53 protein-coding genes, 6 tRNA genes and 1 riboswitch (2 of these 60 running past the window's edge) are annotated in these 55,628 nt (G+C 60.2%); of the genes, 49 read left to right on the top strand and 10 right to left on the bottom strand.

The window, feature by feature from the left end; translation table 11 throughout:
• Window positions 1-796: the 5' portion of a threonine aldolase family protein gene (locus ACK8OE_RS11145; protein ID WP_410272570.1), read on the bottom strand. The gene continues 269 nt to the left of window position 1, outside the view; only the first 796 of its 1,065 coding nucleotides appear in the window; it begins with the start codon at window positions 794-796; its stop codon lies off the left edge, out of view.
• A 41-nt stretch (window positions 797-837) separates the two neighbouring features.
• Window positions 838-944, bottom strand: a riboswitch (SAM-I-IV-variant riboswitch).
• A gap of 259 nt (window positions 945-1,203) precedes the next feature.
• Here ACK8OE_RS11145 and lon point away from each other — a divergent pair.
• From lon to ACK8OE_RS11130, 3 genes are all read left to right on the top strand, one after another.
• The gene (lon, locus tag ACK8OE_RS11140; protein WP_410272569.1) at window positions 1,204-3,597 is read left to right on the top strand and encodes an endopeptidase La; all 2,394 of its coding nucleotides are present in this window, start codon (window positions 1,204-1,206) and stop codon (window positions 3,595-3,597) included.
• 264 nt (window positions 3,598-3,861) lie between these two features.
• The gene (locus tag ACK8OE_RS11135; protein ID WP_013480260.1) at window positions 3,862-4,140 is read left to right on the top strand and encodes an HU family DNA-binding protein; all 279 of its coding nucleotides are present in this window, start codon (window positions 3,862-3,864) and stop codon (window positions 4,138-4,140) included.
• Between the two features lie 96 nt (window positions 4,141-4,236).
• Window positions 4,237-4,312 (top strand) — tRNA-Val (locus tag ACK8OE_RS11130).
• Between the two features lie 166 nt (window positions 4,313-4,478).
• Here the strand turns inward: ACK8OE_RS11130 and ACK8OE_RS11125 are convergent.
• The 4 genes from ACK8OE_RS11125 to ACK8OE_RS11110 form a co-directional block, all read right to left on the bottom strand.
• Window positions 4,479-4,724 carry a hypothetical protein gene (locus ACK8OE_RS11125; protein ID WP_410272568.1) on the bottom strand — a complete coding sequence of 82 codons (246 nt, stop codon included), beginning with the start codon at window positions 4,722-4,724 and terminating at the stop codon, window positions 4,479-4,481.
• Window positions 4,725-4,870: 146 nt separating this feature from the next.
• Window positions 4,871-8,077 carry an autotransporter domain-containing protein gene (locus ACK8OE_RS11120; protein ID WP_410272567.1) on the bottom strand — a complete coding sequence of 1,069 codons (3,207 nt, stop codon included), beginning with the start codon at window positions 8,075-8,077 and terminating at the stop codon, window positions 4,871-4,873.
• A gap of 326 nt (window positions 8,078-8,403) precedes the next feature.
• Window positions 8,404-8,480: transfer RNA gene (locus tag ACK8OE_RS11115), tRNA-Asp, on the bottom strand.
• A gap of 60 nt (window positions 8,481-8,540) precedes the next feature.
• Window positions 8,541-8,617: transfer RNA gene (locus ACK8OE_RS11110), tRNA-Asp, on the bottom strand.
• Between the two features lie 321 nt (window positions 8,618-8,938).
• Between ACK8OE_RS11110 and ACK8OE_RS11105 the strand changes: the two genes are divergently transcribed.
• The 19 genes from ACK8OE_RS11105 to ACK8OE_RS11015 all read left to right on the top strand — a co-directional run bounded on the left by ACK8OE_RS11105 (window position 8,939) and on the right by ACK8OE_RS11015 (window position 27,609).
• Entirely contained in the window at window positions 8,939-9,316 is a 378-nt protein-coding gene (locus ACK8OE_RS11105) for an NADH-quinone oxidoreductase subunit A (protein WP_410272566.1), read from the top strand.
• Window positions 9,307-9,867 (top strand): NuoB/complex I 20 kDa subunit family protein, encoded by a 561-nt coding sequence (locus ACK8OE_RS11100; RefSeq protein WP_126423697.1) that lies wholly within the window; start codon window positions 9,307-9,309, stop codon window positions 9,865-9,867. Before ACK8OE_RS11105 ends, ACK8OE_RS11100 begins: the two co-directional genes overlap by 10 nt.
• Window positions 9,868-9,882: 15 nt before the next feature.
• Window positions 9,883-10,497 carry an NADH-quinone oxidoreductase subunit C gene (locus tag ACK8OE_RS11095; protein ID WP_410272565.1) on the top strand — a complete coding sequence of 205 codons (615 nt, stop codon included), beginning with the start codon at window positions 9,883-9,885 and terminating at the stop codon, window positions 10,495-10,497.
• A 9-nt stretch (window positions 10,498-10,506) separates the two neighbouring features.
• Window positions 10,507-11,766, top strand: coding sequence for an NADH-quinone oxidoreductase subunit D (locus ACK8OE_RS11090; RefSeq protein WP_410272564.1), 1,260 nt, complete (start codon window positions 10,507-10,509; stop codon window positions 11,764-11,766).
• Window positions 11,766-12,134: a hypothetical protein gene (locus ACK8OE_RS11085; protein WP_290794987.1), complete on the top strand. Its 369-nt coding sequence runs from the start codon at window positions 11,766-11,768 to the stop codon at window positions 12,132-12,134. The genes ACK8OE_RS11090 and ACK8OE_RS11085 overlap by 1 nt, the downstream gene beginning before the upstream one ends.
• A 48-nt stretch (window positions 12,135-12,182) precedes the next feature.
• Window positions 12,183-12,848 carry an NADH-quinone oxidoreductase subunit NuoE gene (gene nuoE, locus ACK8OE_RS11080; RefSeq protein ID WP_410272563.1) on the top strand — a complete coding sequence of 222 codons (666 nt, stop codon included), beginning with the start codon at window positions 12,183-12,185 and terminating at the stop codon, window positions 12,846-12,848.
• 2 nt (window positions 12,849-12,850) lie between these two features.
• The gene (nuoF, locus tag ACK8OE_RS11075) at window positions 12,851-14,164 is read left to right on the top strand and encodes an NADH-quinone oxidoreductase subunit NuoF (protein ID WP_126423702.1); all 1,314 of its coding nucleotides are present in this window, start codon (window positions 12,851-12,853) and stop codon (window positions 14,162-14,164) included.
• Window positions 14,165-14,173: 9 nt separating this feature from the next.
• Entirely contained in the window at window positions 14,174-14,614 is a 441-nt protein-coding gene (locus ACK8OE_RS11070) for an NINE protein (RefSeq protein WP_126423703.1), read from the top strand.
• 38 nt (window positions 14,615-14,652) lie between these two features.
• A complete protein-coding gene (gene nuoG, locus ACK8OE_RS11065) occupies window positions 14,653-16,716 on the top strand; it encodes an NADH-quinone oxidoreductase subunit NuoG (RefSeq protein ID WP_410272562.1) in 2,064 nt (687 codons plus the stop codon).
• A 6-nt stretch (window positions 16,717-16,722) separates the two neighbouring features.
• Window positions 16,723-17,808 (top strand): NADH-quinone oxidoreductase subunit NuoH, encoded by a 1,086-nt coding sequence (nuoH, locus tag ACK8OE_RS11060; protein ID WP_126423705.1) that lies wholly within the window; start codon window positions 16,723-16,725, stop codon window positions 17,806-17,808.
• Window positions 17,805-18,296, top strand: a complete 492-nt coding sequence (gene nuoI, locus ACK8OE_RS11055) for an NADH-quinone oxidoreductase subunit NuoI (protein ID WP_013480274.1) — start codon at window positions 17,805-17,807, stop codon at window positions 18,294-18,296. Before nuoH ends, nuoI begins: the two co-directional genes overlap by 4 nt.
• A 115-nt stretch (window positions 18,297-18,411) precedes the next feature.
• Window positions 18,412-19,020, top strand: a complete 609-nt coding sequence (locus ACK8OE_RS11050; RefSeq protein ID WP_126423706.1) for an NADH-quinone oxidoreductase subunit J — start codon at window positions 18,412-18,414, stop codon at window positions 19,018-19,020.
• Window positions 19,017-19,325 (top strand): NADH-quinone oxidoreductase subunit NuoK, encoded by a 309-nt coding sequence (gene nuoK, locus ACK8OE_RS11045; protein WP_013480276.1) that lies wholly within the window; start codon window positions 19,017-19,019, stop codon window positions 19,323-19,325. Before ACK8OE_RS11050 ends, nuoK begins: the two co-directional genes overlap by 4 nt.
• An 8-nt stretch (window positions 19,326-19,333) precedes the next feature.
• Complete coding sequence (gene nuoL / locus ACK8OE_RS11040; RefSeq protein WP_410272561.1) at window positions 19,334-21,406, top strand: NADH-quinone oxidoreductase subunit L; 2,073 nt, start codon at window positions 19,334-19,336, stop codon at window positions 21,404-21,406.
• Window positions 21,407-21,422: 16 nt separating this feature from the next.
• On the top strand, window positions 21,423-22,925 hold the full coding sequence (locus ACK8OE_RS11035) for an NADH-quinone oxidoreductase subunit M (protein WP_126423708.1): 1,503 nt from the start codon (window positions 21,423-21,425) through the stop codon (window positions 22,923-22,925).
• Between the two features lie 11 nt (window positions 22,926-22,936).
• Window positions 22,937-24,370 carry an NADH-quinone oxidoreductase subunit NuoN gene (gene nuoN, locus ACK8OE_RS11030; protein ID WP_272742628.1) on the top strand — a complete coding sequence of 478 codons (1,434 nt, stop codon included), beginning with the start codon at window positions 22,937-22,939 and terminating at the stop codon, window positions 24,368-24,370.
• Between the two features lie 65 nt (window positions 24,371-24,435).
• A complete protein-coding gene (locus ACK8OE_RS11025) occupies window positions 24,436-25,164 on the top strand; it encodes a biotin--[acetyl-CoA-carboxylase] ligase (protein ID WP_410272560.1) in 729 nt (242 codons plus the stop codon).
• Window positions 25,161-25,949, top strand: coding sequence for a type III pantothenate kinase (locus ACK8OE_RS11020; protein ID WP_410272686.1), 789 nt, complete (start codon window positions 25,161-25,163; stop codon window positions 25,947-25,949). Before ACK8OE_RS11025 ends, ACK8OE_RS11020 begins: the two co-directional genes overlap by 4 nt.
• Entirely contained in the window at window positions 25,942-27,609 is a 1,668-nt protein-coding gene (locus tag ACK8OE_RS11015) for a ribonuclease J (RefSeq protein WP_410272559.1), read from the top strand. The genes ACK8OE_RS11020 and ACK8OE_RS11015 overlap by 8 nt, the downstream gene beginning before the upstream one ends.
• A 242-nt stretch (window positions 27,610-27,851) precedes the next feature.
• Here ACK8OE_RS11015 and phaC read toward each other — a convergent pair whose 3' ends face one another.
• A complete protein-coding gene (phaC, locus tag ACK8OE_RS11010; RefSeq protein ID WP_410272558.1) occupies window positions 27,852-29,897 on the bottom strand; it encodes a class I poly(R)-hydroxyalkanoic acid synthase in 2,046 nt (681 codons plus the stop codon).
• Between the two features lie 185 nt (window positions 29,898-30,082).
• On the opposite strand from phaC, the gene ACK8OE_RS11005 reads away from it, so the two are divergent.
• The 11 genes from ACK8OE_RS11005 to ACK8OE_RS10955 all read left to right on the top strand — a co-directional run bounded on the left by ACK8OE_RS11005 (window position 30,083) and on the right by ACK8OE_RS10955 (window position 37,316).
• Window positions 30,083-30,478, top strand: coding sequence for a hypothetical protein (locus tag ACK8OE_RS11005; protein WP_410272557.1), 396 nt, complete (start codon window positions 30,083-30,085; stop codon window positions 30,476-30,478).
• A gap of 27 nt (window positions 30,479-30,505) precedes the next feature.
• Window positions 30,506-31,468: a class II fructose-bisphosphatase gene (glpX, locus tag ACK8OE_RS11000; RefSeq protein ID WP_410272556.1), complete on the top strand. Its 963-nt coding sequence runs from the start codon at window positions 30,506-30,508 to the stop codon at window positions 31,466-31,468.
• Between the two features lie 12 nt (window positions 31,469-31,480).
• The gene (recJ, locus tag ACK8OE_RS10995) at window positions 31,481-33,349 is read left to right on the top strand and encodes a single-stranded-DNA-specific exonuclease RecJ (protein WP_410272555.1); all 1,869 of its coding nucleotides are present in this window, start codon (window positions 31,481-31,483) and stop codon (window positions 33,347-33,349) included.
• A gap of 68 nt (window positions 33,350-33,417) precedes the next feature.
• Window positions 33,418-33,492: transfer RNA gene (locus tag ACK8OE_RS10990), tRNA-Glu, on the top strand.
• Window positions 33,493-33,518: 26 nt separating this feature from the next.
• Window positions 33,519-33,593, top strand: a tRNA-Glu gene (locus ACK8OE_RS10985).
• Between the two features lie 248 nt (window positions 33,594-33,841).
• Window positions 33,842-34,402: a cold-shock protein gene (locus ACK8OE_RS10980; protein ID WP_126423717.1), complete on the top strand. Its 561-nt coding sequence runs from the start codon at window positions 33,842-33,844 to the stop codon at window positions 34,400-34,402.
• 100 nt (window positions 34,403-34,502) lie between these two features.
• Window positions 34,503-35,336 carry a glutaminyl-peptide cyclotransferase gene (locus tag ACK8OE_RS10975; RefSeq protein WP_410272554.1) on the top strand — a complete coding sequence of 278 codons (834 nt, stop codon included), beginning with the start codon at window positions 34,503-34,505 and terminating at the stop codon, window positions 35,334-35,336.
• A 4-nt stretch (window positions 35,337-35,340) separates the two neighbouring features.
• Window positions 35,341-35,802, top strand: a complete 462-nt coding sequence (locus tag ACK8OE_RS10970) for a DUF192 domain-containing protein (protein ID WP_410272553.1) — start codon at window positions 35,341-35,343, stop codon at window positions 35,800-35,802.
• A gap of 87 nt (window positions 35,803-35,889) precedes the next feature.
• Window positions 35,890-35,966: transfer RNA gene (locus tag ACK8OE_RS10965), tRNA-Pro, on the top strand.
• Between the two features lie 247 nt (window positions 35,967-36,213).
• Window positions 36,214-36,936, top strand: a complete 723-nt coding sequence (locus ACK8OE_RS10960) for a L,D-transpeptidase family protein (protein WP_410272552.1) — start codon at window positions 36,214-36,216, stop codon at window positions 36,934-36,936.
• Complete coding sequence (locus ACK8OE_RS10955; protein ID WP_410272551.1) at window positions 36,933-37,316, top strand: hypothetical protein; 384 nt, start codon at window positions 36,933-36,935, stop codon at window positions 37,314-37,316. The genes ACK8OE_RS10960 and ACK8OE_RS10955 overlap by 4 nt, the downstream gene beginning before the upstream one ends.
• A gap of 98 nt (window positions 37,317-37,414) precedes the next feature.
• Here ACK8OE_RS10955 and ACK8OE_RS10950 read toward each other — a convergent pair whose 3' ends face one another.
• Window positions 37,415-37,675: a DUF2842 domain-containing protein gene (locus tag ACK8OE_RS10950; protein ID WP_410272550.1), complete on the bottom strand. Its 261-nt coding sequence runs from the start codon at window positions 37,673-37,675 to the stop codon at window positions 37,415-37,417.
• On the bottom strand, window positions 37,662-37,931 hold the full coding sequence (locus tag ACK8OE_RS10945) for a transglycosylase (protein ID WP_126423722.1): 270 nt from the start codon (window positions 37,929-37,931) through the stop codon (window positions 37,662-37,664). Before ACK8OE_RS10945 ends, ACK8OE_RS10950 begins: the two co-directional genes overlap by 14 nt.
• 162 nt (window positions 37,932-38,093) lie before the next feature.
• On the opposite strand from ACK8OE_RS10945, the gene ACK8OE_RS10940 reads away from it, so the two are divergent.
• The gene (locus ACK8OE_RS10940; RefSeq protein ID WP_410272549.1) at window positions 38,094-39,143 is read left to right on the top strand and encodes a COX15/CtaA family protein; all 1,050 of its coding nucleotides are present in this window, start codon (window positions 38,094-38,096) and stop codon (window positions 39,141-39,143) included.
• Between the two features lie 280 nt (window positions 39,144-39,423).
• Here ACK8OE_RS10940 and ACK8OE_RS10935 read toward each other — a convergent pair whose 3' ends face one another.
• Window positions 39,424-40,860 carry an alkaline phosphatase PhoX gene (locus ACK8OE_RS10935; RefSeq protein ID WP_290795052.1) on the bottom strand — a complete coding sequence of 479 codons (1,437 nt, stop codon included), beginning with the start codon at window positions 40,858-40,860 and terminating at the stop codon, window positions 39,424-39,426.
• A 275-nt stretch (window positions 40,861-41,135) separates the two neighbouring features.
• Here ACK8OE_RS10935 and rplM point away from each other — a divergent pair, with 275 nt between their 5' ends.
• From rplM to ACK8OE_RS10895, 8 genes are all read left to right on the top strand, one after another.
• Window positions 41,136-41,612, top strand: a complete 477-nt coding sequence (rplM, locus tag ACK8OE_RS10930) for a 50S ribosomal protein L13 (protein ID WP_272742643.1) — start codon at window positions 41,136-41,138, stop codon at window positions 41,610-41,612.
• 2 nt (window positions 41,613-41,614) lie between these two features.
• The gene (gene rpsI, locus ACK8OE_RS10925) at window positions 41,615-42,097 is read left to right on the top strand and encodes a 30S ribosomal protein S9 (protein ID WP_013480297.1); all 483 of its coding nucleotides are present in this window, start codon (window positions 41,615-41,617) and stop codon (window positions 42,095-42,097) included.
• Window positions 42,098-42,331: 234 nt separating this feature from the next.
• Complete coding sequence (gene argC / locus ACK8OE_RS10920) at window positions 42,332-43,264, top strand: N-acetyl-gamma-glutamyl-phosphate reductase (protein WP_410272548.1); 933 nt, start codon at window positions 42,332-42,334, stop codon at window positions 43,262-43,264.
• Between the two features lies 1 nt (window position 43,265).
• Entirely contained in the window at window positions 43,266-43,505 is a 240-nt protein-coding gene (locus tag ACK8OE_RS10915) for a hypothetical protein (protein WP_290795058.1), read from the top strand.
• Window positions 43,505-43,762, top strand: coding sequence for a DUF1467 family protein (locus ACK8OE_RS10910; protein ID WP_126423728.1), 258 nt, complete (start codon window positions 43,505-43,507; stop codon window positions 43,760-43,762). Before ACK8OE_RS10915 ends, ACK8OE_RS10910 begins: the two co-directional genes overlap by 1 nt.
• 96 nt (window positions 43,763-43,858) lie before the next feature.
• Window positions 43,859-45,178, top strand: coding sequence for a proline--tRNA ligase (proS, locus tag ACK8OE_RS10905; protein WP_290795062.1), 1,320 nt, complete (start codon window positions 43,859-43,861; stop codon window positions 45,176-45,178).
• Complete coding sequence (locus tag ACK8OE_RS10900; RefSeq protein ID WP_410272685.1) at window positions 45,178-46,461, top strand: lipoprotein-releasing ABC transporter permease subunit; 1,284 nt, start codon at window positions 45,178-45,180, stop codon at window positions 46,459-46,461. Before proS ends, ACK8OE_RS10900 begins: the two co-directional genes overlap by 1 nt.
• 7 nt (window positions 46,462-46,468) lie before the next feature.
• Window positions 46,469-47,167: an ABC transporter ATP-binding protein gene (locus tag ACK8OE_RS10895; RefSeq protein WP_410272547.1), complete on the top strand. Its 699-nt coding sequence runs from the start codon at window positions 46,469-46,471 to the stop codon at window positions 47,165-47,167.
• Window positions 47,168-47,174: 7 nt separating this feature from the next.
• On the opposite strand, the gene ACK8OE_RS10890 is transcribed toward ACK8OE_RS10895, so the two are convergent.
• A complete protein-coding gene (locus ACK8OE_RS10890; RefSeq protein ID WP_410272546.1) occupies window positions 47,175-47,453 on the bottom strand; it encodes a hypothetical protein in 279 nt (92 codons plus the stop codon).
• Between ACK8OE_RS10890 and dnaE the strand changes: the two genes are divergently transcribed.
• The 7 genes from dnaE to ACK8OE_RS10855 all read left to right on the top strand — a co-directional run.
• Complete coding sequence (gene dnaE / locus ACK8OE_RS10885) at window positions 47,433-50,861, top strand: DNA polymerase III subunit alpha (protein ID WP_410272545.1); 3,429 nt, start codon at window positions 47,433-47,435, stop codon at window positions 50,859-50,861. The genes ACK8OE_RS10890 and dnaE overlap by 21 nt on opposite strands.
• A 252-nt stretch (window positions 50,862-51,113) precedes the next feature.
• Window positions 51,114-51,881, top strand: a complete 768-nt coding sequence (gene rpsB / locus ACK8OE_RS10880) for a 30S ribosomal protein S2 (protein WP_126423731.1) — start codon at window positions 51,114-51,116, stop codon at window positions 51,879-51,881.
• A gap of 184 nt (window positions 51,882-52,065) precedes the next feature.
• A complete protein-coding gene (gene tsf, locus ACK8OE_RS10875) occupies window positions 52,066-52,968 on the top strand; it encodes a translation elongation factor Ts (protein ID WP_013480306.1) in 903 nt (300 codons plus the stop codon).
• A gap of 169 nt (window positions 52,969-53,137) precedes the next feature.
• Window positions 53,138-53,869, top strand: a complete 732-nt coding sequence (gene pyrH / locus ACK8OE_RS10870; RefSeq protein WP_290795075.1) for a UMP kinase — start codon at window positions 53,138-53,140, stop codon at window positions 53,867-53,869.
• 83 nt (window positions 53,870-53,952) lie between these two features.
• Entirely contained in the window at window positions 53,953-54,510 is a 558-nt protein-coding gene (gene frr / locus ACK8OE_RS10865) for a ribosome recycling factor (protein ID WP_126423734.1), read from the top strand.
• 82 nt (window positions 54,511-54,592) lie between these two features.
• The gene (gene uppS, locus ACK8OE_RS10860; RefSeq protein WP_410272544.1) at window positions 54,593-55,351 is read left to right on the top strand and encodes a polyprenyl diphosphate synthase; all 759 of its coding nucleotides are present in this window, start codon (window positions 54,593-54,595) and stop codon (window positions 55,349-55,351) included.
• Window positions 55,335-55,628 carry the start of a phosphatidate cytidylyltransferase gene (locus ACK8OE_RS10855; RefSeq protein ID WP_290795082.1) on the top strand. 537 nt of this gene lie beyond the right edge of the window, so 294 of the gene's 831 nt are visible here — the first part of the coding sequence; it begins with the start codon at window positions 55,335-55,337; the stop codon falls past the right edge of the window. Before uppS ends, ACK8OE_RS10855 begins: the two co-directional genes overlap by 17 nt.

The raw sequence follows: 55,628 nt of genomic DNA, 5'->3' as shown, positions 1-55,628 counted from the left end.
GCCACGCCCCGTCCTTGATCATGCCCAGCCACGGCGCGGCCAGAAAGCGCATCTTGGAGGCCAGTTGCCCGGCCTGTTTGCAGCGATAGTCGAAATCCTGCGCCAGACCGCGATCAAAAAATAGAATAGCCTCGCCCACGCCCATGCCGTTCTTGGTGCCGCCGAAACACAAAACATCGACCCCGGCCTTCCACGTTATGTCCGCCGGGCTACAGTCGAGCGCCGCGCAGGCATTGGCAAAGCGCGCCCCGTCCATATGCAGGCGCAGACCCAGTTCGCGGCAGACGGCGGCAATGGCCTTCACTTCGTTGATGGTATAGACGAGGCCGGTTTCGGTGGGTTGGGTGATGGTGACGGCACGAGGCTTCGGGAAGTGGATGTCGGAGCGGCTGGTGGCCAGCGCGCGGATGGCCTCCGGCGTCAACTTGCCGTCGGTCGAGGCGGCCACCAGCAGTTTGGAGCCGTTGGAGAAGAATTCCGGTGCGCCGCATTCGTCGGTTTCGACGTGGGCCGAGGCGGAGCATATGACGCTGTGATAGGACTGACACAGAGACGCCAGGGCCAGCGAATTGGCCGCCGTTCCGTTGAAGGCGAAGAAGACCTCGGCCTCATGCTCGAACAGGTCGCGCAGGGCGTCCGCGGCGCGCTGCGTCCACGGGTCGTCGCCATAGGCGGGGACTGAGCCGGCATTGGCCTCGTGCATGGCGTTCCACGCTTCGGGGCAGATGCCGGCATAGTTGTCGCTGGCGAATTGCTGCGGCGCTAAGGTCGTGAGGGGCAGGGCGGTGTCCGGCATGGGGCGTCTCTCAGATAGAATGAGTTTTGCGACGCATGAGCCTTGGTCCCGTTGGTTGCCGGTTCGGCCGCATCTCCGTTTCCGGACGCCACCTTGCCGGGAAGGGCAGGTTGGCGTTAAGCGCGTCGCTTAACTCTGGATGCCCTTTCGCCTTAGCCGTTCATAAGCGTTTGCGCAAGCGAAAGTTTCTGCGGAAACCGGTGGCGGGACGCGATCCGGCCTCCCTTGAATATGGGTGGGAAAGTCCCACATTCAGCCTAGGTTCAGCCGAGGAATCGTCTAAGGTGAATGGTGAACCCCTGCGCAGACATTGCGCGTATATATCCGGAGAACGCGCCCTTTTTCTTTACGCAGGGTGGTCGTTGGACGCCCTTGGCGAGGCGCGCTGTCCGGCTCAGGAGTAAGTAATGTTTGATGTTCTGACCATACCCGTATTGCCTTTGAGGGATATCGTGGTGTTCCCGCACATGGTCGTGCCGCTGTTTGTCGGACGTGAAAAGTCCGTGCAGGCGCTCGATGAGGTGATGAAGGGCGACAAGCAGATCCTGCTGGCCACCCAGAAAAATTCCGGTGACGACGATCCCGAAGCCGACGCCATCTACGACATCGGCGTGCTGGCCAATGTGCTGCAATTGCTGAAACTGCCCGACGGCACGGTCAAGGTGCTGGTCGAAGGCAAGTCGCGCGCCAAGATCAAGCGCTTTACTGGCCGCAGCGAGTTCTATGAGGCCGAAGCCTATGCGCTGGAGCCTGCCGTGACGCAGGGGCCTGACCTCGAAGCGCTGGTGCGCGCCGTCACCGACCAGTTCGAAAACTACATCAAGCTCAACAAGAAGATTCCGCCGGAAGCCCTTCAGGCCCTGGCCGAAGTGTCGGAAGCCGACGTGCTGGCCGACTCGATTGCCGCGCATCTGGTCATCAAGATCGGCGAGAAGCAGCAGCTTCTGGAGCAGTTGGCGGTCGCCAAGCGTCTGGAGCAAATCTATGCCCTGATGGAAGGCGAGATCAGCGTCCTGCAGGTCGAAAAGAAGATCCGTTCGCGCGTCAAGCGTCAGATGGAAAAGACCCAGCGCGAATATTACCTCAACGAGCAGATGAAGGCCATTCAGCGCGAGCTGGGTGAGCAGGACGACGCCAAGGACGAGATCCTCGAACTCGAAAAGAAGATCAAGGCGACCAAGCTGAGCAAGGAAGCGCGCGCCAAGGCGATGTCGGAGCTGAACAAGCTGCGCCACATGTCGCCCATGTCGGCCGAATCGACCGTTGTGCGCAATTATCTGGACTGGCTGCTGGCCATTCCCTGGGTCGCGTCCAAGCCCAAGCCGATCGACCTCAGCAAGGCCGAAGACACGCTGGATGCCGATCATTACGGCCTTGAGAAGGTCAAGGAGCGCATCCTTGAGCATCTGGCCGTGCAGGCGCGCATGGGTACGCTTAAAGGCCCGATCCTGTGCCTTGTGGGCCCTCCGGGTGTGGGTAAGACGAGCCTGGGCAAGTCCATCGCCAAGGCGACCGGTCGCGAATTCGTGCGCATCAGCCTCGGCGGTGTGCGCGACGAATCGGAAATCCGGGGCCACCGCCGCACCTATATCGGCTCCATGCCGGGCAAGATCATCCAGTCGATGAAGAAGGCCAAGACGACCAACGCCTTCTTCCTGCTCGATGAAATCGACAAGATGGGGGCTGACTGGCGCGGCGACCCGGCCTCGGCCTTGCTCGAAGTGCTGGACCCGGCGCAGAATTCGACCTTCAACGACCATTATCTGGAGGTCGATTACGACCTGTCCAAGATCATGTTCGTGACGACGGCCAACTCGCTCAACATGCCGCAGCCCCTGCTGGACCGCATGGAGATCATCCGCATCCCCGGCTATACCGAGGATGAGAAGGTCGAAATCGCCAAGCGCCACATCCTGCCGTCTCTGGCCAAGGATCACGGCCTCAAAGGCGAGGAGTGGATCGTGCCGGAACAGGCCATCCGCGACCTGATCCGCTACTACACCCGTGAGGCGGGCGTGCGTTCGCTGGAGCGGGAACTGGGCAATCTGGCGCGCAAGACCATCCGTGACCTCGCCCGTGAGAAGGTCAGCTCGATCACGGTGGATGAGGCACGTCTGGCCAAATATGCCGGCGTGCGCAAATTCCACTATGGCGAAACCGATGAAACCGATCAGGTCGGTATCGTCACGGGCCTCGCCTGGACGGAATTCGGCGGCGACATCCTGACCATCGAAGCCATCAAAATGCCCGGCAAGGGCAATATGAAGGTCACCGGTAACCTCAAGGACGTGATGAAGGAATCCGTTTCGGCGGCCAATTCCTATGTCAAGGCGCTGGCGCCGAAGTTCGGCATCCTGCCGCCGGTCTTTGAACGCACCGATGTGCACGTCCACGTCCCGGAAGGCGCTACGCCCAAGGATGGCCCGTCGGCCGGTGTGGCCATGGTCACCGCCATGGTCTCGGTCCTGACCGGCATTCCGGTGCGCAAGGATATCGCCATGACCGGCGAAATCACCCTGCGTGGTCGCGTGCTGGCTATTGGCGGCCTGAAGGAAAAGCTGCTGGCAGCCCTGCGTTCAGGCGTCAGGACGGTGCTGATCCCCAAGGAGAACGAGAAGGACCTGACCGAACTGCCTGAGAATGTGAAGGCCGGTCTGGAGATCATTCCGGTCGGCCATGTCGAGCAGGTCCTGACCCACGCCCTGACCCGACCGCTTGAATCCATCGAGTGGGTGGAGCCGGTGATTCCGCCCCCCGCGGTGCCCGCTGCCGACGACGCAGACGGTCTCACGGCCCATTAAGCCGTAAGGGATAGCGCTATTTTGGCGTGCACTCGCCAAAACGGTTGAAAATAAAGAGCGGAATTTGTTGGCTAAGCGCCTCAAATTTCGCTCTTTTTTGTGTAAGTCCTTAAAAAAACTCGGTTTGCAGTGCAAAAAATGCGATTTCGCTTTTGACGAGCGGGGGTTTTTGTAGTCTCTATCGGGTCCACCCGCCGACGACTCGCTGAGTCCGACAGGGAACGGTTCACACAAATGCCCGTCATGGCGGGCAGGGAGAAACTTATGACGACCAAAGCTGAACTCGTGGCCGCCATTGCCGATCAGGCGGGCCTGACCAAGGAACAAGCCAAGAAGGCCGTTGATGCCTTCACCGATTCCGTCGTGGACGCCCTGAAAAAGGGTGAAGAAGTCCGCCTCGTCGGCTTCGGCACCTTCCTCGCTGTGAAGCGCGAAGCCGGCACGGCCCGTAACCCGCGCACCGGTGAAACCGTTTCGCGTCCGGCCTCGGTCACCGCGCGCTTCCGCGTCGGCGAAGGCCTGAAGAACGCCCTGAACGGCTAATATCACTCACAGAATTTAAGCCGAAACGGCTTGACTTCGGAACCGGAGGTTGGCATTGACCGGCCTCCGGTTTTTTATGTCCGGTCCCCTGTGGAGGGGCGATTAGCTCAGCTGGCAGAGCGGCTCGTTTACACCGAGTAGGTCGGCGGTTCGATCCCGTCATCGCCCACCATTTCCCCTTACATTCAGCGCACCGCCGCATTTTTGTTTGTTTGCTGTCGCAAACGGGGGTTCGATCCCGTCATCGCTTACCCTTTCTCCCACACATCGTACCGTTTTTGCGCGTCCAACGCGGCAAAGAAAAACCGGCCTGAGCGTTTTCAGGCCGGTCCGGTTTTTTAGTTTGTCGCCTTTTCGGCGTTACGTTTGATATTTTCGGCGGCTGGCTGATCGCCCAGTTCATCTGCGGCCTTGTCCACGCCCTGCGGCAGAGCCTCGACGGCATCGCCCATGCGCTCGGAACCGCTACGGTTGTCCTGCATCAGAAACACGGCACCGACCGCCAGAAGGGCGATCACGGCCACGCCGATCAGGATGAGAATGCTGTTTGTGCCCTTACCGGGGGCCGTTGTTGTGCTCGCCATAGGAAGGCTCCTCTGTCTCTTCGATGGACTGAGGATAGGTGTAAGCGTGAAAGCGCTCAGCACGGATAACAGCGGTGGCGAGTAGGAAGCGCATAAAAAAAACCGCCGGGGTTACCGGCGGTTTCTGCGGTCCGAACTGGAAGCGATCAAAACTGGAAGCGGGCGCGCAGCGACAGCGAAACGTTGTCGTAGGCGTCGTACTTTTCATATTCGGCTTCGATACCGAAATAGCTGTACTCGTTGGAGGCCGCAAGGCGCACACCCGCAATCGGCGCGCCGCCCTTGATGTCGCCGCCTTTGAGCGTGAACGGCGTAGCGGTGCCAAAACGCGCCACCGTATCGGCGATTTCCGCCGAGAAGTTGTTACGGTAGCCGACCCAGATTTCCGGACGGAACAGGGCGTTCTTGTTGGAGCGGCCGATATTCAGCAAGGCGGTGCCGCTGAAGATATGGCCGGTACGCTCATCCACCGACAGGTCGAACGCCGTGCCGCCGCCGGTTTCGGTATGGGCGTCTTCCTTCAGGCCGAAATAGTCGGCGCTGACCATGGGGGTCAGGCTCAGCCAGCCGGCATCGACGCTGTAGGAGGCCCCGATGCTGCCTGAATAGCTGACGCCCTTCCACTTGGCGGTCGAGCTGGCGATGAAGGCGGATTCGAGGATCTGACGCTTCGATTCGAAGTTGGCGTAGCCCACCCCGCCGCGCACCCAGCCTTTCAGGCCCGAACCGTTATCGAGGCGCCAATAGGCCCCAAGAGACAGGTCGGTCGAGCTGAGGTCTTCGTCCGGCGCGCCCAGAGTCCCCTTGGGGTTGGTGGCGGTGTAGGCCAGATAAAGACCGGCGGCCTGGGTTGAGGTAATGCCGCGTTCGACGCCGCCCGCAAAGGCAAAGCCGGTCGATTCGAAGCCCGTGACGTCTGTGCGGTCGCGATTGATCTGGAAGCCGTATTCCTGCGCCCAGTACTGGTTGACACCGGCTTGCGGGATGATCGACTGGCTGGCCATGGTGCGCGACAGGCCGTCATTGCTCTTGGACAGGGTCAGCAGCGTTTCGCCGGAATAGTCGGGCAGGAACGACAGATAGGCCTTGTTGAAACCTTCCGCCGTGGTCGGATCGAGCAGGGCGCGCGTGGCACTGGCATTGCCCTGGGCGGCGGTCATAATGGCATCGAAGGCCGCGAACTCATTGACCGACAGGGCGGTTTCGCTCTGCGTGCGCAGGCGGACATCGGCATAGAGCGTCGTATTCGCCGTATTGGTCGAAAGGGCGGCCTTGTACAGATAGGGGATATTGCTGTCGAGGCTGGCCGTATCAAGCGTGCCGAGCGTGATGTTCGAAGCAGTAAGAAGCGTATAGCGCGTCGCCGGTTTGACGATGCTCGACATACCAATCTGCACCTTGGCCCCGGTTTCAAAAACGGCGGCCCCGGAGGCGACGATTATGGGGGTGTTGGGATTGGCCGTATCCGGCACAAAGCGCAGCGTACCCTCCTTGCGCACATTCACCGTCGTGGCATTGAGCTTGGAACCGGTATCGAGATTGAGTGCGCCCTTCACGATGTCGAGCGACACCGTACCAGAGCCGGTCATCTTGCCGCCAACAATCCCGTTGGTGGTGATGCTCAGGCTGTTGCTGCCAGCGCCAAAGTCGATATTGCCGATGACGAAGCCGCCGTCGATCTTCACCACGTCATTGCCCGAGCCCAGACGGATATCGCCCGAGATGACGGGAGCGGCAACCGTATTGTCATCCGGCTTCAGGTCGGTCTGGACCAGGGTGACGCCGGTCGTATTGCCGCTCAGGTCGATGGCCACAGCCCGGTTGTCGGTCTTGTCAACGACTCCATTACCGTCGTCGTCGGTCTGCGTGATCGAGGCCGTGATATTGCCGGTATTGTTCAGGCGTACCAGCGTGTTCGAGCCATCAAAAATAGCGGTCGCGTTCGACTTTGAGCCCGTCGAAGCCGCGCTGATCGTGCCGCTGACATTGACTTCGGGCACCTTAGCCCCTGAGCCGATATAGAGGGCGTAGGCGGTTTCGTTCTTGGTGGAGCTGTTAGCGGCGCGCAGGGTGCCGCCCACATTAAAGGCATTGGCGACCGTACCGGCCAGAAGGTTGGCGGTCCGCGCTTCGGCCAGATAGGAAGAGGCCGAAACGGTGCCATTGATCAGGATGCCGTTTTCAAAGGTGACCGTGCGACCCATGCCGCCCGTTTCGATGGCCTTGGCGACCACGCCTTCGAATACGCCGGAAGAGGCGATGCTGCCGCGCACGACCAGGCCAAACTTCTGGTTCTTGTAGGTATCCGTCGCGGTCGTCGCGATGTTGATGGCGTTGAGGGTAATGTCCTGCGTGGCCGAACCGACCTTCAGGGCTGCCGCACCGCCATATTGCGACAGGCTGGCGGCACCATCGGCCGTGTCAGTGACGCCGTTGCCGTCTTCGTCATTATTGCGTTCGGCTTCCGCCTTGGACGCGTCAGTATCCGCAATGGTGGACTGAATCAGTATGCCCTTGGTGACATTGCCGGCGATATTGACCAGTGGTCCCGCCTGCAGTTTGTCTTCGGCCTGAAGCTTGTCCAGTGTTGCCTTGTCTGTCACTGTAGTCAGGCGGTAGCCGGTGCCTGCGACCGTGCCGTCCAGAATCAACGCGCCGGTGAGGTTGCTGGCGAGATTGAGCGCCGTGGCGTTCTCACCCTGAACCGTGGTGGAACCGCCGATGACGATATTGCCCGTGACACCGCCCTCAAACGAATAGGCACGTGCATTTGTGCCCACAACGGTTACCGTGCTGTCGGAGCTAAAATTACCTGTCAGGGCGTTTTCAAAGCGCACACCGTAGGAATTATTACCTTCGACCTGAATGGCGCTGGCCGAAGCGAGGCTGACATCACCAATAAAGGGCGTTGTACCGACCGACCGAATACCGTAGCGCCGCTCACCTTTGGCAAACACCCCATCGGCAATGCCATCCGTCGGAGAATCCGTATCCGTGGGGGTGTAATCGTCAGTGACCGTGATCTTGCCGGAGAGGGTCAGGCCACTGGTGCGGCCACCATCAATATAGATGCCCGTGGCGTCGTCGCCCGAAGACGACATGTCGATCGTGCCGACGACATTCACCTTGTTATTGGAATCAATGGTGATGGCGCGCGCATTGGCTGTCTTGAGCGTAATCGTGCCACCCGTATCCAACTTGATATCGTCTGCGGTGCCCGTCGTGGTCGCTGCGGAAGTCCTAACACCGTCCGTTTTTCCGGTATTGATCACAACTTCGGCCTGCGCCACACCTGCGGAAAGCGCGATGACCAGACCAAGGGCGGTGGCATTGAAGAGATGAGATTTGCGCATAGTCTCGCTTTCGCTCGTCGATTTGAATTCTCAGACAGAACAACGCGTCGCGTCATGCAATGGCGCGCCTGCCCCCAAAGAAACAATGTACTGGCGGCGTTTTCCCGCCTTTATGTCAGCGGCGACTCTTCGGGACGAATATGGGCTATTCTATGTCATTGCAGACATGCCGAGGCCCGTATGTGTCGTTTGCGTCAACCCTGTTTCGTCACAGACATACACGCGAAGACACAGATTTGCCTAATGCAAATTTTGCGCGAAGATGAATTTTAATGAAGGAAAAAGAGAGGATATGCGGGGCCACCTGAGAGAGTGTATCCTCCAGGTGGCGCGAGTGACGGGGCTCGAACCCGCGACCTTCGGCGTGACAGGCCGACACTCTAACCAACTGAGCTACACCCGCATTCCTGTTCGGGCAACGACGTCTGTGGATGCGAAGGCCACCGGCTTGCGTTACAAGGGGTGGCGCGAGTGACGGGGCTCGAACCCGCGACCTTCGGCGTGACAGGCCGACACTCTAACCAACTGAGCTACACCCGCATCCATACATTGTCGTTCTCTGCGTCAGGGCGTTAGCCCCGCCGAAGAGGTGCGCTAGATAGTGCGGGGCGCCCTGCGGTGTCAAGCGCCATATTGCGGAAAACCGTCAAAAAGCCATTTGGCTGTGGAAGACCGGGGAGGGGGTGAGAACGATTTTCAAGTGCAGAAAATTCGACGACATTTTTGGCATTTCCCCCGATTTTAGGCTTTTGAGTGTTTGAAGCGCGGCGCGAGGTGGTCTAATAGGCTCAGTTGAGTCTGTCCCCCGAACCTTTTGCGGTGCACCATCGGCGGGGCAGAGCCAAAAAGTGGGATCGTACAATGGAAGCCCTCCTTATAAAGTATCTGCCGATTGTGATTTTCTTCGGCATCGCCCTCGTCCTTGGGCTGGGGTTCATCGTCGCGGCGCTGGTTTTGGCGCCCAAGGCCCCCGACACCGAAAAGCTTTCGGCTTACGAATGCGGCTTCAACGCCTTCGACAGCGCGCGTCAGAAGTTTGACGTGCGATTCTATCTCGTCTCGATCCTCTTCATCATCTTCGACCTCGAAGTGGCCTTCCTCTTCCCGTGGGCGGTGTCGATGTTCGACCTGCCGCAGGCGGGCATGCAGTTTGCCTTCTGGTCGATGATGGTCTTTCTGGGCGTCCTGACGGTCGGCTTTATCTATGAGTGGAACAAAGGAGCCCTGGAATGGGAGTAATCATTCCTGCCGGTCAGGCTGGCCGCACTACGGTTGAGGGCTATGATCCCAAGGTCCACGACAAGTTCTTTGAGGCCGTGTCCTCGGAATTGAACGAAAAGGGCTTCCTTGTCGCTTCGGCGGACGATGTCATCACCTGGGCGCGCACCGGCTCGCTGATGTGGATGACCTTCGGTCTGGCCTGCTGCGCCGTGGAAATGATGCAGGCTTCGATGCCGCGTTACGACATGGAGCGCTTCGGCATGGCTCCGCGCGCCTCACCGCGTCAGTCGGACCTGATGATCGTTGCCGGCACCCTGACCAACAAGATGGCGCCGGCTCTGCGCAAGGTCTATGACCAGATGCCCGATCCGCGCTACGTCCTGTCGATGGGTTCATGTGCCAATGGCGGCGGCTATTACCACTATTCCTACAGCGTCGTGCGCGGCTGTGACCGCATCGTGCCGGTCGATGTCTATGTGCCGGGCTGCCCGCCGTCGGCCGAAGCGTTGCTCTACGGTCTTCTTCAGCTTCAGAAGAAGATCCGTCGCAACGGCACGATCCGCCGCTAAGAGGGATTTCACGCCATGTCAGAAGAAAAATTCCTCAAGATCGCCGAACAGGCCCGCGCCGACTTCAAGGAAGCGCTGATCGACGTCATCCACGCCTTTGGCGAGCTGACCCTGGTGGTTGAGCGTGAGCGCATCATCGAGGTGCTGACCAAGCTGCGCGCCGAGCCTTATCGCTTTCATCAGCTCATTGACCTGTGCGGGGCCGATTATCCGAAGCGGGAGCGTCGTTTCGACGTCGTTTATCACCTCTTGTCGCTGACGCAGAACCTGCGCCTGCGCGTCAAGGTGATGACCGATGAAACCGTGCCGGTACCCAGCGTGCGCAGCGTCTATCCGAACGCCGACTGGTACGAGCGCGAAGCCTTCGACATGTACGGCATGCTGTTTTCGGGTCAGCCGGACCTGCGCCGTATCCTGACCGACTATGGCTTCTCCGGTCATCCGCTGCGCAAGGACTTCCCGATGACGGGGCATGTCGAAGTGCGCTACGACGAAGAGCAGAAGCGCGTCGTGTACGAACCGGTCAAGCTGGTTCAGGAATTCCGTCGTTTCGACTTCCTGTCGCCATGGGAAGGGGCCTCCTACGTCCTTCCGGGCGATGAGAAGGCTGTCAATCCGAACAAGGCGTAGAGGGTTATCATGGCTGAAGACATCAAAACCCCGCTGTCCTCCTTTGTCGATCCCCGCACCGGGGCCTTCGAAGAGGTCGAGGCACGCGCCAGTTTCGACGACCGTAAGTTCACCATCAATTTCGGCCCGCAACACCCGGCGGCCCACGGCGTTCTGCGTCTGGTGCTCGACCTTGACGGGGAAATCGTCGAGCGCGTCGATCCGCATATCGGCCTGCTGCACCGCGGCACCGAAAAGCTGATGGAATATCGCACCTATCTGCAGAACACGCCCTATTTCGACCGCCTCGACTACGTGGCGCCGATGAATCAGGAGCACGCCTTCTGTCTGGCGATCGAGCGCCTTCTGGGCCTTGAAGTGCCCAAGCGCGCGCAACTGATTCGCGTGCTGTTCTCGGAAATCGGCCGTATCCTGTCGCACCTTCTGAACATCACGACTCAGGCCATGGACGTTGGCGCTCTGACGCCGCCGCTGTGGGGCTTTGAGGAGCGTGAGAAGCTGATGGTGTTCTATGAGCGCGCCTGCGGAGCGCGCCTGCACGCCAACTACTTCCGACCGGGCGGTGTCCATCAGGACCTGACGCCGGAACTGATCGACGATATCGAGCAATGGTGCAAGGCGTTCCCGCGCGCCCTGGCCGATATCGAATCTCTGGTCACGGAAAACCGCATCTTCAAGCAGCGCAATGTCGATATCGGCGTGGTCAGCAAGCAGGAAGCCTATGACTGGGGCTTTACCGGCGTCATGGTCCGCGGTTCGGGCATCGAGTGGGACCTGCGCAAGTCGCAGCCCTATGAATGCTATGACGAACTCGATTTCGACATCGTCATCGGCAAGAACGGCGACTGCTGGGATCGTTACCTCTGCCGCGTCGAAGAGATGCGTCAGGCCGTGAAGATCATGGAGCAGTGCGTTGAAAAACTTCGCGTAACCGGCGGTGAAGTGCTGGCTACCGATCACAAGATCACGCCGCCGCGCCGCGCCGAAATGAAGAATTCGATGGAAGCCCTGATCCATCACTTCAAGCTGTACACCGAAGGCTTCAAGACCCCGCCGGGCGAAGTCTATGCCGCCGTCGAAGCCCCCAAGGGTGAGTTTGGCGTCTATCTGGTGTCGGACGGCTCCAACAAGCCGTATCGCTGCAAGATCCGCGCACCGGGCTTTGCCCACCTTCAGGCGATGGACTGGATGAACCGTGGCCACCTGCTGGCCGATGTGTCGGCCATCCTGGGCTCGCTTGACATCGTGTTCGGGGAAGTGGACCGCTGATGCAGGGCTTTCAACTCCAAACCTGGCAAACCTTCCTGCTCGTCCTCGTGTTCCTGGCCGTGGCGCTGGGTCTGCGTCTGTGGCTGGCCAAGGCTGCGTGGGGCTATCACCCCGGCGGCATGAAGGGCTATTTGCAGGATCTGGTGCTGGAAACCGTCATTTCCTACGCGCCCATGCTGCTGATCATCTTCGGCGTCCGCATCTATATCGACGCCAATCCGCAGTATGGCCAATCCCCCATGGTGTTTGCCTCCATCGCTGTCGCCGTCGTGTCGATGATGGTCGCGCGGCGCATCCCGCTGGTCAAGGCGGCCAGCACGCGCATGATGAAGGCCCGCAATGATCGCTGGGAGGCTTATAAACAATGAGCCTTCCCGCCTATAATCCTACCGTATCCCAGATGAGAGAGGCCTGAGATGTCCGTTCGCCGTCTCGCCGCCGTTCAGCCGGATAGCTTTGCGTTCAAGCCGGAAACGCTTGAAAAGGCTAACTGGTGGATTGCCAAGTATCCCGAAAACCGCCGTCAGTCGGCGGTCATCCCCATCCTGTGGCTGATCCAGAAGCAGGAGGGATGGGTGTCGGAACCCGCCATCGCCGTCGTCGCCGAAATGCTCGGCATGGCGCGCATCCGCGTGTACGAAGTGGCCACCTTCTACACCATGTTCATGCTGGAGCCGGTGGGCTCGGCGGCGCTGATTCAGGTGTGCGGCACGACGCCGTGCCAGTTGCGCGGCTCTGAGGCCCTGATGAAGGTGTGCAAGGACAAGATCGGCCCGAAGGACAAGCTGTCGGCCGATGGCAAGTTCTACTGGCAGGAGGTCGAATGCCTCGGTGCCTGCACCAACGCCCCGATGGCGCAGATCAACGACTATTTCTACGAAGACCTGACGCCGGACAATCTGGCCCAGATCATCGACGATTTCGCGGCGGGTAAGACGCCGAAGACCGGTCCGTACAATGGCCGCTTCACGTCCGAACCGCTGGGCGGCGCAATCACGCTGAAAGACCCGTCGCTCTATGACGGTTCGGCGGCCAAACCGCTCAAAATCCCCAATGCTCCGGAAGCGGAGGTCAAGGCGTAATCATGGTGGGTATTCTCGAAGACAAGGACCGCATCTTTACCAACCTCTATGGCTTCCATGACTGGGGCCTTGAGGGGGCAAAGCAACGCGGCTGCTGGAACGCGACTAGGGACATCCTGTCCTACGGGCGCGACTGGATCATCACCAATGTGAAGAATTCGGGTCTGCGTGGGCGCGGCGGCGCGGGCTTCTCGACCGGTCTGAAGTGGTCCTTCATGCCGAAGGAGGTTAAGGATCGTCCGCACTATCTGGTCGTCAATGCCGACGAGTCGGAACCGGGCACCTGTAAAGACCGCGAAATCATGCGCCACGATCCGCACCTGCTGATCGAAGGCTGCCTGATCGCGTCTTTCGCCATGCAGGCGCACGCCTGCTATATCTATATTCGTGGTGAGTATGTGTTCGAGCGCGAGCGTCTCGAAGCGGCGATCAAGCAGGCCTATGAGGCGAAGCTGGTCGGCAAGAATAACGTCCACGGCTGGGATTTCGACATCTATGTCCACCACGGTGGCGGGGCCTATATCTGCGGCGAAGAAACCGCGCTTCTGGAATCGCTGGAAGGCAAGAAGGGCCAGCCGCGTCTGAAGCCGCCGTTCCCGGCCGGTGCCGGCCTCTATGGCTGCCCGACGACGGTGAATAATGTGGAATCCATTGCGGTTGTCGGCACGATTCTGCGTCGTGGCGCGGCGTGGTTTGCCGGTTTCGGCGCGCAAAACAATACCGGCACCAAGCTGTTCTGCATTTCGGGCCACGTTGAGCGGCCCTGCAATGTCGAAGAGGCCATGTCGATCCCCTTCCGTCAGTTGATCGAAGATCACTGCGGCGGCATCCGGGGCGGTTGGGGCAATCTGAAAGCCGTCATTCCGGGCGGCTCGTCTGTGCCGATGATCCCGGCCGAACAGTGCGAAAACATGCCGATGGATTTCGACACCCTGCGCGGTCTGGGCTCTGGCCTCGGCACGGCGGCGGTGATCGTGATGGACAAATCGACCGACCTGATCAAGGCCATTGCGCGTCTCAGCTACTTCTACAAGCACGAATCCTGCGGTCAGTGCACGCCCTGCCGCGAAGGCACGGGCTGGATGTGGCGCGTGATGGAGCGCATGGCCAAGGGCGACGCCGATCCCAAGGAAATCGACATCCTGCTGGATGTGACCAAGCAGGTCGAAGGCCACACCATCTGTGCGCTGGGCGACGCGGCGGCCTGGCCGATTCAGGGCCTGATCCGGCACTTCCGTCACGAAATTGAAGATCGTATCGCGCAATATCGTTCGTCGAAGGGCAACTTCGCTGGGCATTCGATTGCGGCAGAGTAGGGGACGGTCATGCGGGGCAAGGTACTCTCATTCAGCGACGCCACGGGTCAGGGCCTGATCAGTGGCGATGACGGTCAGCGCTACAGCTTTTCGCGCGCCGATCTGATGGGCGGTGCCCGCTCCGTGGCGGCCGGTATGGCGGTGGATTTCGAGGGCTCTGAAGGCGTCGCCGTCAGCGTCTATGTCATCAAGTCCGGCATCCCTGACAAGAACAAATGGGTGGCGGCCCTCCTGACCTTCTTCTTCGGGATCTGGGGCATCCACAAATTCTATCTCGGCAAGACCAATGCCGGCATCATCATGCTCGCTTGCGGCACGATTGGCTGGTTCCTGATCCTGCCGGGTCTGGCGGTGGCGTTCATCTCGTTCATCGAGCTGATCATCTACCTGTTCAAGTCCGAACAGCAGTTCCACGAAGACTATGTCGCTGGCGACAAGTCTTGGTTCTGACGGTTTGGAATGCTTTTTTTGTATGAGGTTTGAGGCAGATGCCGATAGCTAAAGTCAATGGTGTCGAGGTCGAGTTCGAACCCGGCATGACCGTGCTTCAGGTGGCGGAGCTGGCGGGTGAGGAAATTCCCCGTTTCTGCTACCATGAGCGCCTGTCGATCGCCGGCAACTGCCGCATGTGCCTCGTCGAGGTGAAGCCGGGACCGCCGAAGCCGCAGGCTTCGTGTGCTCTGCCCGCAGCTGACGGTCAGGAAATCTTCACCAACACGCCGATGGTCAAGGAGGCGCGCGAAGGGGTGATGGAGTTCCTGCTCATCAACCACCCGCTCGACTGCCCGATCTGCGATCAGGGCGGCGAATGCGATCTTCAGGATCAGGCCATGGGCTATGGTCGCGATGGCTCGCGCTATCAGGAAAACAAGCGCGCCGTCGAAGAAAAGTACCTTGGGCCGACGATCAAGACCTTCATGACGCGCTGCATCCAGTGCACGCGCTGCGTCCGCTTCTCGACCGAAGTGGCCGGTGTCACCGAAATGGGGATGATTTCGCGGGGGGAAAACGCCGAAATCACCTCCTATCTCGAACAGGCCGTGTCGTCGGAACTGTCGGGTAATCTCAATGACCTGTGCCCGGTCGGGGCCCTGACGCACAAGCCGTGGTCGTTCAACTATCGTCCGTGGGAACTGCAAAAGGTCGAAACCATCGACGTGCACGACGCCCTTGGCGCGCACATCCGTATCGACTACCGCGGTTCGACCGTCCTGCGCGCCCTGCCGCGCCTGAAGGACGACATCAACGAGGAATGGCTGTCGGACAAGTCGCGCTACGCCGTCGATGGTTTGAGCCGTCAGCGTCTCGACCGTCCCTATGTGCGCAAGAACGGCAGCCTGACCCCGGCCTCGTGGGATGAGGCGCTGGACGTTGTGGCGGGCAAGCTGCAAGCGACGTCTGCGGACAAGATCGGCGTGATCGCCGGCGACCTTCAGGACGCCGAAAGCCTGAAAGCGGCCAAGGACCTGTTCACCTCGCTGGGCGTGAAGAACCTCGATTGCCGTCAGGCGGGCGAAGCTTTCGGTCCGGTTTCCGCCAACACGCCGCGCGAAGCCTGGCTGTTCAATTCCGGCATTGCCGGGATCGAAGAGGCCGATGTTATCCTGCTTATCGGCACCAATCCGCGCCTCGAAGCGCCGCTGATCAATGCGCGCATCCGCAAGTCGTGGCTGAAGGGCAAGACGCAGGTCGCCGTGATCGGCGAAGCCTGTGATCTGACCTATGATTACACGCACTTAGGAACCGGCGCGAAGGCGCTGAAAGACTTTAAGAAATCAGCTTTCCGCGATCTCTTGAAGGATGCGAAGAAGCCCGCGGTCCTGATCGGTTCCGGCGCGGTGTCGGGCGAAGAGGGCGCCGCCGTGCTGGCCCTGATCGCCAGCGAAATTCTCAAGCCCTACACTGTGGTGCGCGACGACTGGAACGGATTCAACATCGTGCATCAGGCCGCTGCGCGCGTTGGCGGTCTCGACCTCGGTTTCGTGCCGGGTGAGGGCGGGCTGGACACCCAAGGTATCCTGAACGCTAAGCTGGACGTCGTGGTGCTGCTGGGTGCCGACGAGATCGACACGGCCAAGCTCAAGGGGTCGTTCGTGGTCTATGTCGGCTCGCATGGCGATGCCGGGGCCTCGGCGGCCGACGTCATCCTGCCGGGTGCGGCCTACACCGAAAAGTCGGGCCTCTACGTCAATATGGAAGGCCGCGTGCAGATTTCCGAACGCGCCGTCTTCCCGAAGGGCGAGGCCAAAGAGGACTGGGCCATCTTCCGCGCCCTGTCGGCCAGGCTGGGCAAGACCCTGCCTTACGACAGCCTGTCGGACCTGCGCCACGCCCTGATCACCGATCATCCGACCTTTGGCCGCATCGACGCGCGCCCGACGCCCAAGGCGTTCGACGTGGCGATACTGGGGGCCAAGGGCGAGATCACCGGCGAAACCTTCGCCAGCACTATCAAAGACTTCTACCTGACCAACCCCATCGCGCGGGCGTCCGTGGCCATGGCCGATATTTCGGCCACCCGGTCCGGTCCGGTGAGCCTGGCGGCGGAGTAAGAGCATATGACAGACGCTAATTTCTGGGCCGGTCCGTGGGGCTGGACGATCATCACCATCGGGCAGGCTCTCGCCGTTATCGTCGGCGTGATGGTCTCTCTGGCCTTCCTGCTGTGGGGTGACCGCAAGGTGTGGGCCGGCGTGCAGATGCGCAAAGGACCGAACGTCGTCGGTCCCTTCGGCCTGATGCAGTCCTTCGCCGACTTCTTCAAGTTCGTGCTGAAAGAAGTGATCATCCCCGCCGGGGCTGATAAGCCGGTCTTCCTGATCGCGCCGCTTCTGACCTTCGTTCTGGCCTTCATGTCGTGGGCGGTCATTCCGTTTGCGCCGGGCTGGGTGGTGTCGAACATCAATGTCGGCATCCTTTACCTGTTCGCCATTTCGTCGCTCGGTGTCTATGGCATTATCATGGGCGGCTGGGCGTCCAACTCGAAATACCCCTTCCTCGGCGGCCTGCGTTCCGCCGCGCAGATGGTGTCCTACGAAGTGTCGCTGGGCTTCATCATCATCACGGTTGTGCTGCTGGCCGGGTCGATGAACCTGTCGGATATCGTCAACAAGCAGGCGGGGGGCTTCTGGAACTGGAACTTCCTCGGCGGCGGCGGGCTTCTGGGCCTCGGTATCATCAAGCTGCCGGTCATGTTCGGCATGATGGTTATGTTCTACATTTCGGCTCTGGCCGAAACCAACCGTCCGCCGTTCGACCTGCCCGAAGCCGAATCCGAACTGGTCGCCGGTTATCAGGTCGAATATTCCTCGACGCCGTACCTGCTGTTCATGATCGGTGAATACGCCAACATCGTGCTGATGTGCGCTATGATTACCATCCTGTTCTTTGGCGGCTGGCAATCGCCCATCCCGATGGATTCGATCATTGCCCCCGGTACTCTGGCCTACACCCTGATCAGCCTCGGCTGGTTCATCGTCAAGGTGGTGTTCTGGTTCATCATGTTCGCCATCGCCAAGGCCATCGTCCCGCGCTACCGCTACGATCAGCTGATGCGTCTGGGCTGGAAGGTCTTTCTGCCCCTGTCTCTCGTTGCCGTCGTTATCATCGCGGCCTACCAGGTTTTCGGAGGTAATTTCGCATGATCGGCCGTCTTGTCCAAGCCGCCAAGGGCGCGCTGCTGCTTGACTTCGTCGGGGCCACGGGCCTTGCCGTGAAATATATGTTCAAGCCGAAGAAGACCATCAACTACCCGTTCGAGAAGGGGCCGATCAGCCCGCGTTTCCGCGGTGAACACGCCCTGCGTCGCTATCCCAACGGCGAAGAACGCTGCATCGCTTGTAAGCTGTGCGAAGCCATTTGCCCGGCCCAGGCCATCACCATCGAGGCCGAACCGCGCGAAGACGGGTCGCGCCGCACGACGCGCTACGACATCGACATGGTGAAGTGCATCTATTGTGGCCTGTGTCAGGAAGCCTGTCCGGTCGATGCCATCGTCGAAGGCCCGAACTTCGAATTCGCCACCGATACGCGCGAAGAACTGTACTACGACAAGTCGAAGCTGCTGGCCAATGGCGACCGCTGGGAGCGCGAGATTGCACGCGCCCTCGAACTGGACGCGCCTTACCGCTGATCGAGCGTGTGAATATCCACCGATTCCGTAAGGATATGACTTGCGGGATCACAGTCTGAGGGGCTAGGGAGCGATCCCGAACCCGCAAAGTAGAGAAGGGGCGGAGGTCCCGATCATGCTGGCAATAGCCTTTTACATTCTGGCGGCCGTGACCGTCGTATCGGGGGCGCTGGTGATTACCGCGCGCAACCCGGTGCACTCGGTGCTGTTTCTGATCCTCGCCTTCTTTTCGGCGGCGGGCCTGTTCGTCCTGATGGGGGCGGAGTTCCTCGCCATGCTGCTGGTCGTCGTCTATGTCGGCGCGGTGGCGGTCCTCTTCCTCTTCGTCGTCATGATGCTGGATGTGGACTTCACCAAGCTGCGGCAGGGCTTCGCCAACTACCTCCCCATCGGCATGGTGGTCGGTATTCTTCTGCTGATCGAGCTGATCATGATCTCCTCGGCGGTGGCGCAGCGCGGCGCCGCGGCGGGTCAATCGCCTCAGGTCTATGGCGCAGAGATGAGCAATATCGAAGCCATCGGTCGCGTGCTCTACACAGATTACGTCTATGTCTTCCAGGCGGCGGGCCTGGTGCTTCTGGTGGCCATGATCGGCGCCATCGTGCTGACGCTCCAGCACCGCACCTATGTCAAGCGTCAGGACATCCACACCCAGGTGACGCGCCGCCGCAAGGACGCCGTGGCCATCGTCAAGGTCAAAACCGGCGAAGGAATCAAGGAATGACTATCGGTCTTGAACACTATCTGATCGTTTCGGCCATCCTGTTCACCATCGGGGTGTTCGGCATCTTCATGAACCGCCGCAACATCATCATCATCCTGATGTCGATCGAACTGATCCTGCTCGCGGTCAATATCAACTTCGTCGCCTTCTCGACGCACCTGCATAATGTGCAGGGTCAGATCATGGCGATGTTCGTCCTCACCGTTGCGGCTGCGGAAGCGGCGGTCGGTCTGGCTATTCTTGTGACGTTCTTCCGTAACCGCGGTGACATCGAAGTCGATGACGCCAGCATGATGAAGGGCTAAGGGAAGTCATGCAAAATCTGGTTACGATCCTTGTTCTGGCCCCGCTTCTGGGGGCTCTGGTCGCGGGCCTGTTCGGGCGCAAGATCGGTGACATCGCCTCTCAGGCGGTGACAACCGGGCTGCTGTTCCTGTCCTGCGCTCTGTCGTGGTATGTCTTTTCGCAACACACCTGGGGTGGTCTTGAGCCCTTTACCGTAAAGCTGCTCGACTTCATCAATATCGGCACCTTCCACTCGGCGTGGTCGATCCGCATTGATGCCCTGTCGGCCACCATGCTGATCGTGGTGACCTCGGTCTCCTCGCTGGTCCACCTCTACAGCTGGGGCTATATGGCCGAAGACCCCAGCCGTCCGCGCTTCTTTGCCTACCTGTCGCTGTTTACCTTCGCCATGCTGATGCTGGTGACGGCGGCCGACTTCATGCAGCTCTTTTTCGGCTGGGAAGGGGTTGGTCTGGCCTCCTACCTGCTGATCGGCTTCTGGTTCCAGAAGGACTCGGCGTCTTCGGCGGCCATCAAGGCCTTCGTCGTCAACCGCGTCGGTGACTTCGGCTTCGCGCTGGGCATTATGACCATCTACTGGATGTTCGGGACCATCAACTTCCACGAACTGTTCCCGCTGATCGCCGCCAAGGAAAACACCACTTGGATGTTCCTCGGCCATAGCTTCTCGGCGCTCGATCTGGCCGCCTTCCTTCTGTTCATCGGGGCCATGGGTAAGTCGGCGCAGTTCTTCCTGCACACTTGGCTGCCGGACGCCATGGAAGGCCCTACGCCGGTGTCAGCCCTGATCCACGCCGCCACCATGGTGACCGCCGGTGTGTACATGGTCTGCCTGCTGTCGCCGCTGTTTGAATACGCGCCGGTGGCCAAGATGATCGTCACCTATATCGGGGCTATCACCGCCATCTTCGCCGCCTCCATCGGCTTCACGCAGAACGACATCAAGCGCGTCATCGCCTTCTCGACCTGTTCGCAGCTCGGCTACATGTTCTTCGCTGCGGGCGTCGGGGCCTATGAGGCGGCCATGTTCCACCTGTTTACCCACGCCTTCTTCAAGGCGCTGCTGTTCCTCGGGGCCGGGTCGGTCATCCACGGCATGCACCACGAACAGGATATGCGTCACATGGGCGGTTTGGCCAAGTATCTGCCGGTCACCTACGCGGCCATGACCATCGGCACCATCGCCATCACAGGGCTTGGCATCCCCTACACGCAAATCGGTTTTGCGGGCTTCTTCTCGAAGGACATGATCATCGAAACCGCGTGGGTGGCCCATAATACGCCGCAGGGCATGTTCGCCTTCGTGATCGGTATTCTGGCGGCCCTTCTGACGGCCTTCTATAGCTGGCGTCTGGCCTTCATGACCTTCCACGGCAAGACGCACTGGGAAGCGGCGCACGACGATCATCACGCGCACGGCCATGACGACCACGCGCACGCTGCTGTCGCTCACGCGCACGATGATCACGCCCACGCTCATGGTCATGACGATCACCACGGCCACGCGCATACACCGCACGAAAGCCCGATCGTCATGCTGATCCCGCTGATCGTCCTTTCGATCGGTGCGGTGGCCGCCGGTTTCGTTTTCGCGCCGTACTTTATCGGCGATCACGCTCACGCCTTCTGGGGCCACGCCATCCAGCACGGACCGCACAACCACGTCCTGCATGAGGCGCACCATATCGAAGAAGCCTGGGTCAAGTGGGCACCGCTGGTGGTCACCCTGATCGGTACAGCTCTGGCTGTGTACTTCTACCTGCTGAAGCCCGCCCTGCCCAAGGCCATGGCCGCGCGCAAGGGGCCGCTGTACACCTTCCTGTACAACAAGTGGTTCTTCGATGAGCTGTATCAGGCGACCTTCGTGAAGGGGGCCAAGGCGCTCGGCGACCTGTTCTGGAAGGTGCTCGATGTGAAAATCATCGACGGGCTGGGCCCGAACGGTGCCGCCTGGACGGCGTTGAAATCGGCGCAGCGTCTGGTCAAGACCCAAACGGGCTATGTCTATCACTACGCCTTCGTCATGTTCCTCGGCATCGCGGGTCTTCTGACCTGGGTTGTCTTCGGTATGGCGCGATAGGGGAGAGCTTTTAAGTATGTCACCGGTAATCCCCAATCTTCTCAGCCTTATTACCTTCCTGCCACTGGTAGGGGCGTTGGCCATCCTTGGCGTCAAATGGGTCTCGCGCAAGGATGACGCCAGCGTCATCGAGCGCAATGCCAAGTGGATCGCCCTGTGGACGACGCTGGCGACCTTGGCGCTGACGGTCGTCCTGCTGGCGGGCTTCGACCGCACCACCACCGACTATCAGTTCGTGGAAAAGGTGCAGTGGTTCAGCTTCCTGAGCTACCACATGGGCGTCGATGGCATTTCGGTGCTGTTCGTGGCCCTGACGGCGCTGCTGATGCCGCTGTGCATCCTCGCCTCGTGGGACTCGGTCAAGACGCGCCTTGTCGAATATATGATCGCCTTCCTTGTGCTGGAAACGCTGGTCATCGGCGTGTTCACCGCGCTCGACCTGTTCCTTTTCTACGTCTTCTTCGAAGGCGGTCTGGTCCCGATGTTCCTGATCATCGGTATCTGGGGCGGCAAGGACCGTATCTACGCGGCCTACAAGTTCTTCCTCTATACCCTGCTGGGGTCCGTTCTGATGCTGGCGGCCATGCTGTACATGGTCAGCGTCGCGGGCACGTCGGACATCCCGACCCTTTCGACCTACGCCTTCTCGCAAGCGGCGCAGCCGTGGCTGTGGTTCGCCTTCTTCGCCTCGTTCGCGGTGAAGATGCCGATGTGGCCGGTGCATACCTGGCTGCCCGACGCCCACGTGCAGGCCCCGACGGCGGGTTCGGTCATGCTGGCCGGTATCCTGCTGAAGCTCGGCGGCTACGGGTTCATCCGCTTCAACCTGCCGATGTTCCCGCACGCTTCGGAACTGTTTACGCCCTTCGTTCTGACCCTGTCGGTGATCGCCATCGTCGTCACCTCGCTGATCGCGTTCCGTCAGACGGATATCAAGAAGCTCATCGCCTATTCGTCGGTCGCTCACATGGGCTTTGTGACCATGGGGATTTTCGCCGGTAATCAGGCGGGCGTGCAGGGCGCGGTCTATCAGATGATCTCGCACGGCTTTATCTCCGGTGCGCTGTTCCTCTGCGTCGGTGTGGTCTATGACCGCTGGCATACGCGCGAAATCGCCTTCTACGGCGGTTTGACCAAGCTGATGCCGCACTTCGCCTTCGTCTTCCTGCTGTTCACCATGGCCAATGTCGGCCTGCCGGGCACGTCGGGCTTTGTCGGGGAAATCCTGACCATGACCGGCCTCTATCAGGCTTCGACCTGGGCCGCGCTGGTTGCCGCCACGGGTGTCATCCTGTCGGCCATGTACGCCCTGACCCTGTTCAAGCGCGTCATGTACGGTGAGGTGACCAACGAACAGCTCAAGGGCCATCCGGACCTGAGCTTGCGCGAAAAAATCATCTTTGCGCCCCTGATCGCGGGGACGCTGCTGCTGGGTATCTATCCGGCCTTTGTATTTGACTTTACCACCGCCAGCGTGGACGCCGTTGTGGCGACGTACCGCGCTGTTATCGGCGGATAGGAGCGCCCCTTATGGATTTGACATCGGCTCTTCATCTGGCCCTTCCGGAACTGATACTGGCGGTTTCCGTACTCGGCATCCTCGTTTACGGTGCGCTGCGCGGTGACAAGGCGGCAGGCTCTGTCGCCGCGCTGTGCGGTGCGGCCCTGATCGCGGCGGCCTTTGCCGCGGCCTTTAACGGTCATGGCAAGGTCTTCAACGGGTCCTTTATCGCTGACGGCGTGGCCAATTTCGCCAAGACCTTCATCTACATCGCCTCGGCTCTGGTCGTGGTGCTGGCGCGCGGCTATTTCGAGCGTCAGAACAATAACCGCTTCGAATTCCCGATCCTCGTCACCCTGTCGGCCATCGGCATGAGCATGATGGTGTCGGCGGGCGACCTGATTGCCCTCTATATCGGCCTCGAGCTGAATTCGCTGGCGGCCTATGTCATGGCGGCCTTCCGCCGCGACGATGCCAAGGGTTCGGAAGCCGGCCTGAAGTACTTCGTGCTGGGGTCGCTGTCTTCTGGTCTGCTGCTCTACGGCATCTCGCTGGTCTATGGTTTTGCGGGTTCGATGAATTTCGACGCCATCGCGGCCTCGGCTCAGGCCAATATGCAGGTCGGCCTGATCTTCGGTTTGGTCTTCGTGATTGCCGGTCTGGCCTTCAAGGTCTCCGCTGCGCCGTTCCATATGTGGACTCCCGACGTCTATGAAGGTGCGCCGACCCCGGTCGTGGCCCTGTTCGCCGGCGCTCCGAAGTTTGCGGCTCTGGTGCTGCTGGCGCGCGTGCTCAACGACGCCTTTGCCGGTCTGCATGATCAGTGGGCGCAGGTGCTGCTGGCCATCGCCACCCTGTCCTTCCTGATCGGTGGCCTCGGCGGCCTGATGCAAAAGGACTTCAAGCGCCTGCTGGCCTATTCGTCGATTGCTAATATGGGCTATGCCATGCTGGCCCTGGCGGCCGGTACGGATAAGGGCGTCATGGCGCTGCTGCTGTTCTCGGTCCTGTACATGGTCGATACGCTGGGCCTGTTCTCGGCGCAGATCGCCCTGTCGCGCAAGGGCATTGCCGTCAGCAAGATCGACGACCTGTCGGGTCTGTCCAAGGTCGATATGAAGCTGACCATCGCCATCACGGTGCTGGCCCTGTCGGTGCTGGGGATGCCGCCCTTCTCCGGCTTCTGGGGCAAGTTCTTCGTCTTCGGTGCCGCCCTTGAAGCCGGTTACTGGGGCTTCGCCGTGGCCGGTCTGGTGGCTTCGGTCATCGCCGCCTTCTATTACCTGCGCATCATCAAGGTGATGTGGTTCGATGGGGATAAGGGCGAGCTGGACAAGGCGCCGTTCGAGGCCAAGTGGATCGCCTATGCGGCCGCCGCCTTTGCCTTCCCGATCGCGGCCTTCGCCCTGTCCGGCCTCTATCCGCTGGCGGAAACGGCGGTCAAGAGCTTCGGCCTGAACTAACGCACTGTTGACGTAGCCTGATTTATGGGGTGCAGGGGTTTGTAACCCCTGCATCTTTTTTTCATATGACACCTGTTGATCTGTTTGAAACCCTGACATCTACCCAGACTGAAGCCCTGAAGCGGCTGCGGGCGGGAGATTGCGGCCCGCGCTGGATCCGAGCAGAGCGGCAAACCGCCGGACAGGGGCGTATGGGGCGTCAGTGGGACGGGCCGTCGGGCAATCTGATGGCCTCGTGGTACGGGGTGCTGCCGGTCGAGATGCGCCGCGTGACGCAACTGTCCTTTGTGGCGGCACTCGCCGTGACCGACGCGATCCGCCCCCTGCTTAGCGTGCCTGACCCGCTGAAAATCAAATGGCCGAATGACGTTCTGTACGAAGGGCATAAGCTGTGCGGCATACTGGCCCAGAGCGAAACCCTTGCGGCGGGTTTGGGTGTGGTCATCGGCATCGGCATCAATATCGCCGAAGCGCCGAAGGGGCTGAGCTATGGCACGGCGGCGCTCAATGAATTGACGGCGCAACCGCAAACCGTCGAAAGCATCCTAGACGCCCTCGATGCGACCCTGACGCGGCGTCTGGACGACTGGCTTGCGCATGGCTTTGAAGCCACAGCCGCGCAGTGGTGGGATCAGGCCTATGGCCGCGACCGCCTCTGTCTGATAGAGCAACACCCTCAGGCCCGGACGGGAACGATTCTTGGCCTTGATGACTATGGCGCGCTGCGCGTCAGAGACCCGGTCGGCACGATCCACGTGATCGCCAGCGGGTCCGTTTCGTATCCGGAGGCCTGATGCTGCTCGCCATCGAACAGGGCAATACCAATACATTGTTCGCCGTGCACGATGGTGAAGGCTGGCGCGCCCAATGGCGCACGGCCACCGAATCGACGCGGACTGCCGACGAATACGCCGTCTGGCTCTATCAACTCCTTCAGATGAACGGTCTCGACTTCAATCAGATCGAAGACTGCATCATCTCCTCGGTCGTGCCGCAGTCCCTGTTCAACCTGCGCAAGCTGGCCCAGCGCTATTTCCACAAGACGCCTTACGTTGTTGGTGACAATACGCACCTTGGCATCGAAGTCCGTATCGACAAGCCGTCAGAAGCCGGGGCGGACCGTCTGGTCAATACGGTGGGTGCGTGGATCAAATACGGCGGACCACTGATCGTCATTGACTCAGGCACCGCCACCACCTTCGATGTGGTGGCCGCCGACGGCGCGCTGGAAGGTACGGCGATTGCGCCGGGCATCAACCTGTCGGTTCAGGCCCTGCATTCGGCGGCGGCCAAGCTGCCGCGCATTGCGATCGAGCGCCCCGCGCACTATATCGGCAAGGACACGGTCAGCGCCATGCAATCGGGCATATTCTGGGGCTATATGGGCCTGATCGAATATCTGACCGACAAGATTCAGGCCGAATACGGACACCCCATGACGGTCGTGGCGACCGGCGGCGTGGCGTCGCTGTTCGAAGGCGCGACCGACCGCATCCATCATTTCGATCCCGATCTTACGCTGCGGGGTCTGCTCGAAATCTATCAGCGTACCCTCTCTAATCAAAAGAAAAATGAGTAAAAACAAAGACGAACTGGTGTTTCTGCCGCTGGGCGGCTCAAACGAAATCGGTATGAACCTCAATGCTTACGGCTTCGGGCCGGAGCATGACCGGAAATGGATTCTGGTCGATGTGGGTGTGACCTTTGGCGACCTGACCACGCCCGGCATCGAAGTCATCGTGCCCGACCCCAAATTCCTCGAAGGCGAGGAGATTCTGGGTGTCATCCTGACCCACGCCCACGAAGACCATATCGGGGCGCTCGGCTGGCTGTGGGATCGCATCAAGGCGCCGCTCTATGCTACGCCCTTCACGGCCTTCCTCATCCGTGAAAAGCTGCGCGAGGCGGGGGTCGAAGACTTCGACCTGACCGAGGTGCCGCTGGGTGGCAAGGTGCATCTGGGCCCGTTTGAAATCGACTATATCACCATCACCCACTCGATCCCGGAGCCCAACGGCCTGTCCATCAAAACGCCGCTGGGGACTGTGCTGCACACCGGCGACTGGAAGATCGACCCGGACCCCATCACCGGCAAACCCACCGACATCAGCCGCATTGTCGCCCTGGGGGACGAGGGCGTGCTGGCCATGGTGTGTGACTCAACCAATGTGTTTGTGGACGGGCAGGCAGGCTCCGAAGCCGATGTGAAGGTGGCGCTTGAGGCGGTGATCCGTACACTGAAAGGTCGCGTCGCCGTGGCCTGTTTCGCCTCGAACGTCGCCCGCATGGACAGCGTCATTCGCGCTGCCGAAGCCTGTGGGCGCTCGGTCTGCCTCGTCGGGCGCTCCATGCACCGCATGGCGGCTGCCGCGAAATTCGTGGGCCTGATGAAGGGCGTGCAGGAGTTCGTCTCTGAAGCCGAAGCCGCCAAGATGAAGGACACCGACGTCCTTTATTTGTGCACAGGCTCTCAGGGCGAACCGCGCGCCGCCCTGTCGCGCATTGCCGACGGCAGTCACCCGCTGGTGCGTCTGGGGGCCGGGGACTCCTGCGTCTTCTCGTCCCGCGTCATTCCGGGCAACGAAATCGCTATCCGCAGCCTGCAAAACCGTCTGTCGGACCTCGGTGTGGAAATCCATACCGAAAAGGATCACCCCGGCATCCACGTCTCCGGCCACCCCTGCCGTGATGAACTGAAGCAGATGTACGCCTGGGCGCGCCCGAAAATCGCCATTCCGACGCATGGTGAACGCCGCCACCTGCAAAAGCACGCCGCTCTGGCCGCCGAAATCGGCATCCCGGAACAGGTCGTCCTGCGCAATGGCGACATGGTGCGCCTCGCCCCCGGCAAGCCCGAAATCATCGACGAAGTGCCGTCTGGCCGCCTGTTTGTCGATGGTGGGATGCTGGTCCCCGAAGCCTCCGAAGCCCTGCGCGAACGCCGCCACGCCGCCCATAACGGCATGCTGTTCGTCTCCTTCGCCCTCAACAGCAAAAACCAACTGGCCTCCTATGTCGAGGTGCGGGGTCTGGGGCTGGCTTTTGAGGACGAGGACAGCATCTCGGATCAGCTCGAAAAGCTGTGCGACATCGCCGAAAAGGCTGTGCAGAAGCTTTCGCGCGAGGAACGCGACGACGATCAGACCGTCGAAACCGCCGTGGCGCGCGTCCTCAAGAAGGCGGCTCAGAATACCTGGGGCCGCAGACCGATCGTAGAGACGATTATTCTGAGGCTGTAAGGGTTTAAAAACGCAGGGGCCACAGGCCCCTGCACCCCTTTTACCCATATAAAGGGTTTGAACCACAGATTTCACAGATTACACAGATTTTCGAGTCCGATCGGCAACGATAGAGATCAAAGATGCATGAGGGCGCGAAGCGCCAATCTGTGAAATCTGTGGTTCTTAATCTCCAAAACACCGGCGTTTATCAGATTTCCGGTTTTGGGGTGTGGGGCCTGTGGCCCCACGGTCTTAAAAGACTACGACTTCACCAGAACGTACGAACCCGGCGCATCCATATCGGGTTTAAACTTGCCCTTGGACGGGTCACGCGCCGGGACCATCGGGCCGGACTTATCGTGCAGCCATTGGGCCCAATAGTCCCACCACGACCCCTTATGCTCGACGGCGTCCTTCTGCCAGACCTCAAGAGTTTCCGGTAAGCCCTTGGCATTGCTCAATTCGTTGATCCAGTGCTGGTACTTCTGGGCCGCGGGCGGGTTGACGACGCCGGCGATATGGCCGGAGCCCGCCATAACGAAGGTCACCGGGCCGCCGAACAGGCGCGCCGATTTGAACACCGAGCCCGGCGGGGCGATATGGTCTTCGCGGCCGGACTGCTCAAAGACGGGAATTTTGACATTTTTCAGGTCGATGGGCACGCCCGCAATGGTGAGCTTGCCCTGAGACAGGGCGTTTTCGTGATAGAATTTGCGCAGGTAGTACATATGCAGCGCCTTGGGCATGCGCGTCTGATCGGCATTCCAGCACAATAGGTCGAAGGCGGTCAGGTCCTTACCCATCAGGTAGTTATTGACGAAGAAGGACCAGACGAGATCGTTGGCGCGTAAGGCGTTGAAGGTATCCGCCATGGCGGCACCGGGCAGGACGCCTCCGGCGGCGTCCATCTGGCGCTCCAGCTCTTTCAGCCAGGCTTCGTTGGTGAAGAGGAGGAGGTCGCCGGCTTCGGAGAAATCGTGCTGGGCGGTAAAGAAGGTGGCCGATGACACGCTGTCGTCACCCTTGGCCGCCATGTGGGCCAGAGCGACGCCCAGAAGCGTGCCACCGATGCAGTAGCCGACCGTATTAACCTTGGGCGAACCCGTCTGTTCACGGACTAATGAAACGGCCTTATAGACGCCGCCGAACATATAGTCCTCAAAGGTGACGTCTTTGAGGTCTGCGTCCGGATTGACCCATGAGACGACGAAAACCGAAAAGCCTTGATCCGTCAGCCACTTGATCAGCGAATTCTTCGATTGCAGATCGAGGATGTAGTATTTGTTGATCCACGGTGGGAAGATTAGCAACGGCGTTTCACGCACTTCGTCCGTAGTCGGATTATATTGCAACAGTTCGAACAAGGGGCCGCGCCAGACCACCTTGCCCGGCGTGGTGGCGACGTTTTCACCGACCTTGAAATGGGCATAATCGGCCTGAGAAATCTTCAGCTTGCCGTCACCGCGCGCCAGATCGTCGGCGAATTTCTGCATCCCCTTGACCAGACTCTCGCCCTTGGAGGTGAGCAGCGTATCGAGCGCTGCCGGGTTGGATATCAGGAAGTTGGAGGGCGAAAAGGCGTCAGTGACCAGCTTGGTGAAAAACTCGGCGCGGCGCTTATGCAGCGGATCGACGTCCTCGACAGAGGATACAAGGTTGTTGAGCCAGGTCGAGGACAGAAGATACGACTTGCGCATCATGTCGAAGACGAGGTTTTGCTGCCAGCGCGGATCAGAGAACCGCTTGTCCTTGGGCGTGGTGTCAGCTTCGCTTTCGACGCCCAGAGACCGGCGGGTCATTTCGGCCCACAACGACATGTAGCCGGTCATCAGGTCGGTCTGGGCTTCGATGACTTTTTCGGGGTTTTGCGCCAGTGAGGTCATGACGCTGGTCATGGCAGGCGCGACCTGAAACGGATCGCCGTTCGGCGTGCCGTTGAAATCCGGTTGTTTCAAAACCGCGCTGGCCAAAGCCGTCTGGGCGGTAATGGCGGCCTTGGCGAGATTGATCGACAGGTCTTCCAGCGCCTTCATCTGCTCAGAATCAAAGGTGGATTCGGGCGGCGGTTCGGACGCAGGGGTAGCTGGTGACGGTGCGGACTGAGCCGCAGGCTGTGGGGCCACGGGGGCTTCGACGGGGGCGGCGTTGGGGGCGGTCTTTGTTTTGGGCGCGGTTTTGCGTGTGGCTTTGGCCACAGGGGCGGGGGCGACGGCGGGCGTCGCTTCGGCGGCTACGGCTTTTTTGGGAGCGGTGGCCTTGCGGGTTTTGGCCTTGGAAGCGGGTTTCTCAATGCTTTTTTCAGTCATGGCGGCCTCCGCGAGTCGTTTCTGGCTATTTTCTAACGCGCTTCATCAGGCGTTGCGCCACAATTTTCACTGTATAATATGCAACATCGCGTTATGACGTGTTTTAGGGCTGTTCAGGACTCGCAAAGTTTGCTTTTGATCAGCCCGGTTTTTATAACCGATGCCATCGGTTGCGGAGCTTCCTCATGATTAAGCGGTCAAAGATCCACGCGCTCTTGCTGCCCTGTGCGGTTATTGGAGCCTTTGCCGCGTCCGTTTCAGCGCAGGAAACGTCTTCGCCGCGCACCTATGACAGCTTCCCCAAATGGTCTGAATTCCCGCCGCCGCCTCAGAATGTTCCGACGCCGGAGCAGATCAGGCAACAGGTGGTGGCGTTGAAAGCCAGATCCGACCAGCTTCAAAAAACGGCTGATGCCCTGCCGTGGGAGCTTAAGGCCCCGGAAGCCATGGCTAAGGCGGCTAATGCGCGCATCGACCCCGTTCTGGGGGCACCGATCAAAACGGGCGCCGACAGTGCCGCCATAGAAGGCCTGGCTGCCCGCCTGCGCGCGCGCGCCGAGCCGCCCCCCGTGGCGAAATAAAAAGAACAGACCAACAGGGAAATGCCTATGTCACAAACGGGTTTCGACCTGGCCCTCGACATTGTTCGGGTGGCCGAAGAGGCGGCTATTGCCGCGCACGGCTGGATCGGCAAGGGAGACGAGAAGGCGGCGGATCAGGCCGCAGTGGACGCCATGCGCTCGGCGCTCAATGCTATCGACATGGACGGCCGTATCGTCATTGGCGAAGGCGAGCGTGACGAAGCCCCTATGCTGTTTATCGGTGAGGCGGTCGGCACGGGCAAGGGCATGGCAATCGACATCGCGCTTGACCCGTTGGAAGGCACGACTCTGGCGGCCAAGGCCATGAACAACGCCCTGACCGTGGTGGCGTTCGCGCCGCGCGGCGGGCTGTTGCACGCGCCCGACACCTATATGGACAAGATTGCCATTGGGCCGGGCTATCCCGACGGCGTGGTCGATCTCGACGCCAGCCCCGAAGACAATGTGCGGGCACTGGCTGCGGCCAAGGGCGTGGATGTCTCTGAAATCGTCGCCTGTGTGCTGGATCGCCCGCGCCACGACCGCATCATCGCGTCGCTGCGCAGGGCCGGGGCGCGCGTGCACCTGATCACCGACGGTGATGTCGCCGGCGTCTTCCACACGGCGCAGCCGGAAACGGGTATCGACATCTATCTGGGCTCAGGAGGGGCGCCGGAAGGCGTGCTGGCGGCGGCGGCTTTGAAATGCGTCGGCGGTCAGTTTCAGGGCCGGCTGGTCTTCCGCAATGACGATGAGCGTCAGCGGGCGCAGCGTCTGGGTCTGAGCGACTTTGACCGTAAATACAGCCTGAACGAACTGGTCTCGTCGGATGTTGTCTTTGTCGCCACAGGCGTCACGCCCGGCGCATTGCTCGACGGGGTGCAAAAGGAGATGTCGCCCGACGGCGAGGTGTTTATCAGCACCGAAAGTCTGGTGATGATTTCGCGGACTCAGACTATCCGTAAGCTGTATATGCGTCGCCCCCTCTAATCGTGATGTCCCATGCCCGATGATGCTGCCCGCCAGAACCTGACCGACCTGCCACCGTTTCTGGGGGTGGAGACGTCGGTTACGGGCCGTCTGTGGGTGGATCGTCGCGACAGTCAGCATGTCGGCCCGCATGAATTGCGTTTGATCACTCAGCAGATTGCGCTCAAAGGCCTGATGGAAGAGGCCTTTGTCGAACCGGTGGCGCGCTCGATTGCCGCGCGCGGCGTGACCTCGGACGGGCTCGACGACTATCTGCGCCCGACTTTGAAAGCGCTGTTCCCCGATCCGGATGGTTTCATGGACATGCCGCAGGCGGTGGCGGCCATTCTGAATGCGCTTCAGGCGCGTCAGAAGATCTACGTCTTTGCCGACTACGATGTCGATGGCGCCACCTCGGCGGCGCAACTGGTGCGCTGGTTCCGTCATATGGGGCATGAGCTGAGCGTCTATGTGCCCGACCGGATGCTGGAGGGCTATGGCCCGTCGGAAAAGGCCTTTGAGCGATTAAAAGCCGAAGGGGCCGATCTGGTCATCACGGTCGATTGCGGCGCGTCGGCGCACCGGGCGCTCGACTATGCGGCGCGCATCGGCCTTGAGGTGGTGGTTATCGACCATCACATCATGCGCGAAGACCCGCCCAAATGCCGTGCTGTGGTCAATCCCAACCGGCCGGGCTGCACATCGGCGCAGGGCAATCTGGCTGCGGCGGGCGTGGTGTTTGTGGTGCTGGCGGCGCTTAACCGCGAAGCCGAAAAGCGCGGGCTGTTTGCCGAGCGGCCCAGACCGGACCTCACCCAATGGCTCGATCTGGCGGCGCTGGGGGCCATTTGCGACGTAACGGCGCTCAGTGGCTTCAATCGCGCACTGGCCTCGCAGGGGCTGAAGGTCATGTCGCGCCTGAACAATCCGGGCATCCGCGCCCTGATGCAGGTGGCCGGGGGCGAGCCCAAGGATGCGGCAACAGCGCTCGGGGTGTTTCATTCCGGCTTTGTGCTGGGGCCGCGCATCAATGCCGGCGGCCGTATCGGTCGCGCCGATCTGGGGGTGCGGCTTTTGTCCACCGACGAGGCGGACGAGGCGGCGGCGCTGGCGCAGGAACTGGATGAGTTGAACAAGACGCGCCGTGACGTCGAGGCCGCCGTGCAGGAACAGGCCTTGGCTCTGGCCGACGCAAAAGGGCTGGTCACGGCCCAAGACCACGTCATTATCGTGGCGCACGAAGACTGGCATCCCGGTGTCATCGGCATCGTAGCGGGCCGGCTGCGCGAACGCTGGCACAAGCCGGTCATCGTCATTGGCATCGACCCGGTTACGCGGATCGGCAAGGGGTCAGGTCGTTCGCAGGCCGGGATCAATCTGGGGCAGGCGGTGACGGCAGCCTTTGAAAGCGGGCTGTTGCTGTCGGGTGGCGGGCACGCTATGGCCGCGGGCCTGAGTATTGAGGCCGCGCGCATCCCGGAACTGCGGGTCTTTCTGAACGCGCATATCGCCAATGCTACCGTCGAGGCTGACCGTAAGGACCGGCTGGAAATCGACGCGGCGCTTAGTGCCGCGACCTGCACGCGGGCCCTGCTGGAGCGTTTTGAGATCATGGCCCCCTTCGGTCAGGGCAATCCGGAGCCGATGTTTGTCCTGCCGGGGATGCGCGTGGGCTATGCCTCAGCGCTGAAAGGCGGGCACGTGCGTTGCGACCTGATCGACGAAGGCGGCAAGCGTCTGAAAGCCATCGCCTGGCGCGCGCAGGATACGGCGGTGGGAGCGGCGCTGCTTAATCCCGTTGGCGCCATCCACGTGGCGGGGCGGCTGAAACCCGACGACTATATGGGGCGCAAGGGCGTGCAGTTCGAAATCGAGGATATCGCCCATATATTCACAAGTTGAGGCGATATTGCCGAAAATAGCGCTTGCAACGAACAATGCGTGACGCTATCAAGCGCACCTCTTGACGCGGTCCCTTCGTCTATCGGTTAGGACGTCAGGTTTTCAACCTGAAAAGAGGGGTTCGACTCCCCTAGGGACTGCCAGTCAGGACATATGGATACGGACACGCGGTCCCTTCGTCTATCGGTTAGGACGTCAGGTTTTCAACCTGAAAAGAGGGGTTCGACTCCCCTAGGGACTGCCACCGTACCCCCTCTCTCCACAATTTTTGCGCACATCTGATTTTCTGAACGGAATGTGCGGACCTGTGTCAAAAACGTCATATATTGCGTCAAGGCTACGCCACGCGACATAATTACCGCTTTTTTACTCGCATTAAGCGATATTTTCGCATATCGTCTCAAAAAAGAGAGGGGCAGGGGCGCTGCCCATTTAAAAATATCCATGTTATAGTGCTCGCGCAGTAGATTATTTGTGGGCTTGGTGAGGAATATGAGTTTGTACGATTACGCAAAGAGCAGCGAGGCGGAAGACGTAAAGGCTATTTCCGGTCGCGTGAAGTGGTTCGATGCCGGCAAGGGCTACGGCTTCATCGTGCCTCAATCCCCTGAATTGACCGGTATGCGCGACGTGCTGCTGCATGTGTCCGCACTGCGTGATCTGGGACGTGATCTGGCGCACGAAGGTGCCGCCATTGAATGCAAGATCGCCAAGCGCGCCAAGGGCTGGCAGGTTATTCAGATCACCGCACTCGAAGACAGCGGCAGCGGCCCTGTACGCGAAGCGCGTGATCCGGCGGCTGTGCGTTCGACGCATAACGTGCAGGCAACCATCGGTGATCTCGAAGCGGCCACCATCAAATGGTTCAACCGCACCAAGGGCTATGGCTTCGTGGTGCGCGGCAACGATCCGACGGACATCTTCATCCATATCGAAACCCTGCGTCGCTTCGGTCTTGAGGACGTTCAGCAGGGCGATACCCTGATGGTGCGCTTTGGCGAAGGCCCCAAGGGGCTGGTCGTGACCGAGGTACAGCCCAAGGCGATGGCCTGAGCGGAAAAACGGCCTTGAAACGGCCATTGAATCCAGCGAATTTCCAACGGAGGTGAGGTTTCGCCTCCGTTTTTCTTTGCGGGTGTGAAGGGTGAAGTCTGTGTTCAAAGCCTTTCGGTGGTCTCTGGCACTCATGATGGCGGCGCTGTCAACCGCCTTGCCTGCCCACGCCCAGACCTCGCCCGCGACGGCTGCCGCACCGGCAGAGGTGGCGCACTATACCTACCGCGTCGTGAAGGTCTATCCGCACGATCCGCAGGCTTTTACGCAAGGCCTGTTCATTCAGAACGGCCGTCTGTTTGAAAGCACCGGCATGGCGGGGGCCTCGTCGCTGCGCGAGGTCGATCTGACCACTGGCGAGGTCAAGCGCAAACACGATATTGCACGGCCCTATTTTGCCGAAGGTGTGGCGCCGTGGGGCAATGCCATCATCGGCCTGACCTGGACGCACGGAAAAGCTTTCGTCTGGGATCGCGACAGCTTCGCGCCAAAGGGCGAATTTGCGTACACGGGCGAAGGCTGGGGCCTGACCGCTGACGGCACGCATCTGATTCTCAGCGATGGCAGCGACCGCCTGCGCTTCCTCGACCCTCAGACCTTCAAGGTGGTCAGCGACGTACCGGTGACCCTGCGCGGCGAGCCCATAGAGATGCTCAATGAGCTGGAATATATCGGCGGGCAGGTCTATGCCAACGTCTGGCAAACCGACTATATTGTCCGTATCGACCCGAAGGACGGCAAGATCAATGGCATTGTCGATCTGAAAGGTCTGATGGCCTATGGCCCGGCCATTACGCAGCGCATTGATGTGCTGAACGGCATTGCCTTCAATCCGGAAACCAAACACCTGCTGGTCACCGGTAAATACTGGCCGGCCCTGTTTGAGATCGAACTGATCGACAAGGCGACGGGTAAACCCTATGAATTCCGGTAACCCTATGATCAAGAACGTAAAATGGCTCCCGCTCTTTTTGATTCTCGCGGCCTGCCAGCCGAAACCGCCGGAGCGCGAAGCGCTTCAGGTTCTATCCGGCGGTGCCACTCATGCGTTTCAGGTGGAAATCGCTGATGACGAACAGGAACGCGAAACCGGGCTGATGAACCGCGATAGCCTGCCGACCGGGCAGGGGATGCTGTTCCTGTTTCCGGATGCCCGCGAACGCGCCTTCTGGATGAAGAATACGCATATACCGCTTGATATTCTTTATATTTCCAAGTCAGGCGAGGTGATTTCCATTCAGAAAAACACGATGCCGATGAACGAAACGCCGCTGCATTCGTTCGGCCCGGCGGCGGCGGTTCTGGAAATCAATGGCGGTCAGGCTGATGCCCTGGGGATCAAGCCGGGCGACCGCATCACGCACCGCTTCTTCGAAGGCAAGGGGCCGATGCCGCAATAGACGCTTGTTCTGTGGGTGGTGTGTAAAACGGCTTGCGGAACCGGCTTTGAAGTGGCATGTAGCGCGCCTTGCCTGTGGGCAGGGTGTCGGGGTGTAGCGCAGCCTGGTAGCGCAGCTGTTTTGGGTGCAGCAGGTCGGAGGTTCGAATCCTCTCGCCCCGACCATCAAAAGAAAAGGGACTGCCCAATGGGCAGTCCCTTTTCTTTTCATCATCCGGAGCTTGGTTCGACCCGATAAGAGGTTCGACGGCCAGTGATGATCATTTTGCCGGAGGCACAATGATCACACGCAGACGCGGCGGAGCGAAGCGGAGCCAATCCTCTCGCCTGACTCGACCGCAATATCCTGTCTCAATTTCCCGATACATCCGAGGCGACTCTGCGTTATCCTGTAACCAGTGGGAGGGATGCTATGAACGGAAAGCGTGGGTTATTACTGGTCATAGCCATCGTTTTTCTTTGCGGCTCGCTTTGGGCCGTCAAGCCCTGGGAGTCGGGTGCGGCAGACCTTCAACAGGTACGAAAAGATCGACTGAGCCATATCCGGGCGTCCTTGACTCAAAACGGCCTGCAACTGGGCCAGCCCATACTCATCCGCATCTTCAAGGAAACGGATGAACTGGAGGTCTGGGTCAAGTCGGAGACCAAATACCGACTCTATAAAACCTTTCGTATCTGTAGCTGGTCCGGTGCTCTCGGCCCCAAACAGAAAGAAGGGGATGGGCAGTCACCCGAAGGCTTTTATAGCGTCTCACGTGCGCAGATGAAACCCGATAGCCAATACCATCTGGCTTTCAACCTCGGCTATCCTAATGCCTTTGATCGAGCCAACGGCCGAACCGGCAGCTATCTGATGGTCCACGGCAAATGTGCCTCAATTGGCTGTTATGCCATGACTGATAAAGGGATTGAGGAAATCTGGTTGATAGCTGATGAGGCCTTGAAGGGAGGGCAGACCGCGTTTCAGGTGCACGTTTATCCATTCCGAATGACCGACGCGAATATAAAACGCCATATGGGTTCGCAGTGGTTGGGCTTCTGGACGGACCTGAAAGCGGGTTATGACCGGTTTGAGCAAAATCACGCCGACCTTAATGTTACAGTCGCCCATAAAAGATACAGGGTCGCCCCATGAACCGTGCCATCGTCGGCCTCACAGGTCTGTCCGCGCTTCTGCTGCTCACCGCCGGTGTGCCGTTGCGCGGGCCGCTGACCGATCCGGAGTGGGTGGTCTGGGGGGCAGGCGTGGCGGCTTTTGTGGTCGTGATGCTGGGTTTATTGGCTGTGTTAAAGCGGGGCCTGTTACACACGCTGGTGCATCTGATGGTCGTGGTCCTGCTGACCATCGCCGCCGGCTGGATGATCCAGCACGCGCAAAAGGCGGTCGTGGATCGGCTGATCATCTGCCTTTTGGGCCTCGGTGTGCTGACCGTATGGACGCTGTGGGCCGCCAGCGGCTTTGCCGTCGGCAAGCGGCCACCCAATTCCGACGACGACAGCTTCCTGCCTCTCTAGATCGGGATGGTTTTAAAGGGGAGCCTGATCCCGATCTAAATTTTTGTTTTGTCGCGATATTTTTGTCGAAAACCGCTCACACTTTTCGACATATCGCTCTAACGCTTCCGACCCTTGTAGTTTTCCGACCAGCTTATGATCGGCAGTACCGGAATCCCCCACAGTATGCCGGACAGGCCATAATACAGCAGTTGCACCCAATCGTTGTCAGGCAGCCTTTCGCCAATGCTGGAAACGATCACCACATAGACGGCCAGAAACACCACAATGCCGATACAGGCGATGACGCGGCGCACCGGCAGGCTGAGACCCTTTGTCGCATCGTCGCTCATCGGCTTACCCGCTTCATTTCTTGACATTGACCTTCTCGATGGCGCGCGTCAGGTGAAACAGCGCCAGAAGACCGGCCGAGCCCGCTCCGGCGGCCCTGAGCGTCGTGTAGAAGCGATCCGGATAAATATCGAGAATATGGATGAAAAACGTCATCAGGATCGCCCCGAAAATGCCCACAAACATATTGATGATGGCGCTGTAGCGGCTCCTGGTCAGGTTGTTGGCGATCCAACCGACGATGAACCCCGTCATACCGGCCAGAATCCAGTCCTGAACACCCATTTGTGGAACCTTTCACATTTTTCCGTCGCGCATCGCTTGAATTTCACCCCTCCCTGTGGGCAAATCAAAACGCACGGCCAATGCCTATTACAGGTTATTTCGCCGCAGTTGAACAGGTCCGCCCGACGGAACCCAACAATTATTTTTCAGTGAGGCGTAACGGTGAGGCTTCCGCTCAAATCTCCTTCCGTGGCCATCTGGCTCTCTATCGTGGCCGCTATGGTCGTGCTGATCGTCATGGTCGGTGGCGCCACGCGCCTGACCGGCTCAGGCCTGTCGATCACCGAATGGAAGCCCATCCACGGTGTAGTGCCGCCGCTGAATGACGCCCAATGGGCCGAAGAATTCACCAAGTACCAGCAGATACCGCAGTACAAGCAGGTGAATGCGAACATGTCGGTGGAGCAGTTCAAATTCATCTTCTGGTGGGAATGGGGCCATCGCCTGCTGGGCCGCCTGATCGGAGTCGCGGTCCTGATCCCCTTTATTGTCTTCCTGTTTATGCAGGCCATCCCGCAGCGCCTGATCTGGCGCTGCGCCTTACTCGTCGGGCTGGTCGGCGTGCAGGGGACGATCGGCTGGTGGATGGTGCATTCGGGGCTGGCCAACCGCATCGACGTCGCCCCGGAACGCCTGATGACACACCTTAGCCTGGCCCTGGTCATTATGATCTTTGCCATATGGACGGCCAACGAAGCCTTGCACGGCCAATCGCGCGGGCATGGCGCGCCCGGTGGCTGGGTCGCCGCCGTCGCGGGTCTGTTTGGCCTGACCTTCCTGCAATCCATGCTGGGCGCGCTGGTCGCTGGTAACGATGCGGGGCTGGTCTATAATGACTGGCCACTGATGGGCGGGCGTGTCGTGCCCTTTGTCGATTATTCCAAAGGCCTGTGGCACGTCTTCGTCCACGATCAGGGCATGGTGCAGGTCCTGCACCGCTTCAACGCCTATATCCTTCTGCTCTACGCCACGGCTCTGGTCCTGTGGTTGTGGCGGCGCTGCCTCGATGACGGTATGCGCCTGATCGCCGCAGCCTTCGGTGTGCTGGTCTGGTGTCAGGCCGTTCTAGGCGTCGCGACCCTGTGGACCAATGTGCACATCGCCTTCGGCCTGCTGCACCAGTTGGGCGCCGTCGGGCTGCTCATTCTGGCCACCCTGCTGCTGTGGAAGGTCGCCCGCGCCGATCGCGACTTCCGCCGGCGTAATTTTTAAGTTGACCCTCCTCCCTGTGCCGCAGGCATAGGGAGGTGGATTTTTGCCTGAAAGGCAAAAAGACGGAGGGGAAGGCGAAGCCGAAGGAAAGAGGCAGGGGCCCCTGCACCCCATCACCTATCCGCGCTCAAACCGGATATGCAGGGCGCGTGACGGAAGTTTTTTTTGGGGCGAAGCCCCGCTTTATTTTGCAGACAAACCCAGGTCGTGCCGTTCGAGCGCCCGGTAATGGGGTGTGGGGCCTGTGGCCCCACTGTCTTTGCCTACCTTATGCGTAACCTTACCCCTTGACGGCCTCCGTGCTGAACCGATCCCACGGGCCGGTGATGGCCAGCGTCCAGCCGGGGTTTTGCAGGTTGACGAACATGGTTGAGCCGTCGGGCGAGAAGCACACCCCGGCCCATTCTGAATTGGTCGGTTCGGTATTGCGGGCGAAGGTGGTGACCTTGCCCTCGCGGGTGATGATCTTCAGGTGGTTTTTCAGCGTGTCGGAATAGCGGTCTTCGCAGGCAAAGAGCTGACCGCGCGGCGAGACGACGATATTGTCCACATAGTCGAACAGCAGGTCGTTGTTCGGCTCGGCAAAGAGCTGGATACGGCCGGGGGCGCGGGCCTCCTGAGGCGTGCCTTCGTGGGGGCTGGGCACATAGCGCATGATCTGGCCGTTTTCACCGGGACCGCCGGAGGTGCAGGTGAAGTAAAGCTCGCCCTCGCCGAAGAAGATGCCTTCTTCGCGCGCGAACTGGGCCGCGCCCTTGGCGTGGGCGCGGGTGCGCAGATCGTTATTGGGGCTTTCGACCTCGTCGAGATCGACCCATTCGCTTTCGAACCAGTCCCCCTGCTGCCAGAAGATGGCGGTCTTATTATCGGTCAGGGCGTGCGGCTTGCCCTTGATGACCAGCGCCTGCAACTTACCACCTTCCCGCAGCTTGCCCGGCACCTTGGGGATGAAGCGATAGAAGGCCGAGTCCCCGGCGTCTTCGGTCAGATAGACGATGCCGGTCTTGGGATCGACGGCCACGGCCTCGTGCTCGAAGCGGCCCATCGCCTTGATCGGCTCGGCCTTGACGAGGCCTTCGGCGCGCGCCGGCACTTCGAAGACATAGCCGTGATCCTTGCCAACGCCGTTGGGGGCCTTTTGCGAGGTCTCCTCACACGTGAGCCACGAGCCCCAGGGCGTCGGGCCGCCGGCGCAGTTGGTTGAGGTGCCAACCAGCGACAGGTGATGGCTGACCAGCTTCTGTTCCTTGATATTATAGACCAGCGTGGTCGTGCCGCCGTGCAGCGGGCGACCGTCGGGGGCGAAGTCATAGACCTTGGCCGCATCGACCTTACCGAACAGTTCGTTCTGCGCGCCGAACGGGCCCATCTTGCTCAGGCTGTGCTTGATTTCGTGGTTACGCACCAGCAGCACCGTGTTCGGGCCGTGCGGGAAGCAGGCCATGCCGTCGTGCTTACCCGGCACGAGCAGGCCGTCGCTCATGGTTTCGCCCTGACGCGAGAAGATGCGGTAGGAGAAGCCAGCGGGCAGGTCGGCGATACCGTTGGGGTCCTTCACCAGCGGGCCATAGCCTTCGATCTGATTGACATAGGTGTCGGGCGCGTTTTCGGTCAGGCGGTGGGCCGCCGCGGCCTTGCTGATCCACAGCGCCATGCCGGTAAAGGCCGCAGAGGTGGCCAGAGACGAAGAGAGGAGGGTACGGCGGGACAGCGACATGGAAACACCTTTGCGCGTAAGGGACACTACCGTTTGGAATCGGATGGGGCTTATGTAAAGACAAGCGGGCACAGAATTATGACGATTTGATACGGTAATTTATTACCTAATTAAAAAATATCAATAAAAACAATTGCCTGTTTCAATTTTTGTCAAAAATAACTGTTGACGCGGCCATTTGCCTCGTCTATACGCTCCCGACTTTTCCGGCGGTGGCGTCTGTCACGGCGGGAAGCACCCGTTTCAAACCCCGGATTTCACCAAAGGAATCTCCCATGCTTACCTCTGCGACCGCGGCGCTCAAGCCCGCCAATGTCGAGAAGAAGTGGATCGTGATTGACGCCCAGGACGCCGTTGTCGGCCGTCTGGCTTCGTTCATCGCCATGCGTCTTCGCGGCAAACACAAGCCGGACTATACTCCGCACGTCGATTCCGGCGACTACGTCATCGTCATCAATGCCGACAAGGTGCACTACACCGGCAAGAAGCTGACGGACAAGATTTTCTACTGGCACACCGGTCACCCCGGCGGCGTCAAGCAACGCACCATGGGTCAGATCCTCAGCGGCAAGTACCCTGAGCGCGTCCTGACCAAGGCGGTTGAGCGTATGCTGCCCAAGGAATCGCCGCTGGCCCGCGCCCAAATGACCCACCTGCGTATCTACGCCGGTTCGGAGCACCCCCACGAAGCTCAATCGCCGGAAGTCATCGACTTCAAGGCCCTGAGCCGCAAGAACGTCCGGAGCGTCTAAGAATGTCTGAAGTTCAAGCTCAAGGCCTCGAAGCCCTCGCTTCCCTGTCGTCGAACCCTGAAAATGCGCCGGTTGAGCGCGTTCAGCAACTCGACAAGTACGGCCGCGCCTATGCCACCGGCAAGCGTAAGAACGCCGTCGCCCGCGTCTGGATCAAGCCGGGTTCGGGCAAGTGGATCATCAATGACCGCGCGCAGGAAGTCTATTTTGCGCGTCCGGTTCTGCGCATGATGATCGCTCAGCCGCTGAACCTGACCGACCGTGCGTCGCAATTCGACGTCATCGTTTCGGTCCACGGTTCGGGTCTGTCGGGTCAGGCCGGCGCCATCCGTCACGGCCTGTCGAAGGCTCTGACCTATTACGAGCCTGCCCTGCGCCCGGCGCTGAAGGCGGCTGGCTTCCTGACGCGCGACTCGCGTGTCGTCGAGCGTAAGAAGTACGGCCGCGCCAAGGCTCGCCGTTCCTTCCAGTTCTCGAAGCGCTAATGGAGGTCTTGGGGGAAACGTCGTTTTCCCCAAATGCCCCCTTCCGGAATACGGAGAAAAACACCCTCGGGGCAGCCCGACGGGTGTTTTTCGCTTTTTTCAGGGCTGTTTTCCCAATAAGACGCTCTGACTTCATACCTCCCCAACTTGTTGGGGAGGGGGACCGCACGAGCTTGCGAAGCAAGCGAGATGTGGGGGTGGGGTATCTTTCGTCCGCTGACCAAGGAGCGTATCATGTCCCATAAGGTTTTCATCGATGGCGAAGCCGGCACCACCGGTCTGCAAATCCGCGAGCGGCTGGAAAAGCGCCCGGAGATCGACCTGATCCGCCTGAGCGATGATCGCCGCAAGGACACCGAAGCCCGTCGCGAAGCGCTCAATGCCGCCGATGCCGTCATCCTCTGCCTGCCCGATGAGGCGGCGAAGGAGGCCGTAGCCCTGATCGAAAATCCGGACGTGGTGGTGATTGACGCTTCGACGGCGCACCGCGTCGCTGAGGGCTGGACCTACGGCTTCCCCGAAATGACCGAGGATCAGCGCGATCTGATCCGGGCTTCAAAGCGCATCAGCAATCCCGGCTGCCACGCCACCGGCTTCATTGCCCTGACGCGGCCTCTGGTCGAGCTGGGCGTCCTGCCGCCCTTCTTCCCGATGGTGGCCACGTCGCTGACCGGCTATAGCGGCGGCGGCAAGGCGATGATTGCGGAGTTCGAAAGCGGGCAGGGGCGCGAACGCATCTATGCCACGGGCCTGACGCACAAGCACCTGCCGGAAATGCAGCTCTATGCCGGGCTGGAAACCGCGCCGATCTTTTCGCCGACCGTCGCCAATTTTGCGCAAGGCCTGATCGTTGAGGTGCCGCTGCACCTGTGGGCCCTGCCGGATGCGCCTGACCTGCCCACCATCTACAACATCCTCAGCGCCCACTATGCCGGTGAACCCTTTGTGCGCGTCGCTTCGCCCGAAGAGACGGCCGCGGCGACGTCCGTCAATGGCGACTCTTTGCGAGACACCAATCAGTTGCTGATCCACGTCTTCGGTCAGGAAGACGGCGATACGGCCAATCTGGTGGCGGTGTTCGACAATCTGGGCAAGGGGGCGTCGGGCGCGGCGGTGCAGAATCTCAACCTCGTCCTCGGCCTCGAAGAAACCGCCGGACTGCTTTGATATGAAAGCGGTTTGGCTCGCTCTGGCTCTCACGGTTGCGCCGGTTTCTGTCCAGGCCGCGCCAGCGTCTCCTGTCGCTTCAGTGGCACCGGTGGCGGAAAAGGCTGAAACCTCTGACCACAAGGGCGGCTTTCCGTGGGTGACCTTCATCATCCTGTTTGTGGTGTTTGGCGGCTTGACGATGTTCCGCAAAAAGGACCAATCTTCTTCCGATGTGACGGATAAGGACAAGGCGTCGTAATGGGACCTCTGACCAGCATTGCCATTCTTCTGATGATCTGGTGGGTGACTCTGTTTGCCATTCTGCCGTTTGGCAACGTGAGCCATCACGAAGCCGGTATCGAGACGAAGGACGGCGGCGACCCCGGTGCGCCGGTCTTCCACAATCTCAAAAAGAAGCTGCTGATCAACACGGTCGTGGCCGTGGTGGTGTGGGCCATTGTTATGGTCATCGTGCAGTTTGGCCTCATTCCGCTGCCGGAAATCCCTGCGGCCTGATCGGCCCGTCCTATTTCCGCCTTTTTAGCATTGATCAATGACGGCGAAGCTGGCTAGTACAGGGCCAGTTTGCCGCAATCCCAAGGTTCCCTGCCCATGCGCCTGTCGCGCTATTTGCTTCCGCTGCTTAAGGAAAATCCCTCCGAAGCCCAGATCGTCTCGCACCGTCTCATGCTGCGTACCGGCATGATCCGCCAAGAGGCCGCCGGTATCTATGCCTGGCTGCCGCTGGGTCTGCGGGTGCTGCGTAAGATCGAAAAGATCGTGCACGAGGAAATGCAGCGCGCCGGTGCGGTTGAGCTTCTGATGCCGACCCTGCAACTGGCCGATCTGTGGCGCGAGTCGGGTCGCTATGACGACTACGGCCAGGAAATGCTGCGCATCAAGGACCGTCATGAGCGCGAGATGCTCTATGGCCCGACCAATGAGGAAATGATCACGGAAATCTTCCGAGGCACGGTCAAGTCCTACAAGGATTTGCCTATGAACCTCTACCACATCCAGTGGAAGTTCCGCGACGAGCAGCGCCCGCGCTTCGGCGTCATGCGCGGCCGTGAGTTCCTGATGAAGGACGCCTATTCGTTCGACATCGACGAGGCCTCGGCGCGCAAGGCCTATAACCGCATGTTCATCGCCTATCTCAATACCTTCAGCCGTCTGGGCCTGAAGGCGGTGCCGATGCGCGCCGACACCGGCCCGATCGGTGGCGATCTCAGCCACGAATTCATCATCCTCGCCGAAACCGGCGAAAGCGCCGTCTTCTGCCATAAGGATCTGGTCGATATGCCGGCCCCCGGTGCCGATGTGGACTGGGACGATCTGCAAGGGCTGGTCGATCAGCGCACGTCGCTCTACGCCGCCACCGAAGAAATGCACGACGAGGCGGCCTTTAATGCCGTTCCGGCGGACAAGCAGTTGTCGGCGCGCGGCATCGAAGTCGGCCACATCTTCTATTTTGGTGAGAAATACTCCGCACCGATGGGCGCCAGGGTCTCCGGTCCCGACGGCGCGCAGGTCAATGTCCACATGGGCTCTTACGGCGTCGGCGTGTCGCGTCTGATCGGCGGTATTATCGAAGCCAGCCACGACGAAGCGGGTATCATCTGGCCCGAAAGCGTCGCGCCCTTCGATGTGGCCCTGATCAATCTGCGCGTCGGTGACGAAGCCTGCGATGCGGCCTGCGACAAGGCCTATAAGGCGCTGACGGCCGCCGGGCGTGACGTGCTCTATCACGATACGGACGACCGTCCGGGGGCCAAGTTCGCCTCGATGGACCTGATCGGTATTCCGTGGCAACTGATCATCGGGCCCAAGGGCATTGCCGAAGGTCAGGTTGAAATCAAGCACCGCGCCACGGGCGAACGTCACACGGCGGCCTTCGATGCCGTCCTTGAACAACTGACCAAGGCAAAATGATGAAGGGGCTGTTGTCGCTGTTTTCTTTCTCCGCGTGGGAAACCGATCTGGCGCTCAGATATCTGCGCACCAAACGCAAGGACGGCGGCATCGCCCTCATCGCCATCATCAGCTTAATCGGCATCACGCTGGCCGTGGGCGTGCTGATCATCGTCATGTCGGTGATGAACGGCTTTCGCGACGAGTTGATGTCGCGCGTGCTGGCCTTTAATGGCCATCAGTTTGTGGCAGGCGAACCCCTGACCGACTGGAACGGTCGCGACGCCATGCTTAAGCGGCTGCGCGCCATTCCGGGCGTCATCGAAGCCTCGCCCTACGTGGAATCGCCGGGTCTGGCGCAGGGGCCGTTTTCGCAGGCGGGTCTGGCCTATATGCGCGGCGTCGATGTGGCGGCGTTGAAAAACACGCCGATCATCCGCGACAATATCAAATCCGGTTCTCTGGATGGATTTGGCGTCGGTGAATATGGCGGTGACGTTATTCTCATCGGGGAAGGTCTGGCCAGCCAGATGAATGTGCGTGTCGGGGACGAACTGACGCTGTTGTCGCCATCGGGCAGCACGGCCTTCGGGGCCATGCCGCGCCGTAAGCCCTATGTGGTGGGCGGCATCTTCAAAAGCGGTGTGTCGGAGCTGGACGCGGCCTTTGTCTTTATGCCCTTGCCGCAGGCGCAACTCTTCTTCGACCGCGAGGATGAGTGGGATACCGTCGAAATCAAGGTGAAAGACCCCTATAATATCAAGGACTACTACCCGGCTTTTCGCAAGGCCGCAGGGGATAAGGCGATCCTGCTCGACTGGACGCAGCGCAATGCGCCCCTGTGGAACGCCCTTCAGGTCGAACGCAACGTGATGCGCCTGATCCTGATGCTGATCGTGCTGATCGCCGCTATGAACATCATTTCCGGCATCGTCATGCTGGTGAAGAACAAGACGCGCGACATCGCCATCATGCGGACCTTAGGCGCGGATCGTACTTCGATTACCAAGATATTCTTCCTGTCGGGGGCTATTATCGGGGCCACCGGTACAGTGCTGGGCGTCGCCATCGGCACACTGTTCTGCATCTTTATCCGCCCGATCCAGCAGATCGTCGAAGCCCTTTTCAATGTGAAGGTCTTCAACGAAGAGGTCTATTACCTCGCCTATATACCGGCCAAGGTTGAACCGACCGAAGTGCTGATTATCGTTGGCTTTTCGATGATCTCTACCTGCGTGGCCACCCTGTTCCCGGCCCTGTGGGCGTCCAAGCTCGAACCCGTGGAGGCCCTGAGATATGAATAATGGGCCTATGAATGATGTGGTTCTGTCCCTGCGCGGCTTGGTGCGCGCCTATCCCATCGCCGATGGTCGCACGCTGGACGTGCTCAAAGGCGTCGATCTCGACCTGCGCGCCGGTGAGGTGGTCGGGCTGATCGGGCCCTCCGGCTCCGGTAAGTCGTCGCTGTTGCATTGTATCGGTTTGCTGGAATCGTCCGAAGAGGCGCAACTGACCATCGACGGGGAAGACTTTACCCGCGCCAGCGAGGCCGCCCGGACCCGCGCACGTCTGCAAAAGATCGGCTTTGTCTATCAGTTCCATCACTTGCTGCCGGAATTTACGGCCTTGGGCAATGTCGCCCTGCCGCAGCGCGTGCTGGGTCTGCCGCTCAAACAGGCGGAAACGCGGGCGAGGGGGCTTCTGGAGCAACTGGGGCTCGGCGAACGCCTTGATCACCAGCCGGCGCAACTGTCAGGCGGAGAGCAGCAACGCGTGGCCATTGCCCGCGCTCTGGTCAATGCCCCGCGCCTGTTGCTCGCCGATGAACCGACAGGCAATCTCGATCCCCAGACCTCTCAACAGGTGTTCGACGCCCTGAGGACGATCGTCAAGGCGCAGGGGGTCGCGGCCTTGATCGCCACCCATAATCTGGAACTGGCCGGGCATATGGACCGCGTGGTCAGCCTCAAAGACGGCCGTCTTGTGGAAACCGTTCCGGGAAGCCTGTAAAATTATATCATTTTAAATCAATGATATACACGATTTGTTCACGCTGTTGATAATAGGGTGTTGACGGGGAACAAAATAAGAATATAGAACAAAGCATGAATTGATCATCTGTTCTTTCAGGGGACAAACCATGCTGGCCATCCATAACGTATTGTCTTTCGCCGCCGTTGCCGCTTTTGTGGCGCTTGTCTGTCAGGCGGCTATGCTGATCGGGTGAATCGTCCGACAGTAGCCGCCCTGTGAACCGCACGGAGAGGCTTTTGAGATGAGCGACGGTTTTGTCCATCTGCGGGTACGATCGGCCTATTCCCTTCTGGAAGGTGCGATCAAGGCCTATGATATGGGCAAGCTGGCGGCCAAGGCGAAGATGCCGGCCATCGCCATCTGCGACCGCGGCAACCTGTTTGGCGCGCTCGAATTTTCTCAGGTGTGCAAGGATACGGGCGTGCAGCCCATCATCGCCTGCGCCCTGCCGGTCAAGGGTATAGGCGGTGCCCTTAGCGACCGCTGGGCCAAGATACCGACCATTGTCCTGATCGTTCAGAACGAGCAGGGCTATCTCAATCTCACCGAACTGTCTTCCAAAGCCTATCTCGATATTGAGGCGACCGACGAACCGCATGTCCTGTGGGAAGAGGTGGTCAAGCGCGCCGAGGGCCTGATCCTGCTGTCGGGTGGTCCGGACGGTCCGATCAATCCGCTGTTCAAGCAAAATCAACCCGACGAAGCCAATGCGGCACTAAAGGACATGCACGCGGCCTTCGGGGACCGCTTCTATATCGAGCTTCAGCGGCACGACGGGTCGCCGCACGGCGGTATCCGCGGGGATTCGGCGGAAAGCGGTCTGGTGCAATTCGCCTATACGCACGACGTACCGCTGGTAGCCACCAATGACGCCTATTTCGCTGACCGCGACATGTTCAAGGCGCACGAGGCGCTGCTGTGTATTTCCGACAGCACCTTTATGGGCGTGGCCGATCGGCGCAAGGTGACCAAGGATCACTGGCTGAAGCCGCCGCTGCTGATGCGCGAGGTGTTTTCGGACCTGCCCGAAGCCTGTGACAATACGCTGGAAATCGCGCGCCGCTGCGCTTTTCTGGTTAGCAAGCGCGATCCGATTCTGCCGCGCTTCGATACCGGCGCCGGGCGCTCGGAAGACGAAGAACTGGCCTTTCAGGCGCGTGAAGGCCTGAAAATGCGCCTGCAACAGGTCGAGCCGGCCTTTCCGGAAGAGGAATACTGGGCACGTCTCGACCGGGAGGTCGGCGTCATCCAGAAGATGGGCTTCCCCGGTTACTTCCTGATCGTTTCGGACTTCATCAAATGGGCTAAGGCACACGACATCCCCGTCGGTCCGGGCCGGGGGTCGGGGGCCGGCTCGCTGGTTGCGTGGGCGCTGACCATCACCGACCTTGATCCGCTGCGCTTTGGTCTGCTGTTCGAACGCTTCCTCAATCCGGAGCGGGTCTCCATGCCCGACTTCGATATCGACTTCTGTCAGGAACGCCGCGAAGAGGTTATCACCTACGTTCAGGAAAAATACGGCCGCGAGCGGGTGGCGCAGATCATCACCTTCGGTACGCTTCAGGCTCGCGCCGTGCTGCGTGATACCGGACGGGTGATGCAGTTGCCGCTGGGGCAGGTGGACCGTCTGTGTAAGATGGTGCCGAACAACCCGGCCAACCCGACTACACTGGCTCAGGCCGTCGAAATCGAACCCCGCCTGCGCGAAGCCCGCGATGAGGAAGAGTCCGTTGCCAAGTTGCTGGATACGGCGCTGAAACTCGAAGGCCTGTATCGCAACGCCTCGACCCACGCCGCGGGTATCGTAATCGGCGACCGTCCGCTGACCGAACTGGTGCCGCTGTATCGCGATCCACGTTCCGACATTCCGGCGACGCAGTTCAATATGAAGTGGGTCGAGAGCGCCGGTTTGGTCAAGTTCGACTTTCTGGGTCTGAAAACACTGACCACGCTGAACCGCGCCTGGCACTATCTGAAAAAGCGCGGGCTGGAGGTCGATTTCTCCACCCTGCCGCTGGATGACAAGACCACCTATGAGCTTCTGGCGTCGGGTCAGTCGATCGGCGTGTTCCAGCTCGAAAGTCAGGGGATGCGCGACACCCTGCGCAAGATGCGCTGCGGGTCTATCGAGGAAATCACCGCGCTGATTTCGCTCTATCGTCCGGGCCCAATGGACAATATCGACACCTATGTCGATCGGAAGTTCGGGCGCGCCGAAATCGACATGCTCCATCCCTCTTTGGAGCCGGTTCTGCGGGAAACCTACGGCGTCATCATCTATCAGGAACAGGTGATGCAGATAGCCCAGATCCTGTCAGGCTACAGCCTCGGCGAAGCCGACCTGTTGCGCCGGGCCATGGGTAAAAAGAAGAAAGAGGAAATGGACTTGCAAAAAGCAAGGTTTATTTCCGGCGCCAAGGAGAAGGGGGTTCCCGAAAAGCAGTCGGACTCGATCTTCGAACTGGTGAACAAGTTTGCCGGCTATGGCTTCAACAAATCGCACGCCGCCGCCTATGCCTTTATTTCGTACCAGACGGGCTGGCTGAAGGCCAATCATCCGGTCGAATTCTTCGCCGCCAACATGAGCCTTGATATCACCAATACCGACAAGCTGGCGGTATTTTATCAGGACGCGCGGCAGTTCGGGGTGACCATTCGACCGCCCGATATCAACCGCTCCAAGGCGGATTTCGATGTGGAAAATGGCGAAGTGCTGTATGCCTTGGGGGCGATCCGCAATGTCGGTCTCGAAGCCATGCACAGCGTTGTGGCGGTGCGCGAAGCGGGCGGACCGTTCAAGGATATTTTCGACTTCCTCGAACGCATCGACCCCAAGGCGGTCAATAAGCGCGCCATTGAAAATCTGGCGAGGGCCGGGGCGTTCGACTCGATCCACCCCAACCGGGCGCAGATCATCCAGAGCGCCGATCTGCTGATCGCCCACGCTCAGAGCATGGCCGCCGAGCGCGCCTCGGCGCAGGTCAGCCTGTTCGGCACCAATGATTCGTCGCGCCCGCGGCTGCCCAATATCCCTAGGGCCTCCGGGCCGGATGCGCTGGATGAAGAACTGTCCGCCGTCGGCTTCTATCTGTCCGGGCACCCGTTGCAGGACATGGTTGATGTGTTCAAGCGCCGCAATGTGACCCTCTACGCCGAAGCGCTGGCCCTCGCTCAGGAAGGGCGCGAAGCCTTTCGTATGGCGGGGGTGGTGCGCCGTCGTCAGGAGCGCGCCTCGGCCCGCACCGGGGAAAAGTTCGCCTTCGTCAACCTCTCGGACCCTAGCGGCGAATACGAAGTAATGTTCCAGCCGGAAGCCCTGCGTAAATACCGTGAGCATCTGGAACCCGGTCAGTCGATCCTGCTCAAGGTCCGCTGCAAGGGCTCGGACGGCGAAGTCCGCATGTTCGGCGAGTCGGCCGAACCCATGGCCGGAGCCCTGAAAACGGACGATATGGGTTTACGCCTGACCGTATCACCGCGCGGCTTTGATGTGGATGCTTTTAAAATGCAACTGGATGCCGCGCGCGGGCAGGGCGGGGAAATCACCCTTCTCAGCGAGATCGACGGACACGAGGTCGAACTGAAAATGCCGCACCGCTATCGTCTGGACGCCAGCCTGCGCGGGGCCTTGAAGGCGATGAATGGCGTCCTATATTGTGAAGACGTATAGGAGGAGCGAAAACGGCCTGATCGCCGTCAGTGTTTCTCCGGGCGCAATTTTCCTTAAAATCGCTTGATTTTTTTGTCGATTGTGCCTAGTTGCGCACCATCTCACACGCGGATACGCGGGGGGATGTTGTCCGTACCTTTGAATTTCAATGATTTTCAAAGCGTCCGGCCTCATCCGACCGTTCCGAGGTTTCGGCTTGCCGACACTTTTTTAGTCCGCGGAGGTCTATCGGAATGAAAAGGAAATCTACTCATGGCTATGCCTGAACTGTCTATGCGCGCCCTGCTCGAAGCCGGTGCGCACTTTGGTCACCAGACCCACCGCTGGAACCCGAAGATGGAGCGTTACCTCTTCGGGTCGCGTTCCAACATCCACATCATCGACCTGTCGCAAACCCTGCCGCTGCTGCATCAGGCCCTGCTGAAGGTGCGCGAAGTCGCCGCCAACGGCGGTCGCGTCCTGTTCGTCGGCACCAAGCGTCAGGCCGCCGGTCCGGTCGCCGTCGCGGCCAAGCGTTCGGCGCAGTATTACGTCAACCACCGCTGGCTCGGCGGTACGCTGACCAACTGGCGCACCATTTCGGGTTCGATCGCGCGCCTGCGTGAACTGGAACAGGTCATGGAAAACCCGGTTGGCCGTTCCAAGAAGGAACTGCTGACCCTGACGCGCGAGCGTGACAAGCTGGAGCTGTCGCTGGGCGGCATCAAGGACATGGGCGGCATCCCCGACCTGATGTTCGTGATCGACACCAACAAGGAAGCGATCGCCATCCAGGAAGCCCGCAAGCTGAACATCCCGGTGATCGGCATCCTCGACTCGAACTCCGATCCGGATGGCATCACCTTCCCGGTTCCGGGCAATGACGACGCCGCGCGCGCCCTGCAACTGTATTGCGACCTGATCGCTGACGCCGTGCTCGACGGTCTGGCCGCGGGTCAGTCGGCTTCGGGTATCGACCTCGGCGCTTCGGAAGCCCCGATCGAGCCCGCGCTCATCGCTGAAGACGCTGGCGAAGCTTAATCTGCTCAGGATTACCGGCAACGGGGTCTGATCGCTGGGTTTGCGGAGGCAAATTCAGTCTTGATGAAAGATCCCGCTTCAACCGTTTGAAGCGGGGGTCAGACTCCGTTGTTACGTATTTGTCATACCCTCGGGCTATTGAGCCGCCGAGGGTTAACTTTTTAGAGATTTATGGAGGAATTCCATGGCTGAGATCACCGCCGCTCTCGTTAAGGAACTGCGCGAAAAGTCCGGCGCCGGCATGATGGACTGCAAGAAGGCTCTGTCGGAAAACGACGGCAACGTCGAAGCCTCGATGGACTGGCTGCGTACTAAGGGCCTGTCGAAGGCTGCCAAGAAGGCCGACCGCGTCGCCGCCGAAGGTCTGGTGGCCGTGGCCTCTTCGGGCACCACCGCTGTGGCCGTCGAAGTCAACGCCGAAACCGACTTTGTGTCGCGCAATGAGCTGTTCCAGAACCTGGCCCGCAATGCGGCTCAGGCCGGTCTGGCCGCGGCTGACGTCGAAGGCGTGCAAGCGGCTATCAACGACGAAATCACCAACCTGATTGCCAATATCGGTGAAAACATGGTGGCCCGTCGCATGGCCAAGCACAGCGTTTCGCAAGGCGTTGTGTCGTCCTACATCCACAACGCGATTGCCCCGAACCTGGGCCGTATCGCCGTTCTGGTGGCCGTTGAGTCCGCTGGCGACGCCGAAGCCCTGAACGACATGGGCCGCAAGATCGCCATGCATATCGCCGCCACCCAGCCGCTGTCGCTGTCGTCTGACGACCTCGACCCGGCCGCGGTGGAGCGTGAGCGCACCGTTCTGACCGAAAAGGCGCGCGAAGAAGGCAAGCCGGAAGCCATGATCGCCAAGATCGTTGACGGCCAGATCTCGAAGTTCCAGCGCGAAGTCGTGCTGCTTGAGCAGCCCTTCGTCATGAACCCGGATCAGACCGTGAAGCAACTGATCGCCGACACGGCCAAGGCGCTCGGCACCGACGTCACCGTGACCGGCTTCACCCGTCTCGCCCTCGGCGAAGGTGTGGAAAAAAAGGTCGATGACTTCGCCGCCGAAGTCGCCTCGATGATGAATCAAGGCTAAGTCAGAAAAAGGGAACTCAGCCTGTGGCTTGATTTCCCGACCTATGCACGGTTTAAGGGCGCAGCATCGCAAGGTGTCTGCGCCCTTTGACTGTTCAAAGAGAGAAATCTCGGCTAGAGCAGGCGGCACTACGCCATTACCCCGATCTGATTCATCCGAAGGGCCTTCCATGTCTTCGTCCGACGTCCCCACCTATAAACGCATTCTCCTCAAGATCTCCGGTGAGGTCCTGATGGGCGAGCAGGGGTTCGGCATCGACATGAACACCGTCAAGGCGGTGGCCGAAGAGGTCGCCGAGGTGGCCGGTATGGGCGTCGAACTGTGTCTGGTGATCGGCGGCGGCAACATCTTCCGGGGTCTGTCCAAGGCGGCCGTAGGGATGGAACGCTCCTCGGCGGACTATATGGGGATGCTGGCCACGGTGATGAACGCCCTGGCCATGCAAAATGCGCTGGAAAAGCTGGGCGTCAGCACGCGCGTGCAGTCGGCCATCCAGATGAATGCCGTCTGTGAACCCTTTGTGCACCGCCGGGCGCAACGCCATCTGGAAAAAGGTCGTGTGGTGATCTTCGCCGCCGGTCTGGGGGCGCCCTATTTCACCACCGATACGGCGGCGGCCCTGCGCGCGGCAGAAATGCGCTGCGACGCCCTGTTCAAGGGCACGTCGGTCGATGGCGTCTATACGGCGGATCCCAAAAAGGACGCGTCGGCGACACGCTACGATTCGCTGGACTATATGGAGGTTCTGTCGAAGGACCTGCGCGTCATGGATGCCTCGGCGGTGTCGCTGATGCGCGAAAATGGCATTCCGATCGTTGTCTTCTCGATCCGTGAACCGGGCGGCCTGCGCAAGGTCATCACGGGGCAGGGGGTGCATACGGTCATTTCCGGGCAGGCCTGAACGCCTGTATGATAGTGTTCTAACACGCGTCTTTCCGACGGGACCCACCCTTCCGGAGAGCGCTCCAATACAGAGATACCAAGATGAGCAAGCCTGATCTCAACAAGTACAAGGACCGCATGGATAAGTCCGTGACGGCGCTCAAGGACGATTTCGGCGGTCTGCGTACCGGCCGTGCCTCGGCGGGACTGCTGGAAGGCATTACGGTCGATGCCTATGGCTCCGCCATGTCGATCCTGTCCTGCGCCGCCATTTCGGTGCCGGAACCGCGCATGATCAGCGTCAATGTCTGGGACAAGGGGCTGGTCGTATCGGTCGAAAAGGCCATCCGCAATGCCGGTCTGGGGCTGAACCCGGTCACCGACGGTCAAACCCTGCGCGTGCCGATCCCGCCGCTCACCGAGGAACGCCGTAAGGAACTGGCCAAGATCGCCGGCAAGTACGCGGAAGAAAAGCGTGTGGCCGTGCGCAATGTGCGCCGCGACGCCAATGACGAGCTGAAGAAGGCCGAAAAGGACTCGGCGATCTCCGAAGACGAACAGAAGAAGATGACCACCGAGGTCCAGAAGTTCACCGACGAGGCCATCAAGCGCATCGACGAGATGCTGAAGGTCAAGGAAGCGGAGATCATGCAGGTCTAAGGACCCGCGCCGCGCCCGGTGCCTAAAACCGGGCGCTTTCGTGTGTATTGTCCCTTCTGTCGTTTTCAGGAAAGCGTCCTTTATGCCCTCAGGGCCGGATCATATCGGTACAGGTGCCGCTCCGGTGCCGCTGCACGTCGCCATCATCATGGATGGCAACGGGCGTTGGGCCAAGGCGCGCCGTCAGATACGCACCTTTGGCCATAAGGCGGGTGTGGAGGCGTTGCGCAAGACGATTACGGCCGCGCCGCATCTGGGCGTGACGCATATGACGGTATTTGCCTTTTCAACGGAGAACTGGCGGCGACCGGCGACCGAGGTGTCTGACCTGATGGGCCTGCTCAAGGCCTTTATCCGTTCCGACCTGGACCGTCTGGCGCGCGAAGGCGTCTGCGTGCGCATTATCGGCGACAGGGCGGGTCTGCCGGTCGATATCCGTGAGTGTGTGGACGAGGCGCATCAGCGCACGCAGCACAATAGCCGTTTTTTCCTGCAGGTGGCGCTCAATTACGGCGCACAGGCGGACATTCTCGAAGCGGTCAAAACCTTTGCCCGGCAAGTGAAGGCGGGGGAGGCGGCGCTTGAGGATCTGACGGCGGAACGCTTTGGAGGGCTTTTGTCCACCTCAGGCTTGCCGCCGCTGGATTTGCTGATCCGCACGTCCGGAGAACACCGGCTGTCAAACTTCCTCCTGTGGGAAGCGGCCTACGCCGAATTTGTGTTTCAGGACGTGTTGTGGCCGGACTATGACGGCGAGGCGCTGAAGGCGGCGCTGGAAGAATTCCGCCGGCGCGAGCGTCGCTTCGGCGCGGTTGAGGCCAGTGATGTCGCTTCCGTCTGACGCGAAACCGAAAAAATCCTCACGTGAACTGCTGTTTCGCATCGCCTCGGCGGCGGTGCTGATCCCGATTGTGTTGCTGATTATCGCCTATGGCAACTGGGCCTTTCTGCTGCTGCTCAGCGTCGGGGTGGCCTTGCTGGCGATTGAATGGGGCGCGATGGCAGCCCCTCAGTTGTCGAGCCGCATGGCCGTCGCCATCAGTCTGGCTATTCTGGGCGGGGTGTTTACCGTCTATTTGTTCAACATGCTGGCGGGGTTGGCGGTACTGGCCCTGGGC

The sequence above is a fragment of the Asticcacaulis sp. W401b genome, from assembly GCF_046503825.1.
Classification (GTDB): domain Bacteria; phylum Pseudomonadota; class Alphaproteobacteria; order Caulobacterales; family Caulobacteraceae; genus Asticcacaulis.
Note: the sequence above shows the minus strand (reverse complement) of the source record. Positions and strands in the feature narration are given on the sequence as shown.

What these genes read in the sequence shown, in the direction of transcription:
- rplM (WP_272742643.1), top strand. Translation starts at nt 41,136, where the DNA reads ATGCTTACCTCTGCGACCGCGGCGCTCAAGCCCGCCAATGTCGAGAAG.
- recJ (WP_410272555.1), top strand. Translation starts at nt 31,481, where the DNA reads ATGCCCGATGATGCTGCCCGCCAGAACCTGACCGACCTGCCACCGTTT.
- nuoL (WP_410272561.1), top strand. Translation starts at nt 19,334, where the DNA reads ATGCAAAATCTGGTTACGATCCTTGTTCTGGCCCCGCTTCTGGGGGCT.
- ACK8OE_RS11105 (WP_410272566.1), top strand. Translation starts at nt 8,939, where the DNA reads ATGGAAGCCCTCCTTATAAAGTATCTGCCGATTGTGATTTTCTTCGGC.
- ACK8OE_RS10950 (WP_410272550.1), bottom strand. Translation starts at nt 37,675, where the DNA reads ATGTCAAGAAATGAAGCGGGTAAGCCGATGAGCGACGATGCGACAAAG.
- ACK8OE_RS10945 (WP_126423722.1), bottom strand. Translation starts at nt 37,931, where the DNA reads ATGGGTGTTCAGGACTGGATTCTGGCCGGTATGACGGGGTTCATCGTC.
- ACK8OE_RS11015 (WP_410272559.1), top strand. Translation starts at nt 25,942, where the DNA reads ATGAGTAAAAACAAAGACGAACTGGTGTTTCTGCCGCTGGGCGGCTCA.
- rpsB (WP_126423731.1), top strand. Translation starts at nt 51,114, where the DNA reads ATGGCTATGCCTGAACTGTCTATGCGCGCCCTGCTCGAAGCCGGTGCG.
- dnaE (WP_410272545.1), top strand. Translation starts at nt 47,433, where the DNA reads ATGAGCGACGGTTTTGTCCATCTGCGGGTACGATCGGCCTATTCCCTT.
- ACK8OE_RS11100 (WP_126423697.1), top strand. Translation starts at nt 9,307, where the DNA reads ATGGGAGTAATCATTCCTGCCGGTCAGGCTGGCCGCACTACGGTTGAG.
- nuoI (WP_013480274.1), top strand. Translation starts at nt 17,805, where the DNA reads ATGATCGGCCGTCTTGTCCAAGCCGCCAAGGGCGCGCTGCTGCTTGAC.
- nuoG (WP_410272562.1), top strand. Translation starts at nt 14,653, where the DNA reads ATGCCGATAGCTAAAGTCAATGGTGTCGAGGTCGAGTTCGAACCCGGC.
- nuoK (WP_013480276.1), top strand. Translation starts at nt 19,017, where the DNA reads ATGACTATCGGTCTTGAACACTATCTGATCGTTTCGGCCATCCTGTTC.
- nuoE (WP_410272563.1), top strand. Translation starts at nt 12,183, where the DNA reads ATGTCCGTTCGCCGTCTCGCCGCCGTTCAGCCGGATAGCTTTGCGTTC.
- ACK8OE_RS11135 (WP_013480260.1), top strand. Translation starts at nt 3,862, where the DNA reads ATGACGACCAAAGCTGAACTCGTGGCCGCCATTGCCGATCAGGCGGGC.
- ACK8OE_RS11050 (WP_126423706.1), top strand. Translation starts at nt 18,412, where the DNA reads ATGCTGGCAATAGCCTTTTACATTCTGGCGGCCGTGACCGTCGTATCG.
- ACK8OE_RS11090 (WP_410272564.1), top strand. Translation starts at nt 10,507, where the DNA reads ATGGCTGAAGACATCAAAACCCCGCTGTCCTCCTTTGTCGATCCCCGC.
- ACK8OE_RS11025 (WP_410272560.1), top strand. Translation starts at nt 24,436, where the DNA reads ATGACACCTGTTGATCTGTTTGAAACCCTGACATCTACCCAGACTGAA.
- ACK8OE_RS10970 (WP_410272553.1), top strand. Translation starts at nt 35,341, where the DNA reads ATGATCAAGAACGTAAAATGGCTCCCGCTCTTTTTGATTCTCGCGGCC.
- ACK8OE_RS11035 (WP_126423708.1), top strand. Translation starts at nt 21,423, where the DNA reads ATGTCACCGGTAATCCCCAATCTTCTCAGCCTTATTACCTTCCTGCCA.
- nuoH (WP_126423705.1), top strand. Translation starts at nt 16,723, where the DNA reads ATGACAGACGCTAATTTCTGGGCCGGTCCGTGGGGCTGGACGATCATC.
- proS (WP_290795062.1), top strand. Translation starts at nt 43,859, where the DNA reads ATGCGCCTGTCGCGCTATTTGCTTCCGCTGCTTAAGGAAAATCCCTCC.
- nuoF (WP_126423702.1), top strand. Translation starts at nt 12,851, where the DNA reads ATGGTGGGTATTCTCGAAGACAAGGACCGCATCTTTACCAACCTCTAT.
- ACK8OE_RS10895 (WP_410272547.1), top strand. Translation starts at nt 46,469, where the DNA reads ATGAATGATGTGGTTCTGTCCCTGCGCGGCTTGGTGCGCGCCTATCCC.
- ACK8OE_RS11085 (WP_290794987.1), top strand. Translation starts at nt 11,766, where the DNA reads ATGCAGGGCTTTCAACTCCAAACCTGGCAAACCTTCCTGCTCGTCCTC.
- ACK8OE_RS10910 (WP_126423728.1), top strand. Translation starts at nt 43,505, where the DNA reads ATGGGACCTCTGACCAGCATTGCCATTCTTCTGATGATCTGGTGGGTG.
- nuoN (WP_272742628.1), top strand. Translation starts at nt 22,937, where the DNA reads ATGGATTTGACATCGGCTCTTCATCTGGCCCTTCCGGAACTGATACTG.
- ACK8OE_RS10960 (WP_410272552.1), top strand. Translation starts at nt 36,214, where the DNA reads ATGAACGGAAAGCGTGGGTTATTACTGGTCATAGCCATCGTTTTTCTT.
- ACK8OE_RS11095 (WP_410272565.1), top strand. Translation starts at nt 9,883, where the DNA reads ATGTCAGAAGAAAAATTCCTCAAGATCGCCGAACAGGCCCGCGCCGAC.
- lon (WP_410272569.1), top strand. Translation starts at nt 1,204, where the DNA reads ATGTTTGATGTTCTGACCATACCCGTATTGCCTTTGAGGGATATCGTG.
- ACK8OE_RS11125 (WP_410272568.1), bottom strand. Translation starts at nt 4,724, where the DNA reads ATGGCGAGCACAACAACGGCCCCCGGTAAGGGCACAAACAGCATTCTC.
- phaC (WP_410272558.1), bottom strand. Translation starts at nt 29,897, where the DNA reads ATGACTGAAAAAAGCATTGAGAAACCCGCTTCCAAGGCCAAAACCCGC.
- ACK8OE_RS10955 (WP_410272551.1), top strand. Translation starts at nt 36,933, where the DNA reads ATGAACCGTGCCATCGTCGGCCTCACAGGTCTGTCCGCGCTTCTGCTG.
- ACK8OE_RS10935 (WP_290795052.1), bottom strand. Translation starts at nt 40,860, where the DNA reads ATGTCGCTGTCCCGCCGTACCCTCCTCTCTTCGTCTCTGGCCACCTCT.
- ACK8OE_RS11120 (WP_410272567.1), bottom strand. Translation starts at nt 8,077, where the DNA reads ATGCGCAAATCTCATCTCTTCAATGCCACCGCCCTTGGTCTGGTCATC.
- ACK8OE_RS10915 (WP_290795058.1), top strand. Translation starts at nt 43,266, where the DNA reads ATGAAAGCGGTTTGGCTCGCTCTGGCTCTCACGGTTGCGCCGGTTTCT.
- ACK8OE_RS10900 (WP_410272685.1), top strand. Translation starts at nt 45,178, where the DNA reads ATGAAGGGGCTGTTGTCGCTGTTTTCTTTCTCCGCGTGGGAAACCGAT.
- ACK8OE_RS10890 (WP_410272546.1), bottom strand. Translation starts at nt 47,453, where the DNA reads ATGGACAAAACCGTCGCTCATCTCAAAAGCCTCTCCGTGCGGTTCACA.
- uppS (WP_410272544.1), top strand. Translation starts at nt 54,593, where the DNA reads ATGCCCTCAGGGCCGGATCATATCGGTACAGGTGCCGCTCCGGTGCCG.
- tsf (WP_013480306.1), top strand. Translation starts at nt 52,066, where the DNA reads ATGGCTGAGATCACCGCCGCTCTCGTTAAGGAACTGCGCGAAAAGTCC.
- glpX (WP_410272556.1), top strand. Translation starts at nt 30,506, where the DNA reads ATGTCACAAACGGGTTTCGACCTGGCCCTCGACATTGTTCGGGTGGCC.
- rpsI (WP_013480297.1), top strand. Translation starts at nt 41,615, where the DNA reads ATGTCTGAAGTTCAAGCTCAAGGCCTCGAAGCCCTCGCTTCCCTGTCG.
- ACK8OE_RS11005 (WP_410272557.1), top strand. Translation starts at nt 30,083, where the DNA reads ATGATTAAGCGGTCAAAGATCCACGCGCTCTTGCTGCCCTGTGCGGTT.
- ACK8OE_RS11070 (WP_126423703.1), top strand. Translation starts at nt 14,174, where the DNA reads ATGCGGGGCAAGGTACTCTCATTCAGCGACGCCACGGGTCAGGGCCTG.
- frr (WP_126423734.1), top strand. Translation starts at nt 53,953, where the DNA reads ATGAGCAAGCCTGATCTCAACAAGTACAAGGACCGCATGGATAAGTCC.
- ACK8OE_RS10980 (WP_126423717.1), top strand. Translation starts at nt 33,842, where the DNA reads ATGAGTTTGTACGATTACGCAAAGAGCAGCGAGGCGGAAGACGTAAAG.
- pyrH (WP_290795075.1), top strand. Translation starts at nt 53,138, where the DNA reads ATGTCTTCGTCCGACGTCCCCACCTATAAACGCATTCTCCTCAAGATC.
- argC (WP_410272548.1), top strand. Translation starts at nt 42,332, where the DNA reads ATGTCCCATAAGGTTTTCATCGATGGCGAAGCCGGCACCACCGGTCTG.